The organism is Mycolicibacterium austroafricanum (assembly GCF_000612725.1).
GTDB lineage: Bacteria > Actinomycetota > Actinomycetes > Mycobacteriales > Mycobacteriaceae > Mycobacterium > Mycobacterium austroafricanum.
On the sequence record NZ_HG964450.1, the window covers coordinates 457377 to 512225 of the forward strand.

A 54849-nucleotide genomic window follows, 5' to 3' on the forward strand; every position below is an offset into this window, starting at 1 on the left:
TCGCCGAAGCCCCTCAAGGCTGCTTCGACGGCAACACCGACCCGGATTCCGCCCGTCGGGCCGTCCGCGAAGACGCCGACGAGCGGATCACCGCCAAGATCGACGCGCTCGGCTCGGTGACACCCCTCGCACCACCACCGGCGCCGCCTCCCGTCGAGGTACCGGTCGGCCCGTCGGCGCCGCCGGTCGCGGTGCCCGACCTGTCCGATCCCGCGGAAGCCCGTCACCTCGACCGCGGCAGTGATCCGCTCGAAGCACTACGCCAACTGCTGCGCGACGCGGCAGCAGGCTGACGGTCAGGCCCGCGAGGTACCCGTCCAGTACTCCACGATCCGGCCGTTGGCGATCCGCAGCAGGTCGTTGCCCGTGAAACGGGCCGGGCCGGTGCCCGTCGCACCGGTGGCGATCCAGCGGGCCGCCACGATGTCCCCGCCGACGACCGGGCCGACCTCCACCACGAACAGCAGTTCCTTCAGCGCGGCGCGGGTTTCGTCGACGATGGCCTGCAACTCGGCTGGTCCGTGCACGTCGCGGGTCGGCCAGTGCCCCACGAAATCCGACGACACCAGATCGGCGGCGATGCGCTCGCCGGCCCACAGGCCGTCGATCCAACGTTTGTACAGCCGTTCACTGACCATAGCCGTGGGGCTACTGATACCTCTGGGGTTTGTCATGCCCCTGGGGCGGGCCATGACCTGCGAATCAATCATGACATTTCTGTTACCCGCGAACGGCTTCAGCTAAGCCCACCAAAACGTCACGGCGTTACGTTCGCGCCAATATATGTCAGGAGTCGGTGCCGTCCTCGTCCCCGCGCAGTCGGGCCTGCAACTGCTCCTTGTCGCGGCGGCGACGCTCGTCCATCACCGCGATGCTCTCGTTGGCGCGGCGCCGCAACGGGGCGAAAAGCCAGATTCCCAGCGGCAACGCGATGATGATCGCGAACAACAAGGCAACCACGAGGGGGAACTCGCGGATCCCGATCAGGTGCCCGACACCGAGAATCACCGCGGTCACGAGGGCGACGAGCACCAGCCGCGCGGCGGTGTAGGCGAGCAGGTCGAGAATGAGCCGGGATCCCGGCCGTCGGTCGTCGGACACGAATCCGAGCCTACCCACGGCGCGTATATTGACAGGAAGGAGGTTTTGAGTGGCGTATTTGCTCCTGATTCTCGTCTTGGCCGCATTGGTCTACGTCGGCTGGCGGGTGGCCCGGATGACCGCGAACCGACCGCGCACCCGGGTGATCGGACCGGACGACGATCCGGAATTTCTGCGACGGATCAATCCGCGCGACGATCAGCCCCGGCCCGACCAACCTCGGCCCTGACCGCGCACCACACGGTCGCTAACCGGCCGGGTCGGTACGCCGCGCTCCAGGAAAACCGTCGGCCACCGCTGCGGCCAACTCCAGCAACGATTCTCGGGTGTCGGCGCGAAGCCGGTCGAGGCTGATCTCCGCACCTTCCTCCAGATGCGGGTCGAACGGCACCTGACACACCGCACGGCAGCGCCGCGCGAAATGATCGACCACCTTGTTCAAATCGACCCTGCCCGCGCCTTTCCCGGCCCCGCGCCGGACCCCGTTGATGACAGCGATCGAATTGCCGACCATGTCCCCGTGTCCGTGAGCGTCGAGCCAGTCCAGGGTCGCCGACGCGCTGCGCGCCCCGTCCACCGAACCTGAGCTGATCACCACCAGCACGTCCGCCTTGTCGATGACCCCGGACATCGCCGAGTGCAGCATGCCGGTGCCGCAGTCGGTGAGCACCACGCTGTAGAACCGCTCGAGTACGTCGACCGCGCGGCAGTAGTCCGCCGCACTGAACGCCTCCGAGACCGCGGGGTCACTTTCGGATGCCAGCACCTCCAGCCGACTGGGCCCCTGCGACGTGTACTGCCGGACGTCGCTGTAGGCGGTAATCCCCTCCGCGTCGCGGAGCAGGTGACGCACGGTGGCCGGCGTCTCCAGCGGCACCTTCTGGCTCAGCGTGCCGCGGTCGGGGTTGGCGTCCACGGCGATCACCCGATCGCCGCGCGTCGCCGCGAACGTCGCGCCGAGCGTCGCGGTGATCGTCGTCTTGCCGACGCCGCCCTTCTGCGACAGCATCGCGATCCGGTAGCAGCCCCGCAGCGGCCGTTGCACCTGCGCCACAAGGGTGTTGCGGCGGATCACCTTCGGGCTCTCGCCCACGTCGATCAGCCGGCCGGAGGCCCGGTACAGCCATTTGCGCCAGCCCGCCGACGGACCGCGGTGCGCGTTGCCCAGCAGCGCGACCGTCGACAGGTCCAGATACGGCGCCGGGTCGGCGGTCAGGACGGGTGGTGCCCCCTCCGGGGGCGTCGGCGCCGTCCATTCGGCCGGGACAGGTGCCATCGGATCGCAAAACCGTTGCTGTGCCCGAAAACTGCCCGGTGCGTCAGCCAACAGTCAGTCCCCTCTCGGCTCAGCCGACTTCTTCCCAATTGTCGGCTCAGCCGACTTCTGCCCAATTGTCGGCTCAGCCGACTTCTTCCCAATTGTCGGCTCAGCCGACGCCCGCGTACGAGTGCAGGCCCACAGTGACCAGGTTGATGAAGAACAGGTTGAACACCATCGCGACGAACCCGGCGATGTTGATCCAGGCCGCCTTCTTGTCACGCCAGCCCGCGGTCGACCGGGCGTGCAGGTACGCCGCGTAGATGACCCAGGCGATGAACGACACCGTCTCCTTGGGGTCCCAGCCCCAGTACCTGCCCCACGCCTCCTCGGCCCAGATGGCGCCGAAGATGACCCCGAAGCCGAACACCGGGAACGCGAAGATCGTTGTGCGGTAGGCAATTCTGTCGAGGGTCTGGGCATCGGGCAGCTTGGCCACGATGCGCCCGATCGCGTCGGTGCGGCCGGGATCGCCGAGCCGGGACATCTTCAGCAGGAACAGGATGCTGGCGACACCGCCCACCAGGAACACCCCGGAGCCGAGGCTGACCACCGACACGTGGATCGGCAGCCAGTAGGACTGCAGCGCGGGCATCACCGGCGCGGCGTGCGAGTACAGCCATTTACCCGAGACGGTCAACAGGATGAGAACCGGGACCAGGACGAACACCCACAGCGAGCGGTATTGCGGACGGCGCAGCACCCAGGCCGCGGCCACCAGCCCGCAGAAGCTCGTCAGGTTGATGAACTCGTACATGTTGCCCCACGGCACCCGTGAAGTGGACAGCCCACGCAGCACGATGCAGGCCGCGAGCAACAGGATGCCGACGTAGATCAGCGCGACGCCCGCGGCGCCCATCCGCTCGTCGAACGGGCGTCGCGGCGCCTCGACGACGACGCCGGGGGCAGCACTGTCGCGTGAGACGCCCGCGCCGCCGGCGGTGACCAGCTCACGGTCGTCCGCCTTGCGGCTGCGGTTGTAGGCCAGTTCGACGGCGAGCAGCAGCAGCGCCGCCACCAGCACCAGCACCGACGACGTGAACGCCCAGTCGGAGTACCGGGCCAGGCCGATGTCGATGGTCGTGCTCATGAATGATCCGCTTTCTTCTGTTCCTGCAGCGGCGTGGTCGTCCCGATATCGGCGAGAAGCCGCGCCGTGAGCCGTTCGAACTCGTCGCCCCACCCAGAGTTGTCGGTGCGGGCCAAGCCGCCCAGCTCGACGTTCACCGTACCCGCCGCTCCGGGCGCCAGCCGGACCCAGACGCGTCGGCGCCGTACCACCAGCGACACCAGCAGCCCGCCCATCATCGTCATCGAGAACACCAGCACCCAGATCTGGGCCGGGTCGTGGGAGACCTGCAGGTTGACGAACGGCACCGCGCCGTCGAACCGGACGACGGTACCGTCCTCGAGCCGGGTGTCCTCACCCGCCTTCAGGTTGACCCGCGCCATCTTGGTCAAGCGGCCCTGGCCGATCATCCGCTCGTCGAGGGTGAACAACGACTGCGGCCGCCCGGTGTCCAGGCCGGTGTCGCCCTTGTAGATGTCGATGGCGACGGCCGGGTCGTTCATCTCGGGAAAGCTCGACGACAACAGGGTGCCGTGAAGCTGGGCCGTCGGGGCGAACAGCCCCTGGATCGCGATCTGGTTGCGGCGGCGCTCCCGCTCGTCGGTGTATGTACCGCCGGGCGGGTCGAAGCGCATCGCCCCCGACGACAGGAACGTGATCTGGTCCTCGGGCCGCCACTGCAGCGTCTGGGTGCGAGTCTGCCCGTCCGGGAACGTCACCGTGAACGTCGGGGCGTAACCGTGGCCCTGCAGGTAGACGCGGTCGCCGCCGACCCGTAGCGGCTCGTTGACCTTCAACAGGTAGGGCCGCCAGGTACCGGAGGTCAGGTCGTCGCCGGCCTGATAGTCGATGTTGGCCGCGAAACCGACCGCCTGACCGTTCTCCAGATAGGTGGCCGTGAAGTCGTTGACCCGTACGCACATCGGATACAGCGAGGTGCCGTCGACGGTGTTGCCCGCGCGGAACGAGTCGAACGCCGCCGGGGAGGCAGAGCAGAAGCCGGGTCCGCCGTCGGCCACCACGATCACGTTGCCCTCGTAGCTGAACATCTTGCCCGCTGCGATCGCCACGAGCAGGCCGAGCAACGAGAAGTGGAAGACAATGTTGCCGAACTCGCGCAGATAGCCCTTCTCGGCCGAAACCTCGACACCGCCGTCGCGGCGGGTGGTCCGGCGCCAGCCGCGCAGCCGCTCGTCGACGGCCGCCGCCACGGCGGCGACGTCGGTGCCGGCCACCTCGGCGCTGTGGTATTTGGGCAGCCTGCTCAGGTTGCGCGGCGCCGGCACGGGGGTGGCGCGCAGGCTGCGGACGTGCTCGACCATGCGTGGAGTCAGACACCCCACCAGCGAGACGAACAGCAGCACGTAGATCGCGGTGAACCAGAAACTGGAGAACACGTCGAAGGCCTGCAGCCGGTCCAGCCACGGACCCAGCGTCGGGTGCTCGGCGATGTACTGGGCGACCTTGGACTCGTTGAGGCTGCGCTGCGGCAGCAACGCGCCCGGGATCGCCGCCAGCGCGAGCAGGAACAGCAGCACCAGCGCCGTACCCATCGACGTCAACGTCCGCCAGGTGTTGCGGATCAGCGCGAGCAGACGCGAAATCGCACGTTTGGGGTTCTTGGGACGCAAGTTCGTGTCTTCTCGCGCAGCGGAGGTGACCATCAGATCGGGAGCCTGACGTCGCTGACGAACGCGTCACGGATCCAGGACACGAACTCGTTCCACAGACCGGTGACCAGCGCGGCACCCACCAGGATCATCAGCACGCCGCCGAGCACCTGGATGGTGCGGGTGTGCCGGCGCAGCCAGCCCAGCCCGGCGACGGCGCGTGCCGATCCGAAAGCGAGCAGCACGAACGGGATTCCCAGCCCGAGGCAGTACGCGATGACGAGCACCACGCCGCGCGCGACGTTGCTGCCCTCGGTCGCCGAGGCCACCGCGATCACACCTGTCAGCGTCGGGCCGAGGCACGGTGTCCAGCCCAGCGCGAACACCGCACCCAGCAGCGGCGCGCCGCCCAGCGTGGAGATCTGCCGCGGTGTGAACCGGGTGTCTCGCTGCAGCACCGGGACCAGACCGATGAACACCAGGCCCATCAGGATCGTGACCACGCCGCCGAGGCGTTGCAGCAGAAGCTGATTGGTGATCAACGCCGTCGTCATGCCCAGCACCGCGACGGTGCCGAGCAGGAACACCACGGTGAAGCCGGCGACGAACAGCCCCGCCGCGCCTGCCACCCGCAGCCGGGCTCCCTTGACGGCGACGGCCGCAGAACCGGCGGCGCCCTGGTCGACGCCGACCACCGCCGCGAGGTAGGACAGGTAGCCGGGCACCAGCGGGATCACGCACGGCGACGCGAACGACACCAGACCGGCGAGCGCGGCGAGGCCCATCGCCAGCAGCAGTGGGCCGGTCGTGGTCAGCTGGTCGATCTGATCGAGGGTCATCGTTCGGCCGCCAGCCGTTCGACGACCGGTTGCAGATCCTCGGCAAGCAACTCGCGCAGGAACACCGCGGCCACCCGATGCTCACGGTCCAGCACCACCGTCGACGGGATCACCGTGGTCGGGTAGCGCCCACCGAACGCGATCATCGTGCGCATCGGCGGGTCGTAGATGGACGGAAACGTGACGCCGCGGTCGATGATGAAGTCGCGCGGCGCGTCGATGTTGTTGTCGCGCACGTCGATCCCCAGAAACGCCACACCCTGGCCCCTGGTCGCCTCATAGACCTGCTGCAGTTGGGTGATCTCGGTGCGGCACGGACCGCACCACTGGCCCCACACGTTGACGACGACCACCTTGCCGGCGAAGTCCTCCAGCGAGATCGTCCTGTCGGTGTCCATCAGGTCCGGTCCCGACAGCGGCCCGGGGGTGCCCCGCTTTTCCGGCGGGTCGTAGAAGATGTCGGTCTGCCCGCCCGGGGCGACGAACTCGAACGAGCCACCCTGGGCGACGACGTCACTGCCGGTGGCGCACCCGGCGAGCACAGCGGTGGCCGCGCACGCTGCGAACAGCGCACGCATCAGGGCCACCACCCGGCTCACTGCCCGGCCAACTCCGAATATCCCCAGCCGACACAGGTCTCGTCGTGAAAGTAGAACGACGTCACCGACGCGAGGTTGCACATCCTCTTGGTCGGGAAGTGGTGCAGCGGCCGGTCGGTCATTGCGCGGCGCAACGTCTCCACCGGCAGCTGGTGGCTGACGCACACCGCCTCGTGTCCGTCGGCGGCCTCGCGGGCCCGCGCCACCGCGCGCTTCATACGGGCCGCGATCTCGGCATAGGGCTCACCCCAGGAAGGCCGCCGCGGGTTGCGCAGATGCCACCAGTTGCGCGGGTCGCGCAGCGCCCCGTCACCCGGCGAAACACGCTGGCCCTGAAAGACATTCGTCGACTCGATCAATTCGTCGTCGACGTCGACGATCAGGCCGTGCCTGGCCGCGATCGGGGCGGCGGTCTCCTGGGCCCGCTCCAACGGAGAGGCGACGACATGGATGATGTCGCGGGCCGCCAACCACTCGGCGACGGCGTGGGCCTGCGCCTGGCCCCGCTCCGAAAGGTGGTAGTCCGCCAGCCTGCCGTAGAGGATCTTCTCAGGGTTGTGCACCTCACCGTGACGCATCACGTGCACGACTGTTTTCATGCCGTCGCCTGCGCGGCCGCACGGGCCGCACCCGGCAGGGCGGCGGCGATCTTGTCGAACGCACCGTCATCGAGAGCCGTTGAGACGAACCAGCATTCGTAGGCGCTCGGCGGCGGGTAGACGCCCGCGTCGAGCAGGCCGTGGAAGAACGCCGGGAAACGCCACGTCTCAGTGGCTCGCGCGGCGGCGAAGTCGGTCACGGGTTCGGCGCCGAAGAACACGCTGAACATGTTGCCGGCGCGTGGAATCTGATGCGCGACACCGGCTTCGGTCAACGCGTCGCTGATCAGGCCGACCAGCCGGTCGGTGTTGGCGTCCAGCGCGGCGTAGGCGGTGTCGTCGGCGGCCCGCAGCGTCGCCAGTCCGGCCGCCATCGCGACCGGGTTTCCGGACAGCGTGCCGGCCTGATACACCGGGCCCAGCGGGGCCAGCCGGTTCATCACCTCGGCCCGGCCGCCGAACGCCGCGGCGGGCAGCCCGCCGCTCATCACCTTGCCGAACGTGAACAGATCGGCGTCCACCGGATCGACGCCGTACCAGCCGGCGCGGCTGACCCGGAAGCCGGTCATCACCTCGTCGAGGATGAGCAGGGCACCGTGCGCGGCGGTGATGCGGCGCAGCTCGGCGTTGAAGCCGGGCAGCGGCGGGACGACGCCCATGTTGCCGGGGCTGGCCTCGGTGATCACGCAGGCGATCTCGTCACCGAAGCGGCCGAACACCTCCTCGACCGCGGGCACGTTGTTGTACGGCAGCACGATGGTGTCGGCGGCGGCCGCGCCCGTCACCCCCGGCGACGACGGCAGTCCGAGCGTGGCGACCCCGGAGCCGGCGTCGGCGAGCAGGGCGTCGCTGTGGCCGTGGTAGCAGCCGGAGAACTTGACGATCTTGGCGCGGCCGGTGAATCCGCGGGCCAGCCGGATCGCGCTCATGGTGGCCTCGGTGCCGGAGTTCACCAGCCGGATCAGCTCGACCGGTGCGACCCGGTCGATGATCTCGTGGGCCAGCTCGGACTCCGACGGGGTCGGGGCGCCGAACGACAGCCCGTCGGCGGCCACCCGCTGCACCGCCTCGACGACGGCGGGGTGCGCATGACCGAGGATCATCGGGCCCCAGGAGCACACCAGGTCGACGTAGCGGTTGCCGTCGGCGTCGGTCAGCCAGCACCCCTTGGCCGAGGTGATGAACCGCGGCGTGCCGCCCACGGAACTGAAGGCCCGCACCGGCGAGTTGACCCCGCCGGGGATGACCGAGGCCGCGTCGGCGAACAACTTCGCGGACAGGTCGGTACTGCTCATGCCGACCAGTGTCCCAGCCGGGCCGAAATCGTCCAACTACAGGGTGTAGTGGTTACGTTTTCTGCGTGAGCTGGAACACCGGGTGGTCGGTGTCAGAGGGCAATCGGCGCCAATAACTGTCCACCGCCTTGCCCGCCAGCGGGCGGTAGGCAGCGATGATCGGCGCCCGCTGGTCGACGGGGATCTCGGTCGCGACGTAGCCGGTGTGACCGACTTCGACGTTCGGATCGGCCCGGACATTCTTGACCCAGTCCGACTCACCCCTTGTGGACACCAGGTACCTGACCCCGTCGACCGCGGGCACCACGACGGGGATGCGTTGCGGCCGTCCGCTACGGCGCCCGTGGACAGTCAGTGTCTCTCCCATCCCGACGCGCATGGCGATCCGATTGAAGATCCGCCTCGTGAACCATGGCGGCTTGAGGTAGGCCACGACCTGAAGTGTCCTCGCTTCGGTCGAGCCTCCGCAATGGCCAGTAGCCGAGTCGGTGCCCGCCGCAGCGGCCCACCGCCACCGCCGGGCCCATGACCTGCCGGTATTGCTGGTCGAACGCGGGCGGCAGAGGGTTGAGGGGTACCAGATGGTCATGCCGGCGGCGGATCGTGGTGACCCCCCGGGTCGCCCGGTGACTCAGGCCGGCTGCACCTGGGTCATCGGCTTCTCGCAGCAGACCTCGCGGTGCTCCATGTCGGGCGAACACGGACACGCCTTCTCGTAGACGAGCACCGCACCGCACTCCTTGCACTCGTACCGATCTCCGACGCTTCTGGGCATCTGGCACCTCCGTGAGTGTTGCGTTTCGATTGACGGGTCAATCCGACCACCGTGGCCTCCACGCCGGAAGGGCCGAAATACCTCTGCGGCCAAGCCGGGTTCGCGTAGTCGACTACTCGTTACACCCGGCGACGGCCGGCGCACCATCACTGCACAGCCCGACGGTTCTTGGGTTCGGTAGCCGTCGCGATGGGCTGTGCTGCTCACAGCGGCCGCGCGAGGGTGTGGCCTCACGAAGGGAGAACCCATCATGAACACCATCTCTCGGCTGGCGACCGCCGTGGCCGTCTCGGGCGGACTGTGCCTGGCAGGCGTGGCGCTGGGTTCGGGTTCGGCCCAGGCAGACACCTGGTGCCCCGGTGACTACCTGTTCACCGGGATGCCGAACTGGGACATGACCGTCTGTCACGAGTACTACTGGGCGCACAAGTACGACCTCAACGCGCCCACCACGCTGTTCATCGAGGGCGTGCCGCCCGGGCCGCCGGTGCCGGGGTTCTGCGGCCGGGACCTTTTCACCGGTCGACCTCTGCCCTGCTGAGGCCGCCGACGGATCGGCTCAGCCATGTCGAGGTGACTCGGGAACTTTGCCCGCCGGTGGTGCGACTACCTACCCATGCCGGTTCTGGTGGAGGGACACATATGACCACACTTCGGCAGTTGGGCACGTTGGAGCGCTCGGTGATGGACCACCTCTGGGCGGTGGACTCGCCACAGACCGTGCGCCAGGTGCACCATTCCCTCTGCGCTCAGCGCACTCTGGCGTACACCACCGTCACGACTGTGCTGCGGCGGCTGGCAGGCAAGAACATCGTCCTACAGATGCGCGATGGCAGGACTCATCGGTACGTCGCCGCCCGTAGCCGCGACGAGCTCGTGGCTACGCTCATGATCGACGCGCTTGCGCAGGTCGACCACGGCGACAGGCAGTCCGCGCTCGCACACTTCGTGGCGCAGGTGGGTGCGGACGAGAAGCAGGCAATTCGTCGCGCACTCGCCGCAGCAGAGCCCAGCCCCATCGACAGCCCCTGTCGCACAAGCATTTTCACGTCTTTACGCAGCGCCTGATCGGGGTTGGCGCCCGCGCGGTGGTCAGCCGGCGCCGGGGTCATGTCAACGAGCGGGCCTGTCATCGACGTCACGTCGCGGATGAGGGAAGATGCTGCCATGGACTGTGAGGTGGCACGTGAGGCGCTCTCGGCGCGGATCGACGGTGAGCGTGAGCCGGTGCCCTCAGCGCGAGTCGACGAGCATCTGCGCGAATGCCGGTCCTGCGCCGAGTGGTACCGGATCGCTCGGCAGCAATCACAATTGTTGCAGACCTTGGCCGGCCCCGGCCCCGCGGGACGTGATCTCGGTGAGCGGGAGGTGCCGGATCGACGTCCCGGGGTGCACGGCGGCGTGCGCTACGCACTGGTGGCCGTCGGTGTCATCCAGTTGAGTCTGGCGCTCGTGCAGGCCCTCGGCGTCGACTTCGGCCTGATCACTCCGCATCACGGGATGGCAGGCGGAGCGCACCTGCTGAACGAATCGACAGCGTGGTCGGCCGCGTTGGGGGTCACGTTGATCGCCGCTGCGGCGCGTCCCGTCTTCGCGCCGGGCGCGGCGATGGCGGCGGGTGCGTACGCCGCAGCCCTGGGGTACTACGTGGCGATCGATTCGATGACCGGACACGTCACGGCCGCGCGGGTGGCCACCCACATCCCGGTGGTGTTGGGCGCGGCTCTCGCCTTCTTGCTCTGGCGCGGATCCCGCCCGCACCGGCGCCACCGCGACGCGAGGACGGCGTCACCCGACCCCGGTGCGGGCGTCAGTCACCCCGATCCACTCGGGGAGCGCCGACGCAGGAAACTCGGCACCCAAGACAACTCGGCAGCCTGAGACTCACAGCATGACGGCGAACATGATCGCCATCCCCGCAGCCGCCGCCGCCTGGCAGAGTATTCCGAAAAGCGACGGCGTCATCGCTGCGGTGCCGGCGCGGCGGGTCACGAAGTACCGGTAGATCCAGTACACCGCAGCCACCGCAAAGCCCACCGTCCAGAGCCAGTTCACGGCGGATATGTATCCGGGCTCGGAGATGTCGTGTGAGCCCGCCACTTCCACCGCAGGCATCTCCTGTCCACCCCCGCCGTGCCCGGCGTGGCCCCCGTGTCCGCTGTGGCCGCCCGCGGCGTCGGTCTGGCCCGATCCGCGCCCGGGCAGAATCGACCCGTTCATCACCGCATACATCCACGACATCGCCAGCATCATCACCGCGTGATAGCCGTTGGCGAGCCGGCCCGCTGTGCTGGTGGCCACCAGGGCCGCGACAGCGACGAACCACGCGGTGGCGGCCAGGAACACCACCATGGGTCCGGTGGTCGGCAGGGCCGCTCCGCGCGGCCACGCCATCACCGCCATCGCTACGGCCATGAGTAGGTGCAGGCCGTGCCCGATCGCCTCGGCCCGGTGGTGCCGGGCGACAATCAGCGTGACCAGGCATTCGACCGCGCTCACGGCGAACAGGACCGTCACCACCCAGCGCAGAGTGAGGTCGGCGATCACGCTGCAGTCGGCTCGTCGACGGGTGGATGGGTCACGGTTCTCCGGTTTCGCTGTCTGGCTGAAGTCTGTCTTCGCATATCCATAGTCGGGCAGGCACTCGGCGAAGTTCCCGGCTACGACGCGCGGTCGTAGACTCGCAGGCGGTCGGTCTTCGATCGGCTGTCAGCGAAAGGCCGACATGAGCATCACGGCAACGGAGCACGCATCCCGTCTGGGTGATCGATGGATGGTCCCCGCCCTGGGAATCGCGGCGCTCGTCACCGCGACATTCGTCGCGATCTACGCGACGTCATCCGGTCGAGCGCGGTTCGATGCGGCCGGACTGCCGTTTCCCGGTGCCGCCATGAACGTCGCAGAGTACGTCGGCTATTTCGCGGCCACGCTCGTCGCCGCGGTCAGCGTGGGGTTGTTGATCTCCATCATCGCGACGGCGGAACCCGACGACCACGGCCGGATTGATCCATCGGCATACCGACTGCATGTGTGGTTGGAGCGGACTGCGATCTCATGGTGCGTGCTTGCCGTGGCGATGGTGGTGGTGGACGCCGCCAACTCGGCCGGCGCGACAGCCGGCCGGGTGATCACTGAGGGCGCGCTCGGGGACGCGCTTGCCGCGTCGGAGTCGGCACGCGGGTGGGGTGCGGCGGCGATCGCTGCCGCGGTAGTGGCGGTCGGCGTTCGCTTCACGCTGCGCTGGTTCGGGCACTGTCTGCTGCTGATTCCCGCTTTGATCGCCCTGATCGCGGTGCCGGTCACGGGTAACGCGGGTGAGGGGCCTGATCACGACGTGGCGACCGGCGCCGCCATGGTGTTCGCCGTGGCGATCGCGGTTCTGTTGGGGGTCAAGGTGGCCGCGGCGGTCAACCCTGCCACGCCCACGCGCCTACATCGTCGGGTGCAGATCCTGTGTGTCGCGGCAGGGGCCGCCGCGATGCTCTACGGGGCCACTCTGGCCGGTGTGATGGTGCGCGGGACGTCGGTGTGGGCCACCGACTATGGCCGCATCGCCCTGACAGTCGGGGCGATGCTCGGGATCCTCTGGCTCGCCGATTCGGTTCTGCTGGCGATGCACCGCCGCACCCCTTCCTGGGCCATGGCGGTGGGTGCGCTCGCGATGGTGGGCATCGTCGGCGGCCTGTCGGTGATGGCAGTGCAGCCGGCGCCGCGATTCCTCGTCGAGACGTTCACCACCTGGGACGTTTTTCTGGGCTACGAGCTGCCCGGGCCACCGACCGTGCCGAACTTCGTGACGTACTGGCGGTTCGATCCGCTGTTCGGGGTAGCGGCGGGCGGGCTGCTACTGGCGTACGTCATCGGTGTCATCCGGTTACGTCGCCGTGGCGATTCCTGGCCCGTCGGGCGCACCGTGGCCTGGACGGTGGGCACACTCGCCCTGCTGGTCGCCACCAGTTCCGGGGTGCGCGCCTACGGGTCCGCCATGTTCAGCGTGCACATGGGCGAGCACATGGCGCTCAACATGTTCATCCCGGTCCTGCTCGTGCTCGGCGCACCGGTCACGTTGGCATTGCGGGCGTTGCCCTCCGCTCCCGCGGGTCAGCCGCCCGGACCCCGGGAATGGGTTCTGTGGTTGGTCCATTCACCGGCGACGAGGTTCCTGGCTCACCCGGTGGTCGCCTTCGTGCTTTTCGTCGGCTCGCTGTATCTGGTGTACTTCACCCCGCTGTTCGACACGTTGGTGCGTTACCACTGGGGCCACGAGCTGATGACCCTGCACTTCCTGCTCGTCGGCTATCTGTACTACTGGGGCATCGTCGGCGTGGATCCAGGGCCCAAGCGCCTGCCGTTCCTGGGCAGGCTGGGCCTGCTGTTCGCGGTGATGCCGTTCCACGCGTTTTTCGGCATCGCCACGATGACCATGACGACTGCGCTCGGGGGCACATTCTACGGGCATCTGGCGCTCCCGTGGGTGGCCGACCTGACCGAAGATCAGTACGTTGGTGGCGCAATCGCCTGGGGGGCAAGCGAATTGCCGGTGATCATCGTCGTCGTGGCGCTGGTGACGCAGTGGGCGCGACAGGATCGCCGCGCCGGAGCCCGACACGACCGGCACGCCGACAGCGGCTACGACGACGACTTGGACTCCTACAACGCGATGCTCAGAGAACTGGCGCGCTCCCGCAGGTAAGTCCCGGCCACATCGACGAAGATCGTTACGGGCCCTTCGGGATTAGTCGCAGCAGACCGAAGGGAAGTTCCCGCACTGATCTCCAGTTGCGTGACTCAGTGTGTCTGTGCCACCGTGCCTTTCGAATCCGGGCTGCAACCGACCGAAGGCTACGATGTCGATCACCGAAACCGAGCACACCGCCAGCTCTCGATCCGAGGCGCGCAGCACATTCCACTCGTTCTTCGTGCGGCTGCATTTCTATGCCGGCGTCTTCCTCGGCCCGTTTCTGTTGATCGCGACCGTCAGTGGCGGGCTGTACGCGATCGCCCCCACGCTCGAGCAGTGGGTCTACCGCGACTACCTGCACGTGGAGAGCCCGGGTACTTCACTTCCGCTGGCGGACCAAGTGCTTGCCGCGCAGCAGGTTCGGCCGGAGCTGACCGTGGCCGCGGTGCGTCCGGCCGTCGACCCGGGCGAGACGACGCGGGTGATGTTCACCGATCCGTCGCTCGGCCCCTCCGAGCGGCACGCGGTGTTCGTCGACCCGGTCTCCGCGGAGTCCCTCGGCGAACTCACCGTGTACGGCAGCAGCGGAGCCCTGCCGCTGCGCACGTGGATCAGCCAGCTTCACCGGAGCCTGCACCTGGGGGACCCCGGCCGGGTGTACAGCGAGCTCGCGGCGTCGTGGTTGTGGATCATCGCCCTCGGCGGGGTGTACCTCTGGGTCGGCCGGTACCGCCGGATGCGCGCGCAGGGCTCCACCCAGGCGCGGCTGCTGACCGCCGACCGCACAGCCACCGGCAGACGCCGGACCTTGAGTTGGCATGGTGCGGTGGGCATCTGGATTGCCGCCGGGTTGCTCTTTCTGTCTGCGACAGGTCTGACGTGGTCGATGTACGCCGGAGCCAACATCACCGAGCTACGCTCGGCACTGTCCTGGACCACTCCCAGCGTGTCCAAGAAGTTGCCGGGCAACGCCGAGGACGGCACGGACGCCGGTCCAGGCCACGATGGGCACGATCACGGCGCGGCCCAAACTCCTGATCCTGTTGCACCTCCGCAACCTCGGGTGGGCGACCTCGACCGGGTGCTGGCATCGGCCCGGGCCGCCGGGATCGACGGGAAGGTGGAGGTGTCGATCCCCTCGGACGCCACCACTGCATTCACCGTCATGCAGACCCGCCAGCCCTGGGTGATGTCCAACAACGCGGTCGCGGTGGACGGCGCCACCGGGGCGATCACCGACGTGATCTGGTTCGCCGACTGGCCGCTGGCGGCGAAGTTGGCAGCGTGGGGCATCCAGTTGCACATGGGTCTGCTCTTCGGTCTCGTCAATCAGCTTGCGCTGGTTGCCCTCGCGATCGCACTGGTGACCGTGATCGTCCGCGGCTACCTGATGTGGTGGCGGCGCAGGCCGACGCGGGGCGGCGCCGCGATGGGACGGGCACCCCGGCGCGGGGCGCTGTCGACCCTGTCTCCAGGTGCCGCGGTGGTCGTCGTGCTCGCTTGGGTGACGATCGGGTGGTTTGTGCCGTTGCTGGGCCTGAGTCTGGTGATGTTCGTGGCGGTGGACGCCGCGGTCGGCGCCGTCCAGAACCGCCGGCACCGCGGCGCACCGTCGAACGACACCCCGAGGGCGTGATCTCGGGTCCGGCGTCGACGGCCGTGGAACTCCGGTCGGGCGGCCGACGACCAATACAGCGATGCACAGTCGACATTCCTCAGTAGAAGAAACCCTGCGCGCGATCGAGCACCGCGTGGTGAACGACGTGTGGATCGGCCGGACCAAGGGGACAGTCGGCGCGGCCTTGACCGCGGTTCTCGGCGCGACATCGGTGGCAGGTGTCGCCCTTGCTGAGCACGGCGGCCACCGCGTCGCTTTGGCAGCCCATGGCCTTGGCCTTCTTGCGGCGCTGAGTTCGGTTGCCGCCCTGTGTATTCGGCGATTCACCTGGAGCTGCGCCGCAGCCCAGCTCTGCGCTGTCGCCACCGTCGTCGCCGTCGGCGCGTTCTGGTGGTATCGCACCGGAACCACCGGCGCACCGTGGTCCACGACAGTTGCCTGCGTGGCGGCCGGACCGCTGACAGTCGGGTGGATCGGCGTGCTGATCACGCCGCTGGAACTGTCACAGCCGGATATGCGGGCTTACGCGCGCGCCGAGCACTGAAACCGCTCAGCGCGACAGGCCGAACTTCCTGATCCGCAAGCTGTTCGAGACCACCAGGAACGACGAGAACGCCATCGCGGCACCGGCGATGAGCGGGTTGAGCAGTCCGGCCATCGCCACCGGGATCGCGGCCACGTTGTAGCCGAACGCCCAGACCATGTTCGTCCGGATGGTACGGATCGTCTCACGCGCCAGCCCGAGTGCCAGCGGGACGGCGCCCAGATCGTCGCGCACCAGGATGATGTCGGCGGCGCCGATCGCGACGTCGGTGCCACGGCCGATCGCCAACCCGAGGTCCGCCCTCGCAAGCGCGGGTCCGTCGTTGATGCCGTCCCCGACCATCGCCACGACCCGTCCCTGCGCGCGCAGCGACTCGATGACCTCGACCTTGCCTTCGGGCAGCACATCGGCCACCACCTCGTCGATCCCCACCTGCGCCGCGATCACCTCGGCGGTGCGCGCATTGTCGCCCGTCACCAACATCGTGCGCAGTCCGGCCTCGTGCAGCGCGGCGATCGCGCCCGCAGCCGAGTCCTTGACCGTGTCGGAGATGGTCAGAGCGCCACACACCACGTCGTCAACTGATACGAAAACCACTGTCTCACCCCGAGACTCACCATCCTTGCGGGCGGCGGCGAGGCCGGCGGGCACCACCCGACCCCTCGCGACCCAGGCGGGTCGTCCCACGCAGACGTGCTGGTTGCCGACGGTCCCGGTCACACCATTGCCGGTGTCGGCACGAAAGTCACTGACAGCACGGCAGTTTTCGGCACCGAGGGATGCCAGGACCGCCCGCGCGACGACGTGCTCGGAACCCGACTCGACTGCTGCGGCCAGTTCGAGGATCTCCGCGCTGTCCCATCCGGCGGCGGCGACCACAGCGGTGACGGTGGCCTGGCCGGTGGTCAGGGTGCCGGTCTTGTCGAAGACCACCGTGTCCACGGTGCGGATCGCCTCCAACGCCTGGTGGCCTTTGAGGAAGATTCCGAGCTGGGCGCCGCGACCGGAGGCGACCATCATCGCCGTCGGGGTCGCGAGGCCGAGCGCGCACGGGCAGGCGATGACGACCACCGCCAACGCGGCCGCCACCCCGCGATGGACGTCGCCGGTGGCCGCAATCCAGCCGACGCCGGTGAGCACGGCCAGCGCCAGCACGACGGGGACGAACACCGCCGAGATCCGGTCGGCGAGGCGCTGCGCGTTGGCCTTCTGGGTTTGCGCTTCCTCGACCAGGCGCACCATCGCGGCGAAGTGGGTGTCGGCGCCGACAGCGGCAGCTTCGATGGTCAGGCGGCCGTCGAGCACCGCGGTACCGCCGATGACGTTGCCTCCCGGGACCACGTCCACCGGTTTCGACTCGCCTGTCATCGCGCTCATGTCGACCGCCGCGGAGCCGTCGATCACCAAGCCGTCCGCGGCGATCGTCTGGCCGGGTCGCACGACGAAGCGTTGGCCTTCCTTCAGTTCGGTGGCCGGGATCTCCATCTCGGTGCCGTCCTCCAACAGCACCGACACCGATTTCGCGCCGAGGGCCGCCAGCGCCCGCAGCGCGCTTCCGGCCTTCGATTTGGCGCGTGCCTCGAAGTAGCGGCCGGCCAGGATGAAGACGGTCACCCCGGCGGCGACCTCGAGGTAGATGGAGTCGCTGCCCAGCAGCGCGTCGAGGATTCCGTCGCTGTCCGGGGGACTTACCCCGATGGACGTACCGAAGAACATCGTGTAGGCCGACCACACCGTGGCTGCGGTGACGCCGATGGAGATCAACGTCTCCATGGTGGCCACCCCGTGACGTGCGCTACGCAGCGCCGCGGCGTGGAACGGCCAGGCCGCCCATGTCACGATCGGCGCCGCCAGCGCAGCCAACACCCATTGCCAGCCGGCGAACCGGGTGTCGGGCACCACCGCGAACATCACCGACAGGTCGGCCAGCGGCACGAACAGCACCGCCGCCACCGCCAGCCGGACCATCAAACTGCGGGCGTACCGGGCATCCGGATCGTCGTCGGGCTCGGCAGCCTGCTGCGTGTGGAGTTGGGCGGGATAGCCGGCGTCGGTCACCACGCGGCACAGCTCGGTGGCCCCGACGCCGGCCGGTGCGTCGACGGTGGCGACCCGGGTGGCGAAGTTCACCGACGCGCGGACGCCGTCGACCTTGTTGAGCGTGCGCTCCACGCGGGCCGCGCACGACCCGCACGACATTCCACCGACCTCGAGCTGAAAGCGCTGGATGTCAGTATCGGGGGTGACCGAGGTGGTCAACGTTCATTCCTCACAGTTTCCGGTGGCTTCGATTGTCCAGGCACCACCCGATCACATAGTCGGATCCAGCCGCCGATGAGTTCCCACCCCCCATCGAATAGGGTTCTGCAGGTGACATCAGGCGAAGAAGACCACGTTACCGCGCTGGCGCTGGCCGCCGGTCGCGGTGACGACGCCGCCCTGGAGCAGTTCGTCAAGGCCACCCAGCGCGATGTGTGGCGGTCGGTGGCCTACCTCGGCGACCCGGGCACCGCCGACGACCTCACCCAGGAGACGTATCTGCGGGCGATCGCCTCGCTCCCCCGATTCGCCGGGCGGTCCTCGGCACGCACCTGGCTGCTGTCGATCGCCCGGCGCGTGGTGGTCGACCAGATCCGCCACAACCAGGCACGCCCGCGCACGCAGCACACCACCGACGTCGACGTGATCCTGGAGCGTCATCGCCCGGTCCAAGGATTCGAGAACCTCGTCGAGATCCGCGTCCTCCTCGACGGGCTGGACGAAGACCGCAGGCACGCGTTGCTGCTGACCCAGGTTCTGGGCCTGTCGTACGCCGAGGCGGCTGAGGTGTGCTCGTGCCCGATCGGCACGATCCGCTCCCGTGTGGCACGCGCCCGGGAAGACCTGATGGCCGCGGTGCAGCGCACCGAACGCACCGGCTGACGACTCCCTCTGCATCTTGCCGGAACTTTTCGCCGCGACTTCCGACTAACGCCAGGAAAGCGTTGCCCTCAAGCCGAGGGCGGACCGCTCGGCGTGAGGGGACGACATGGCCAGTCCGGTGACATCGAAGCGACGCGGTGATTCCGCGGTCCTGCGGCGGATGTGGCGACTGCATTTCTGGGTGGCGCTGTTCACCGCACCGATGCTGGTGGTCCTTTCGCTGTCGGGGCTGGTCATCCTCTACACCGGGCCGCTGGATTCCCTGCTGAACCGGTCCCTCGTCCACGTGTCCGCAGGGCCGCAGACGATCCAGTTGGATCGGCAGATCGAGGTCGCGCAGCAACAACTCGGCCCGGACTACACGTTCGACGCCGTGACGCCGCCGGCCTCGCCCGACCGCTCCACCCGCGTCGACTTCCTGGCACCGGGGGCGCTGTCGTACCCAGCCGCCGAAAGCAACCTGACGCAGGTGTTCGTCGACCCCTACACCGGGGAGTATCTGGGACAACGCCAAGCACTGTCAGGACTGATCGGCTTCGCCAACAACATGCATCGGTTGTTCGGCAATGACGGGCCGCAGGTGCATCTGCCGTCGCTCGGTCATCTCATCGACTCCGACGCATATCCCGATGCCACCATTCCCGTCGGAATCGGCAACCTCTGGTTGGAGCTGACCGCCTGCTGGATCCTGGTGCTGTTGGCCAGCGGAATCTACCTGTGGTGGCCACGCGCCATCGAAAGCGCCAAGCCGATGTTCAGAGTGCGGTGGAGCAAGGGCGGTCGGATCCGGTGGCGTGATCTGCACGCCCTGACCGGGGTGGTGATCGCGGTGATCCTGGTCTGCTACATCGTCTCGGGACTCACGTGGTCGCGCTACTGGGGCGAGAACTGGCGGGCCTTCACCGCCACCGTCACCCCCGCCACCGAGGTAGAGGCGGCCTCGACCCCGGCTCAGCTGGGAGACTACGACCGCCTGGGCCGCCGGATCGCGTGGGCGGCCACGGGCGAAGGCATTCCCGAGTCCACTCCGCCGGGCCCGATGGCCGCAACGCTCACCTTCGCCGACGTCGACCGAATCGCCAAGTCCGAGAACATGGTTCCCGGTTATGCGATCATCCCGCCCTCGGACTCGACCGACGGAGGCGAGACGATTTACGGCAGCTACGCAGTGGTCAACGCGTGGCCGCAAAGGCTCTCCGAACAGCGCACGCTCTATCTGAACCAGTTCACCGGCGAGACCATCAACAACGCCACCGCCGAACACAGCGGCGCGCTGGGCGCTGCGACGAGCTTCGGCATCGACATGCACATGGGCAACCAGTTCGGGGTGCTCACCCGGATCATGGCCACGGCCGCCTGCCTGGGCATCTTCGTCATGATCGGTACCGGGCTGGCGATGTGGTGGAAGCGTCGACCGTCCGGGAAAACCGGTGTGCCCGGCCCCGCGAGCCCGGCCATCCGAGCCGACACTCCCGCGCGGGCCAAGGTCGCGATCGCGCTCATCGCCGTCGTCGTGGGCGTGATCTATCCGGTCTTCGGCGTCTCGCTGCTGCTGGTGCTCGCGGTCGAAGCCCTGTTGGATGCCCGGCGCGCCAACCGATCCGACGGCGAAGCGGCTGAGGTCTCGCTGCCGGAGACCATCGGTGACTCCGACGGTGACGAGGTGCCGGTGGGAGCGCTTCACTAGGTCAGCCGGAGATCGAAAGGCGAAGCGGCGCAGCTGAAGTAAACGTCAGTCCGGTGCCGCATCCTGGCGGGAAACCGTCATCGCGATGGTCTGGAGAATCTCCTGCGCACTCTTGCCGACAGCAGGCCGGACAAGTTGACCAGCCCGACCGTCAACGCCGGAGCGCCCTGGCGTGCAACAGGTCGTCGTCGCGGTCATCGATCCACGCGGTCATGACGTCGATGGCGCATTGGGTCTTTTCGTCATCGGCCATTGTGATTGACCACTCTCGGTTGCTGACTGGTCGGTCGGCGGGTGCCGCCGCAACGGACACTCCGAGCCAATACTTTAGCAAATGAACACGTGTCTGGATAGACAGGTATCGTGGGAAGCCCGGGGCACCGCGATATGCGTCGGGTGCGGCGCGCCCACCCGAAGATCAGAGAGGACCTTCATGGCCGAGTACACGCTGCCTGACCTGGACTACGACTACGGCGCGCTGGAGCCCCACATCTCGGGACAGATCAACGAGATTCACCACAGCAAGCACCACGCCACCTACGTCAAAGGCCTCAACGACGCCCTCGCCAAGCTCGAAGAGGCACGCGCCAACGGCGATCACGGTGCGATCTTCCTGAACGAGAAGAATTTGGCATTCCATCTCGGCGGGCATGTGAACCACACGATCTGGTGGAAAAACCTGTCCCCCAACGGCGGAGACAAACCCACCGGCGAGCTCGCCGCCGCCATCGATGACCAGTTCGGCTCGTTCGACAACTTCCGGGCGCAGTTCACCGCGGCCGCCAACGGGTTGCAGGGCTCCGGGTGGGCGGTGCTGGGCTACGACACCCTCGGCGATCGACTGCTGACGTTCCAGCTGTACGACCAGCAGGCCAACGTGCCGCTCGGCATCATCCCGCTGCTGCAGGTGGACATGTGGGAGCACGCGTACTACCTGCAGTACAAGAACGTGAAGGCCGACTACGTCAAGGCGTTCTGGAACGTCGTCAACTGGCAGGACGTACAGAGCCGTTTCGTCGCCGCCATCGGCAAGGGCCAGGGCCTTATCTTCTGAATCTTCGGTAGCCTTCCGCAAGCTCGCCGCATGATGGAGGCATGCAACTGCCGCAATGGCTGGCGCGGTTCAACCGGCATGTCACCAACCCGATCCAGCGTCTGTGGGCGGGGTGGGCCCCGACGATGGGCATCCTCGAACACGCCGGGCGGAAGTCCGGTAGGCGCTACCGCACACCCCTGACTGTGTTCTCGACCACCGACGGCGTCGCGGTCCTCCTGACCTACGGTCCGGACCGGGACTGGCTGAAGAACATCGTGGCCGCGGGCGGCGGCACCATGCGCCGCTACGGGAGGACATTCCCCGTCGTCAATCCGCGGGTGATGACGAAGGCCGAGGCGGCGCCGTCGGTGACCGGGTGGATGCGGCCGTTGTTCGGGCTGCTGCCGTTCGAACAGGCGGTACTCCTCGATCGGGGTTGATCAGCGACGCGGGGTGACACGCGCCCTGATCGGCCCCTTGGCGACCGTGGTCAACGGCACCTCACACTCGAAATCGTCGTCGAGCGACTCGATCCGGCAGGCCCGGACCACCGTGGCGAGCGCCAGCGTGGTCTCCAGCCGGGCGAAGTGTTCCCCGATGCAGGGCCGCCCGCCACCGAGGAACGGCAGGAACTGCCAGCGGTCGCGGGCCTGGACGTTCTCCGGGCTGAACCTGTCCGGGTCGAAGGCCATCGGCTCCGGCCACAGGGTCGGGTCGTGGTGCAGCGCGTACAGCCCGAGCGCGACCAGGCTGCCGGCTTCCACCCGGTAACCGTCCACCGCGAAGTCTCGGGTCACCAGCCGCGCCACGCCGGCGGCGGGCGGGCACAGCCGCACCGACTCGTGCAGCACCTGGACGGTGTATTCGAGCGCGGGCACGTCGTCGGGCGTCAGCTCGCGGTCACCGATCGCGGCGGCCTCCGCCGCGACGCGATCCTGGATGTCGGGATGGTGCCCGAGCACCCACAGCGCGTGTGTCAGCGCCGTCGCGGTGGTGTCATGGCCGGCCAGCATGAAGATCAGCAGGTCGTTGGAGATCTCCTCATCGGTCAGCGGTCGGCCGGTCTCCGGGTCGGTGGCGGCCATCAGCGCCTGCACCAGCGGGGCGTCGCGCGTCGGGTCGCACCGACACGCCTTGACCATCTCATCGGTGATCACGCGCATGGCGTCCACTGCCCTACGGGCCCGCCGTCGCGCCGGGGTGGGCAGCCAGCGCGGCGCCCGCACCGGTCGCAACGCCCGGTCGGCGGTATAGGACGAGGCGACATGCATGCATCGGGCGATGGTCTCGCCGCGTTCGTTCAGATCGACGCCCAGCACCGAACGGCCCAGCGACTGCATGGCGACTCTGCGGCACTCGGCGTCGAGGTCGACCTCGCCGCCGTCGGGCCATCGGTCGACGAAAGCCTGTGCGGCCTTGGACATGTGGCCACCGAAGGCGCGCACGCCGAACTTGGTGAACACCGGCGCCAGAGCCCGCTTGCGGGGCCGCCACTGTTCGTTGGGCAACACCCACAGACTGTCGCCGGCCATCTCCTGCACCTGCTCGTGGATGATGCAGCGATCCGATGAGGCGTCGTTGCGCCCCAACACATCCCGCATCCCGGCGGGTGACATCACCGCCACGATCGGGGGCATGAGCTTCCTCGGCCCCAGTTGGATGCGGGTGATCGGGCCGCCGGCGTCGCGGATCACCTCCTGGCCGGTGTCGAGTCGCCGGACCAACTGCACCAACTTCCACAGTGGCAGCGGGTTGCGCGGGACCAGCGACAGTGAGGCCACGTCGGGCGGAGCGGCGGTGTCGCGGGTTGTCATGACGCGTGCCAATTCTGGACTACGCCCGCACCTTCGGTCATCACGGTGCCGGGCATCACGCGCAGCCGGTAGGGAGCCAGTCGCAACACGGCGAACTGGTCGGAGGTCGGCCCGTCCTTCCAGAACGGGATGATCGACGGGTCGTATCCGACCGGGGGCGGCGCGGCGGCGAACTTCTGCCACACCGCGGTGCGGGTGTCGTCGTCGGAGTACCACTCGACCAGGCATTCGGCGCTGCAGGTGTCGTGGGTGGGGGTCCAGTAACTCACGGACACGTCGGGGTGGACCGCCAGGTGCGCCCGCTTGATCGGGCTGGGGACCGTCGCCACCCAGCCGAAGAGGTCGGTGCCGTCCCATTCCCAGTACGGATGCAGGATGCGGCTGCGCGGTTTGCTGTCCGCGTCGACCGTGGCCACGGAGGCCCAGACGATGGAATGTGCCATCTCCACGAACGACGGCGCGATCCGGTTGAGGGGTGTCACACGTGCCAGACTAGGCAAGCGGACGGCCTTTCGGTGCCGCGGTCACTCCTCGAGTTTCCTGCGGAACTCCTCAGTGTTGCGGTACTCGACATTTCCCTCGTCGGCCGTGGTCTCGATGTTGCCTTTGTCCTTGTCGTCGACCCAGTCGGTGACGGACGTGCCCGCGACCGTGCCGCCGCTGCCGGGCAGCGTCGTGGTCTGCAGATCGTCGGAGTAGGCCTTGGCCATCTGTTTGGCCTTCTCGCGGTGCTCGTCGGTGACGTCGGGCTTCCCGGTGAGTTGCTGGTTCTGGGCGTCTGTGTTCTCGGCCATGCGCAACGGCTGCCCGAAACTGTGAGCCACGAAACACCACCGCTCATGCCGGAACCGTCCGCAGCGCCGCGGGCAGGCTGGGCAGGAAGTGTTGACGAGCGAACGCGCGGATGTCGTCGCTGGTCTCCAGCGGCTGCGCGCTGGGCAGCAGCAACACCATCGCGGCGTAGCGCAGGATGCAGTCGGCGAGCTCGTCGACGGCAGCCGGGCCGATTCGCTCGGCGAAACCGGGCGGGAAGATCACCCGCAAGGCCGCGGCCATCCGGTCGATCGCAGCACGGTGGTAGCGGGCGGCGAGCTCGAGGACGAGTCCGGGTTCGTCGACGATCATCTGGTGCAGCACCCGGTGCCCGCGGAACTTCAGGATCGACAGCGTGAACGCTTCGACGTAGTAATTCGACTGGGGCCCAGCACCTTTGAGTTCGGCAGCGATGTCGGCGAAGAGCTGGGTGTTCTCCCGTTCGATGACGGCGCCCACCAACTCGTCCTTGTTGGCGAAGCGCCGGTAGATCGTGGTGCGACTGACCCCGGCGCGGCGCGCCACGTCGTCGAGCGCGACGCGGCGGAAGCCGTGCCGTTCGAACTCGACGACGGCGGCGTCGAGAATGTGCTCGGTCGCGTCAGCCCCGCGCATAGCCCTTGACGGCGTAGCCGCTGTAGCGCACCCGCATCGGCAGATGATCCCAGATCCAGTTCACCGGGCGTGACCGCCAGATCGCCGCGAAGCGTTGGTAGCGGCGTTCCTGCTTGTCGGTCCAGGGCAGGCCCAGCAACATCCGCGCCCGCGGCGGCAGTCCGCCCGTGGTCAGGAACGCCGCCAGCGGGTTGAACACCGGGGCGACCAGCCGCCACACCAGCGGATGCACCGCCTTGGGTTTCGGGAAGCCCTTGGTCACGTAGCCGACGCCGTACTTCGCCGACGGGTGCGCGACGAGGACCTGGTCCATCATCCGGTCCCAGTACTGCTCGAATTCGGCGTAGGTGGCCGGCATCGGGCGGTCGCTGACGCCGTAACGGCGGTACCAGGTCTTCGACTCCATCCAGATCTGCTCACGCTCGGCGTCGGTCAGCCGCTTCACGAACGTGTCGGCGAAGTAGTAGATCTGCTCGACGAACGTGGCGTGCGCCCAGAAGTACGTCTCGGGGTCGAGCGCGTGGTAGCGCGCTCCGGCGGCACCGTCGGCGCCGGGCATCTCACCCTTGACGTGGTGGTGGAAGTCGCGCACCTGTAGGCCGGCGTTGTCCTCGTCGGACCCGTAGACGGTGTTGAAGATCGGCGGGATGGTGCGCTTGAGCCGCTCGGCGGTGTCGGCGAAGAACGTCGAGTGGTCGTACACGCCCTGGCCGAGCTCGGCCAGCATGTTCTGCAGCACCGCGGGCCGTGGTCCGATCAGAAACATTCGGTTGTCACCGAAGTATTTCCAGACCAGCGACTGCGGCCCCAGCGGAAGCGCGTCATCGAGGTGTTCGGTCTGCTGCGCCAACTCAGTCATGGGCAACAGTGTTACAGATTCTGCACTTTGTACCAAAGGTGCTGTGAGCAGGCTCACTGCACGTGCTTACGGATCACCCACCCCGCGACCAGATATCCGAGCACACCGCTGTACACGGCCTTGACCAGCATCAGCGCGGTCAGTGACGCCGTCGCGACGCCAACGGTCTGCAACAGCCACGCCACCGCGACGCTCACCGCGGCAGCGGCCGCGCCCAGCCCCAACCCCGTCAGCCAGCCGCGCTGCGGCGGCCGCCGCACGCCGAGCCGGCCCGCCCGCGCCTCACGGCGCACCCCCCGCGCCGCGAACGCGCCGACCAGCGTCGCCAGGATCAACGATGTGATGACGAAATTGACCACCAGGCCGTTGACACCCCAGACCGGCTGGACCGGCTTGTGCCGGCTGGTCAACCAGTCGATGGCCGGGTTGAGGACCAGGTTGACCAACCCGGCGATGGTCGCCTGCGTCCGCAGGTAGCCGCCGACGGTGGAGCTGGGCGCGGCCACGCTCAGGTCCCGCCGGCGGTCTGGTCGCACGGAACACCGCCTGCGCATCTCCGCTGGCGAATGCGACGCGGCGCTGCCGGGCCACCTCCTGCAGATAGCCCTCCACGCGGTCCGGGGACTCGGCGTAGGACCGCCAGAGTTCGCGGGGCTTCTCGGGAAACGCGATGATGCCCTCGCCCGCGGCCACCCCCGCCAGGATCAGGCGCGCCGCCTCCTCGGCCGGTATCGAGTCCTCCGGCGGTGCCGCGTCGACCGGCCGGCCCAGGATCGGCGTGCCGAAGATTCGGCTGACGACGTTGCCGGGACACACCACCGACACCCGGATCCCGTCGGCGGCCAGTTCGTAGCGCAGACTTTCGGACAACCCGACCACGCCGTATTTGGTTGTGCAGTAAAGCGATTGATAGGGAAACGGCACCAGCCCGGCCAGCGAGGCGGTGTTGACGATGTGGCCGCTGCCCTGGCGCACCATGATCGGCACCGCGGCGTGCACACCGTAGATCACGCCCCACAAATTCAGATCGACGATGCGCCGCCACTGTTCGAGGGTCGCCGCGCCGATGGGCATCGTCCCGCCCACCCCGGCGTTGTTGAACAGAAAGTCCAAAGAGCCGTGCGCGGTGGCGGCCCCCTCGACCAGCGCCTGCACCGCCTCCTCAACGGTGACGTCGACGGCGGCCGAGTGCACCCGGCCGCCGTGCATGCTCAACCCCTCGGCGACGGTCTTGAGCCGGTCGGCGTCGAAGTCAGCGAGCACCACGGTGGCACCGTGGTCCAGCAGAGCCGTGCCGACCGCCAGCCCGATACCCGACGCTGCGCCGGTGACGACGCAGACCTTTCCCCGAAAATGATTGCTCACCATGCCAACTCCCGTGCTGGTCGACCCGGATGATCTGGCTGCCGACGGTGACCCGGCATCTGATAGCCGGCGTTCTCAGCGAACTGGAACACACTCCCCATCAAAGAGAACGCGGCACCGCCGAACTAGAGACTATGGTCCCCAGTCGCGGGCGAGCGTCGCCGCAGACCCGATATGCCCAGCACGGTCAGCACGCCGGCCACCGTCGCCAGCAGCAGCGACAACGTCAGCAACGGCGCGTTGTAGACCACGGAGGTGGTCTCCGGCTCACCGTCGAGGACCGGGGCCACCGTCACCGTGGCGCTCGCGGCCAGCCAGCTCAGCACGCTGCCGACTCCGGCCAGCACTGCCACGCCGAGCTGGACGATAACCTTCACGGGGCCGGCTCCGGGGGGATGCGTTCCTCGATCAGGTTGGTCAGCGCGGCCCGCAGCTGCTGGTGCTTACGCGCCCACGCCTGCGCGGTGCGGTCGTTGGTCAGCCGCAGGCCGATGCCGGTGCGTCCGCGCGGGACCCCGGTGAGCTCGCCCAGCGCCCGCGCATACTGCCATTTCGGCGTCTCCGAGCCGGTGGCTTCGGGATAGACGCGCACGATCTCGTCGGTCAGCGTGATCTCGGTGCCCTGCCTCAACTTCTCGGTGGTCAGCTCCACCGACGTGTGAATGCGGGCCGCCTTGACCTGAATGGCCAGGAACAGCGAGACGAGCACGAAGAAGATCCCTGGCACCACCCACTGGATGCCGTAGCCGGCCGACAGCTGGATCATCGCCATCGCGCCTCCGGCGGCCGGGCCTGCCAGCACCCACAACCAGCTGGCGCCCTGCTCGTAGAACAGCACCTCCGGCTGGGTTCCGGCGGGTTGGGTGTCGGTGGGCTCGGTCACGGCAGGTCCTTCTGTTGAAACCAGAGTCGCGCCGAGGGCTGAACGAACAGCAGCGCGCCGATCAGGACCGGCAACAGTCCGAGCAGGATCAGCGGCTGGGCCACCCCGACGCCGATGGCGAGCATCCCGATGACGACCACCGCGGCGAACCCCAGGGCCAGCGTGGCAAGCCGGAACCGGGCGTCACCTCGTCGCGCGCGCCCTGCCAGGAATGCCAGCGCCCCGGCCACCAGCACCGCGCCGATACCGCTGTACCGGTAGATGGTCAGGTAGCTGCGCACCTGCTCGTCGGACACGGTCGGCGGGATCGCCGACCGTGCGGCGTCGTAGGTCGCGGTCAGCGCCATCAGACCGCCGACGATCATGATGACCGCGCCGGCGATGAAGCACCAGAACGCAATGTCGACGATGCGTGGCCTGCTGGATGGCGTCGGGGCGGTCATGGTCGGGTCAGCGTAACCAATCAGCGCATGAAGAACTCATGGGAGTCCTTGCGGTGCAGCAGGTACACCCCGCCGGCGATCAGCACGGAACCGATGATCACCGGAGCGGCATAGGCCATCGCCGCCGCCGCAGGCCGCTCCACGGTGAACAGGTTGGACAACGAGTACACCACCGCTGCGATCGCACCACCGGTCAACAGCGTGCGCGCCCAGCGGTAGCCCTGCCGCATCAGGAACATGAATGTCAGCACCATCGCCACCAGGACCCCGACGAACACCAGCGACAGCGCCAGGATCAGGCCGACGGGGTGTGCTCGCGTGATGAGCAGGTCGACGACGTAGCCGATCGTCAGCAGTGGCAGCGCCACCACCCACAGCCAGAATGCGGTGTCGACGTCCTCAGGTCTGCCCGGCTGCTCGCGGGAATCGGTCACGACAGCCAACGGGCCACGTCGACGGCCCAGTAGGACAGCGCGATGTCGGCACCGGCACGCCGGATTCCTTCCAGGGACTCCAACACCACGGTGGGCAGGTCGATCCAGCCCCTCTCCCCGGCCGCGGCGATCATCGAGTACTCGCCCGACACCTGATAGGCGGCCACCGGAACCGGCGAGATGTCCGCGGCGGCCCGCACCACGTCGAGGTAGGCCATCGCCGGCTTGACCATCACGATGTCGGCACCCTCGTCGATGTCGAGTTGGATCTCGTGCAGCGCCTCACGCGCGTTACCGGGGTCCTGCTGGTAGGTGCGCCGATCGCCCTGCAGGCTGGACCCGACCGCCTCCCGGAAAGGTCCGTAGAACCCCGACGCGAACTTCGCGGCGTACGCCAGGATCGCGGTCTCGCTGTACCCGGCGGCGTCGAGGCCGTCGCGGATCGCGGCGACCTGACCATCCATCATCCCGCTCGGACCGACCATGTGGGCACCCGAATTCGCTTGGGCCACCGCCAGTTCGACGTAACGTCGGTTGGTCAGGTCGTTGTCGACCCGGCCGGTGGGGTCCAGCACCCCGCAGTGCCCGTGGTCGGTGAACTCGTCGAGGCAGGTGTCGGCCATCAGCACGGTGCTGTCGCCGAGGTCCTTGGCCAGATCCCGCAGCGCCCGATTGAGGATGCCATCGGGATCGACACCGGTGCTGCCGGTGGGGTCCTTGTCCTCTTCCCGGGGAACACCGAACAGCATCAACCCGCCGACGCCTGCCTCCACCGCATCGGCGGCGGCCCGGCGCAACGAATCGCGGGTGTGCTGCACCACCCCGGGCATCGATTCGACGGCTCGGGGTTCGTCCAAGCCGTCGGCGACGAACATCGGCAACACCAGGTGCCTTGGCTCCAGCGATGTCTGGGCGACCAGCCGGCGCATCGCCGGGGTGGTCCGCAGCCTCCTGGGCCGGTGTCGAGGAAAGGCCATTGTCTACCTTCCGCGAAATTGCATTCCAGCAGAAAAAGTTCGAGTGCCGTCCTGCTGGAATGCAATTTCGGCGAGTTCTCAGCGGCGGCGGCTCTTCTTCCGCGGCGGCGGCAACGCACCCTCGGCGCGCAGCCTGGCGGCGTGCTCGGCCAACGCCTCCACCAGCGGTCCCACCGCGGCGACCTCCGGCTGCACGTCCACCCGCAGCCCGAACTCCGCGGCGGTCTCGGCGGTCTTCGGTCCGATGCAGGCCACGATGGTGCGGGCGTGCGGCTTACCCGCGATACCGACCAGGTTGCGCACCGTCGAACTCGATGTGAAGCACACCGCGTCGAAGCCACCGGTCTTGATCATCTCGCGGGTCTGCGCCGGCGGCGGTGCCGCGCGCACCGTGCGGTAAGCGGTGACGTCCTCGATCTCCCAGCCGCGCTCGCGCAGACCTTCGGCCAGCGTTTCGGTGGCGATGTCGGCGCGCGGCAACAGCACCCGGTTCACCGGATCGAAGATGTCGTCATACGGCGGAAACTCATCAAGCAGGCCCAGAGACGACTGCTCGCCCGTGGGCACCAGCTCGGGGTTGATCCCGAAGGCGCGCACCCGTTCTGCCGTCGCCTGACCGACGCAGGCGATCTTCACGCCGGAGAATGCGCGAGCGTCCAGGCCGAACTCGTTGAACTTCTCCCACACCGCGCGCACGGCGTTGGTGGAGGTGAACACCACCCACTGGAACCGGCCGTCTACCAATCCCTTGACGGCCCTTTCCATCTGGGCCGGGCTGCGCGGCGGCTCGACCGCGATGGTCGGCACCTCGATGGGCAGCGCGCCGTGGCCGACGAGGCGGTCGCTCATCTCACCCGCCTGATCCTTGGTGCGCGGCACCAGCACGGTCCACCCATACAGTGCCCTGCTCTCCCACCAGTTCAGCTTCGCGCGGTGGGCGACGGTGCGACCGAGGGTGACCACCAGCGTCCCGGTCAGCGGGCCTGCGGGTTCGGTGACGGCCGGCTTGTCCAGCACCGCCTTGTCGAGCAGCCCACCAAGGGTGGTCTCGACGGAACGCTGCTGGCAGGTGGTGCCGTTGGCGGTGACCACGGCCGGCGTGGAGTCGGCGAGGCCGTACTCGATCAGCGTGCGTGCCGCCTCCGGCAGGTGCGACGCCGTGGCGTGCAGGATCAGCGGTCCCGGTGCGGCGGCCAGCGCCGCCCAGTCGACATTGGGATCGCGGACGTCGGCGACGGTGTGCGACGAGCCCAGCGGCAAACCCGCGTAGGTGGGCACCGCCGAGGTACCGGGCAGTCCCGGCACGATCTCGAAGTTCAGCTGGGTCTTGGCCAGCGCGTTGATCTCGGTGATCACCGAGTCGATCGACAGCGGATCTCCGGCGACCAGCCGGACCACGTCGACCCCGGTACGAGCCTCGGTGGCCAGTGTCTTCGCGACCTCGGCCGGATCGCCCAGGGCGGGACGCACGTCGGGTCCACCCGGGATGACCGCATCTTCGGCGGCCTTGCCGCCCTCGACCGGCTTATCCTGCGCGTCGGCGTCCTTGACCACCGCGTCGGCGGGTTTCGCGGCCGCGCCGGCGGCGGCAGGGGGCAGCGGCCCCGACGGCGGCGGCAGCTCGGAACCCACCAGTTCCAGCACCGCTTCAGGCACGTCGGGATCGGTGAACACCAGGGCGGCGTGAGCCAACACCGCCCGCGCCCGCGTCGTCAGCAGGCCCGGATCCCCGGGCCCGGAGCCGACGAACGTGATGCGGCCGGGCTTGCCCTTGCGTCCTCGCAAGCTCATCTGTCTCTCCCGCCTTCGTCCAACAGGTCACGCGCTCCCAGCTCGAACAGCTCCTCGGCCACCGAGAGCCCCAGCTCCCGGGCCCGATCGGGTGTCCCGATGCCGGTCGCGCGGATCACGTCGGATCCGTCCAGCGTCGCCACGCAGCCGCGCAGCGACAGCTCTTCGAAGACGCGGCCGTCCTCATCGATAGACTCGACCACCTCGGCGATCGCGCCCACCGGTGCGGAGCAACCCGCCTCCAGTTCGGCCAGCAGGGTTCGCTCTGCGGTGATCGCCGCGCGCGTGTCAGCGTCATCGAATTGCGACAACACCTGCGCAAGCGCCGTATCACCGGCGCGGCACTCGACTGCCAGAGCTCCCTGCGCAGGCGCCGGCAACATCTGTACCGGCTCCAACGCCTCGGTCACCGCGTCGAGGCGGCCGATGCGGGCCAATCCCGCTCTGGCCACCACGATGGCGTCGAGTTCACCGCTGCTTACCCTGTTCAACCTGGTATCTAGGTTGCCTCTTAGGGGGCGGATTTCCAAACCGAGACCCAGTGCTCTAAGCTGTGCGGCCCGCCGCGGGGAGGACGTGCCGATCACCGAGCCGGCCGGCAACTCCCCGAGCACCAGGCCGTCGCGGGCCACCAGCGCGTCCCGGGCGTCTTCGCGCACCGGTGTGGCGGCGATCGTGAAGCGCGGGTCGGGCGCCGTCGGCAAATCCTTGTACGAGTGCACGGCGGCGTCGACGAGGCCGTCGGCGATGGCCTCCCGCAGGGCGGCGGTGAAGACCCCCACACCGATCTCGGCGATGGGTGCGTCGGCGCGTTGGTCCCCTTCCGTGGAGACGATCACCAACTCGGCGTCGTGCCCGGCGGCGATCAGGGCATCGCGCACGGTTCCGGCTTGGGTGGTGGCCAGCAGGCTTCCCCGGGTGCCGATTCGAATCACGTATTGGCTTTCGGCGGGCCGAGCGTCACTCGGTCATATCGAGATCGATGGCAAGGGAACCCATTTCGTCGCCTCCGGCGAGGGGACCCAATTCAGTGCCGGCGACCGCGTCGACCGCGTGCTGATCGAGTTCGAACAACTCGCGCAGCGCCTCGGCGTAGCTGTCGCCGCCCGGTGCGCCCGCGAGTTGTTTGACCCGCACCGTCGGCGCGTGCAGGAGCTTGTCGACGACCCGGCGAACCGTGTTGGCGACCTCGTCGCGGTGTGCGGCGTCCAGCCCCGGCAACCGGTTGTCCAGCCTGAGCAACTCGGCCTCGACGACATCGGCAGCGCGCTGACGAAGCGCGGTGACGGTCGGGGTGACCTCGGCCATGCGTTGCCCGGCCAGGTACTTGGCGACTTCCGCCGCCACGATCGTGCGGGCCGCGTCGGCATCGGTGGCCGCGGCCCTGGCCGTCGGCTCCCGCAGGATGCGCTCCATGTCGACCACGAACACACCCGGCAGGCCGGCGACCGCAGGGTCGACGTCGCGCGGCATGCCCAGATCGCAGATGACCAGTTCCTTGGGCTCCCGGACGTGGGCCAGCCCGCGGTGCACATCAGCGAGCGAGACCACCGGCCGGACCGCGCCGGTGCAGGTGACGACGATGTCGGCGTCGGTGAGCAGCGGGGGCAGGTGGTCGAACGGGAAAGCCTCGGCGGTGATGCCGTAGCTGCGGACGTTCTCGGCGAGCTTGGCGGCCCGGGGCAGCGTCCTGTTCACCACGTGGATGCGTTCGACCCCGGCGCGCATCAGCTGCTTGGCGGCCAGCGCGCCCATGGATCCGGCGCCGACCAGCACCGCGCTGCGGCCGGCCAGGGACCCGACCTTCTTCTCCGCGGTGTCGAGGGCCACCGACACCACCGAGGCGCCTGCGGCGTCGATCCCGGTCTCGGAATGGACCCGCTTGCCCACGGCCAGCGCCCGCTGCGACAGCTCGTGAAGCGTGCGACCCACGGTGTGGTTGGCCTCGGCGGAGGCGTAGGCGCGGCGGACCTGGCCGAGCACCTGCTGTTCGCCGATCACGGCGGAATCCAGCCCGCCGGCCACGGAGAACAGGTGCTCGACGGCCGCCTCGGCGTAGCGCACGTAGGCGTACTTCGTCAGATCCTGCAGTGACATGCCGGAGTGCTCGGACAGCACCTGCCCGATGACCGAGAGGCCGCCGTGGAACGCCTCGACCACGGCGTAGATCTCGACTCGGTTGCAGGTGGAGAGCACCATCGCCTCGGTGACCAGCGAGGACTGCAGCACCTGGTCGATGAGCTTGGCCTGATCGGACTCGTCCGCGCTCAGTTGCTCCAGAACGGACACCGGCGCGCTGCGGTGCGAAACCCCGAAGAGCAGGACGCTCATGGCTCCCTCACCACGATCAGCACGGCTTCAAAGGTAGTCGTTAACCAGCTGGCCCACCAAATTTGCTCCATCGGTGCCGAAATTGCATTCCACGCGGTAAAAGTCCAAGTTGACGCGCGTGGAATGCAATTTCGGCGGGGAACCTCAGGCGAGGTCGTCGCGCAGCCTGGCTTCGTCGACTTCCCAGTAACTGTGTTCGGCACCGTCGAGCAGCACCACCGGAAGCCGGTCCCCGTACTCGGCCCGCAGTCCGGCATCGCCCGCGGCGGCGGCCGCGTCGACATCCGTCACCGTCAAGGCGAAACCCAGTTCTGCGGCCAGCTCGGCCAGCCGCGTGGCCACGGCCGAACACATCGGGCAGCCCTCCCGGGTCAGCAACTCCACCTGTCGATCCACCCCGCCAGTATCCCGGGCAGGTGCCCTAGTGTTGTAGCCGTGTCCGATACCGGGGGAATCGAGGTCGGTTCCGGCAGCCGGGCGCAGGAACTCGCCGGTGAGGTCAGCGCCGAGGTCGCCGCGGAAGGGCTTGCCCAACCGCTGGACGACGTCGCCGGCCCGCCGCCGCCGCCGCCCGATCTGACCGCGGCCGCGTTCTTCGACGTCGACAACACGCTGGTGCACGGGTCGTCGCTGGTGCACTTCGCCAGGGGCCTGGCCGCCCGCGAGTACTTCACCTATCAGGACCTGGCCCGCTTCGCCCTGGCGCAGGCCAAGTTCCAGTTGACAGGCCGGGAGAACAGTGACGACGTCGCCGCGGGCCGGCGCAAGGCGCTGGCGTTCATCGAGGGACGGTCGACGGCCGAGCTGGTCGCGCTCGGCGAGCAGATCTACGACGAGATCATCGCCGACAAGATCTGGCCGGGCACCAGGGCGCTGGCGCAGATGCACCTCGACGCCGGCCAACAGGTTTGGCTGGTCACGGCGACGCCCTACGAGCTGGCCGACACCATCGCCCGCCGGCTGGGTCTGACCGGCGCGCTGGGCACCGTGGCCGAGTCCATCGACGGGGTGTTCACCGGCCGGCTCGTGGGCGACATCCTGCACGGCACCGGCAAGGCGCACGCGGTGCGCTCGCTGGCGATCCGCGAGGGACTGAACCTGCGCCGCTGCACCGCCTACTCGGACAGCTTCAACGACGTGCCGATGCTGTCGCTGGTCGGCACCGCGGTGGCCATCAACCCCGACGCCGACCTGCGCGACCTGGCCCGGGAGCGGGGCTGGGAGATCCGCGATTTCCGCACCGCCCGTAAGGCCGCCCGCATCGGGGTGCCGTCCGCGCTGGCGCTGGGCGCTGTCGGCGGCGCGCTGGCCGCCGCGGTGTCCCGCCGGGAGAAGAAGTAGCCGCCGATTCGACCGCTGGTAGGCTCGCGCCGCTCCCGGCAGAAACGGAAAGACTTGGCATGGCCATCGCAGAAGAGATCATCGGAACCCACTACCGGTATCCCGACTACTTCGCGGTAGACCGCGAGAAGATCCGCGAGTTCGCCCGCGCCGTCAAGGACGAGCATCCGGCGCACTACTCCGAAGAGGCGGCCAAGGAGTACGGCTACGACGCCCTGGTCGCATCGCTGACGTTCCTCGCGGTGGCCGGCCGCCGCGTGCAGGAGGAGATCTTCAACCAGTTCGATCTTCCGATCAACATGGAGCGGGTGTTGCACCGCGACCAGAAGCTGATCTTCCACCGGCCGATCCTGGCCGGCGACAAGCTGTGGTTCGACTCCTACCTCGACTCGGTGACCGAATCGCACGGCGCGGTGCTCACCGAGATCCGCGGCGAGGTCACCGACGACAACGGCGAACCGGTGATCACCAGCATCGTCACGGTGATGGGCGAAGCCGAATCGGACACCGAAGCCGACGAGCTGACCGCCCAGATCGCCGCGAAGCGGGACGCCGCAGCGCTGTCGAAGTTCGTTGCTGGGCAAAGCCCTCAAGCGGACTGAGCGGGACGGTCAGCCGAAGAAGGTGTTCCTGCGGTTGGCCAGCAGCTGGTACAGCGTTTGCTGGATGGTCTCGCGCACCTGGTCGGTCAGATCGAAGGTGACCATCGGATCGTCGGCGGCGGATTCGTCGTAGTCCGCGGTGTCGATGGGCTCACCGAACTGGATGTACCACTTGGACGGCAGCGGCACCACGCCCAACGGCCCAGCCAGCGGGAACAGCGGTGTGACCGGGAAGTACGGCAGCCCGAGCAGCCGGGCCAGCAGCTTCACGTCGGCCATCATCGGGTAGATCTCCTCGGACCCGACGATGGAGCACGGCACGATCGGCGCCTTGGTGCGCAACGCGGCGGACACGAACCCGCCGCGGCCGAACCTCTGCAGCTTGTAGCGGTCCTTGAACCGCTTGCCCAGACCCTTGTAACCCTCGGGGAACACGGCGGTCAGTTCCCCGGCGGACAGCAGGCGGTGGGCGTCGTCGGTGCAGGCCATGGTGTGGCCCGCCTTGCGGGCGGCCTGTCCGACCATCGGCATGTCGAACACCATGTCGGCGGCCAGCAGGCGCAGATCGCGGTGCGCGGGGTGCTTGTCCCGAACGGCCACCTGCGTCATCAACCCGTCGAACGGCAGCACGCCGGCGTGGTTGGCCACAACGAGCGCCGCACCCGTCTCCGGCAGGTTCTCGATACCGCTCACCTCGACCCGGAACCACGAGTTGAAGAACACCCTCAGCAAAGGCAGAAAGATTGCGTTGGTGAGGTGGGGATCGAAGCCGAACTCGTCGACGGTGTACTCACCGGTCATCCGCTTGCGGATGAACTCGGAAACCGCGGCGATGCGCTGCGCAAGCTCATTGGGTGCCGCGCCCTCGAGGCCGGAGCCGGCCCCCTGGCCGCGATGCTGATCGATCTCGCGGACGACGGCGGCGATCTGGTCGGCCGATGCGCGACTTCCGGAATCGGCCAGCACTGACGGATGTCTGCGCGCAGCGTCGGCACGCTGAGAGGCGGCGCGCCGCTGGGCCGCACCGCGACCCGAATTCGCGTGCAGTGGAATGACTTTCGCTTTGGGCTCGCCCGCCAACGTCGTTTCCCTCCCCCCCAAGTTCCCCCAGTGTCGTCTCGAGACGGAAGTTTACCGTCCCCAGCGCTGCGCCGCCGCGACCGCGCGATTCTCCACCGACCGGATCCAGTCGGGGTCCACGATCGGTGTCAGGCCACGGCCGCGCACATAGTCGTCGAAGGCTTCCGCCGTCGTCCACTTCGGCGTGTAGCCCAGCTCGGTGCGCATCCTGGTGGTGTCCATGACGCGGCCGTAGCTGAGGTAGTCGAGCTGCTCTCGATCCAGTTCGGTGTTACGGGTGGCGCGCCACAGCGAATCCACCGCCACCAACACCGAACGCGGAACGGGCAGCGCCAGCCGCCCCGACCGCCGGATCGCCTGGCTCATCATGATGACCCCGGACGCCCCCACGTTGAACGTGCCCGCCTTGCCCGCCATCGTCGCGCGCTCCAGCACACCGAGCGCGTCCTGCTCGTGCAGCAACTGCAGGCGCGGATCGTGCCCGATGATCGTCGGCACGACCGGACCCGCCAGATACCGCGACAGCGCCGTGTCCATGGCAGGGCCGATCATGTTGGCCAACCGCAGGATCGTCACCGCGATATCGGGTCGGCGCCGGCCCAGGCCACGCGCGTAACCCTCGATGTCGATGCTGTCCCTGGCGAAACCCTCACCGGGCGGCCTGCGGCGGCTGCTGCTCTCGGAGAACAGCACCGGGTCCCGTGAACTGGACCCGTACACCTCCGACGTCGACTTGAGGATCACCCGCCGCACCGAAGGCGCCTTCTGGCAGGCCGCGAACAGCTGAATCGCGCCCATCACGTTCAGTTCCTTCAGCGTCGCGCGGCCGCCCGACCTGGGCGCGTACGACGCCGCCGCGGCGTGCACGACGGTGTCGACGTCACCGTTGCGGATGACCTTGGCGATGAAGGGGTTGCGGATGTCGGCCCGGACGAACTCCGCGCGACCCATCCTGCGCAGCAGATCCTTGCTCGGCGCGATCGCGTCGACCGCGATCACGTGATTGATCAAGGGGTTCTGCGCCAGCCGTGCGGTCAGGTATCCACCCAGGAACCGGCACGCGCCGATGACCAGCACGACCTTCGGGTAGTTCAGATCGTCACGGGTGTCCGAGCCGTCGGCCCCGGAACGGCCTCCAGACCGGGCCTCGGAATCCATCCAGACAGCCTAGCGGCGGGGCGGAGGGCCTACTTGCCGAGTTTTCTGCGCTGCACCCGGGTGCGACGAAGCAGCTTGCGGTGCTTCTTCTTCGACATGCGCTTGCGCCGCTTCTTGATGACAGAACCCATGAACTCCGCTACCTAGATGTGTGTGTAGATCCGTCGGATCTCGTCAGTCTCGACCGGTCACCTTACCTGGCGACCGTACCGGCGCCGAAATCCAGTTCGGCGACGGGCGCGAGCGTTCGCGCCGCGACGATCTAGCCGGCGTCGAAGTACGAGCTCTCCAGCATGTCGTGAACCGCTTTGGCGTGCACGCGGAACGAGCGACCGACCCGCACCGCGGGCAGTTCGCCGTTGTGCACCAGGCGGTAGACGGTCATCTTGCTGACCCGCATCAAGCTCGCCACCTCGGCAACGGTGAGAAACTGAGCTCGTTGCGGCTGCCCGTCACCGGCGGTGCTCTGGCCGGCGTCGCGCGCCGCCTTACCGCCGGCCGAATCCCGCGAAGATGGCCCGTTCATAGACGTCATCGCAACCCAATCCATCAGGCGCGGGCAGTTCCAGCGGCTTCCCCACCGCTGGCACCAACCCGTGCTTACCACTGGGAGAATAGCGTGGCAGGTGTGGTTACTGCGACGGGTGTGGGCTAATCAGTTCCAAATTCATGAACTACTCCGGTGTAATTCCGAGCTGCTCAGAGCGCGTTTTGGCGGCCTCCACGGCGTTGGCCACGGCCGCCCGCAGACCGCCCCGCTCGAGTTCCCGCAGCCCAGCGGCGGTGGTGCCGCCCGGTGAGGTCACCGTGGCGCGCAGCTGCGCAGCCGACGTGTCCATGAACGCCCCTGCCGCAGAATCGTTCGACGGCGCGGATTCGTCGAGGCGCTCGAGCAGCATCGCGGCCGAACCCGCCATCGTCTGCACCACCAGATCGGTGGCCACCGAGCGCGCCAGGCCCGCGTCCACCGCCGCGTCGACGAGCGCCTCGACCATCAGGAAGAAGTAGGCGGGACCCGAACCCGACACCGCGGTGACCGCGTCGATCTGCGACTCGGCGACCGTGAGCACGCCGCCGACCGCGTCGAACAGCAGCGACACCTCCTTGAGGTGCTCCTGGGTGGCGAACCGGCCCGGCGCGAGCGCGCTGACCCCACCGCCGACGAGCATCGGCGCATTCGGCATGACCCGCACGACCGGAGAACCGGCAGGCAGCTTGTTCTCGTAGTACGCGGTGCTGACACCTGCGGCGACTGTGACGAAAACCTGTTCGGCCGCATTGCTTTCCGCGCGCGCAGCGGTGTCGGCGATGTCACCGATGACGTACTGGACATCGCTGGGCTTGACCGCGACGACGACATACGTCGCGGCGTCGACCGCGTCCGACACGGCCGTCACCAGCACCGAGTACTTCTCCGCGAGGTACTTCGCCCGTCCGGGGTTCTTCTCGGCGACCACCAGATCCTTGACCTGCCTGCCGGCGCGCAGCAGTCCTGCAAGCAACGCCTCTCCGATACTCCCGCCGCCGATGATCGCGATTCTGGCCATGCCGCACAGCATCGCACGCTCGCGGTGGGCGCATACCTGCCGGCTCAAGCCCGACTGCCGACTGCCGACTCAGCCGGTCGGCACCAGCGCGAGCTGACGCGTCTGCACGATGATCCGCCCCTCGCAGTCCACCACGATGTGGTCCTCGTCGAACCAGTCCTGACCGATCTGGGTCGCCGTGCACATCACCCGCAGCCACCCGTCGGCCGGGAGCGCCCTCAGAAACGCCGTCAGCTGAACCGTCGGCGCCCATCCGAACCTGTTGACCCCGAACGTCACCGGCGCCGATACGTCCCCGCACAGCAGCGCGAACAACACGTCCGGCGCCACCCCCTTGGGTCGCACCCAGTACTCGATGACGGGCATCCCGCCGTCCGCGCGGCGCGAGAACGATGTCAACGACGGCCTGATGTCGCAGCCGTGTGCGAGGTGCACGATGTCGGCCATCGAATGCCCCGGACCGATCGGCTCCAGGCCGGGCGGTGGCTCCGGCGTCATCAGCGGGATCACCGGGTTGACCGACAGCAGCGGCGGCACATGGTGTTCGGGCGTCCCCATCGTGATCGCGGCGCGCAACGCCACTCTCTGCTCTACGCGCGAGCGCTCATCGCGCGTGCGCACCCCTTGCCGCAGCTCCACATCGATCAGGCTGACCCGCCTGCCGCGCTTGCGCACCGTGGTGACGACTTCCATCGGGCCGGGGTCGGGCGCCCACAGGAAGCTGCCGGACACCGCGATGGGTTCCACCCCGGGCTCGTCGAACTCGGTACGGGCCGCGTTGGCGCACAACGCCAGCATCGCGCCGCCGTGCACCTTGGGTCCGATCGTCCAGTGCTCGTTCAACACCCCGTGGTACACCCCGTCTCCGGCGGGGGTCAGCGCCATCGCGTCGGTGAACAGGGTGGAGCCAGTCATCACGGAATCCTCGGGTGTCAGCGCAGCAGATGTCGGCGAGCGAACTGCAGCGACTCGGTCAGTAACGCCTCGCGTTCGGCAGCGGTGCGCGCACCGGAGGTGCTGACTTCGAGGATGACATGACCGGCGAAGTCGCTGGCGGCCAGCATCTCGCAGACCTCCACTGTCGGCTGGGTGCCCCGGCCCGGCACCAGGTGCTCGTCGGTCGATGCGCCGCTGCCGTCGGCCAGGTGCAGGTGCACCAGACCGTCACCCATGCGCCTGGCCATGTCGACCGCGTCGGTGCCCGCGGTCGCGGTGTGCGACAGATCCAGCGTGTAGTGCGCGTGCCCGCCGTCGAGCGGGTCGTAGGACGGTGCGAACGCGGAGATACCCGGCCCGGGGTTGCCTCCGCGTTTCCGCATCCGCTCGATCGAGGTCTGTCCCGCCCCGAAGAAGCGGTCGGCCCGGAACGGGAACATGTTCTCCACGGCGACCATCACGTCACTGGTGGCCTCCAGCGCCGCGACCTGGGCGCTGAATCCCTCCGCGTAGCGGCGCTGCCACCGGAACGGCGGGTGCACCACGACGGTCTGGGCGCCGAGCTTCTCGGCGGCACGCACGCTGCGTTCCAGCTTCGGGACGGGGTTGGCGCCCCAGACGCGCTGGGTGATCAGCAGGCAGGGGGCGTGCACCGACAGCACCGGCACGTCGTACTGCTCGGACATCTGGCCCACGGCTTCAACATCTTGACTGACCGGCTCGGCCCACACCATCAGCTCGACGCCGTCGTAGCCGAGCTTGGCGGCGTACTCGAAAGCGGCCTCAGTCCTCAGCGGATAGACCGAGGCCGTGGACAGACCGACCTTGATTGCGGGACGCACCGTGATCTGTCGGCTTCAGCCCGATTGCAGCAACGCCAACGGACCCAGGGTCACCAGCGCCCCGACCGCCACCGCGATCAGTGTGCTGCCGATGTCCTCGGTCTTGCGCACCACCCGGACACCCACCACCAGACCGAGGATCACCAGCACCGACAGCACCAGGGCGATGATGTTGTTCCATTTCCACAGCTGGTCGAAGGCCACGAACAGCCCGGCACCGAAGATCACCGCGATGATGCACTGGCCCACGATCCACAGGCCGTGCACGAACGAGGACATCCGGCGCGGCTCGCCGTACGCCTCGTCGGTGAGGTCCTCGTCCTCGTCCTCGTCGTGCTCCTCGGTGGGGCGCCGTCCACGCCGGGCCAGGTCGTCGGCCACCGTCTGCCCACCGAACAGCGGCTCCTCGGTCGACCGCAGATATGACGGCAGTTCGTCTACGTCTTCGTCCTCGTCCTCGTCCTCGATCTCGACGTCGGCGCCGATGAGGGTGTCGTGTGTGTCCCGCAGGGCCAGCTCGTCGTCGAGGTCTTCGATCTCCGTCTCGGTGAGATCCTCGTCGGTGTCGATCTCGACGTCGGAGTCGAGCGTGTCCTCGTCCACCGGGTCGGGAGTCCACTGCTCGGCATCGACGGTCGAGCTCTTGCGGCCGAACCGGCCGAAACCGAATCTGCGGGCCGGCTCGGCGGTCTCCTCCGGTTCGGTGCCGCGCTGCTCCATGTGCGCTGCGTATTCGGCGACCGCTTTGGCGTACTCGTCGTCCTCGAGTTCGGGTTCGGCCTCGATTGCGGATTCCGCTTCGGGTTCCGTTTCGCCGTTCTCGTCCTCGGCGGTGACGGTGTCTTCCGCCGGTTCGACCAGCTCCCCGTCGGGCTCGACGCTGGCGGCCTCATCGACCGAACCGTTGGTCGGCGTGGCCTGTTCGGGTTCGGGTTCGGGTTCGCCCGGCTGTTCCTCGACCGGAGTGGGCTCGTCCGGGCGGACGATCGGGATCTCGCCGGTCAGTTCGGCGACGGTGACGGCGTCGGCGTTGCCCCGCCGCCGGCGGCGCCTGCCACCGACCGGGGGTGAGCCGATCGTGCCGTTCTTCGCCAGCAACTCGGCGACCGAAATCGGCCGGGTGCTGTAGCTGTCATCAGATCCAGTCATCGCCTGCTGCCTTTGAGCCTCGCTGCTTACCGTCCAGCATTGCGCACGGACATCGGACGCGCGGCTGATTCTCCTCCGTCGGCCTTGCCGGCCTTGTCCGTTCCGCCCACCTTGCCCGGTTTGCCCGAACCGCCCGAATCGTCGGTGTCGCCCACGAAGGCGCTGCCATCGGCCTCGCTGTCGAGTTTCCGCAGGATGAGGCCCTCTCGCAACGCCCATGGGCAGATGTCGACGCTCTCGATGCCGAGGGCTTTCATGCTCGCCTCTGCCACCAATGCGCCCGCGACGATCTGCGGTGCCCGATCGGCGCTCACCCCTTCCAGTTCTGCACGGTCAGCCGCGGTCATCCTAGAGATGAAATTTATGAGTTGCCGAAGACCCGATGCGGTCAGCGTGCGCTTGACCCGCGGACCGGCGCCCGACGGCGCGGCACCGGTCAGTCGCGCCAGCGAGCGGAACGTCTTCGACGAGGCCACCGCCAGGTCGGGCGCGCCGGCCTCGGCAATCGCCGCCGCCGGCTCGGACAGTTCGTTGGACAGCCAGTCGCGCAGCACCGCGACCCGGCGGCGGCCCGGCGGATCGTCGGGAAGCCACTCGCGTGTCATCCGGCCCGCACCGAGCGGCAGCGACAACGCGACGTCGGGCTCCTCGTCGACACCGCTGGACAGCTCCAACGACCCGCCGCCGATGTCGATGTTGATGATGCGGCCCGCGCTCCAGCCGTACCAGCGGCGCACCGCCAGGAACGTCAGCCGCGACTCGTCGACGCCGCTGAGCACCCGCAGATCCACGCCGGTTTCGGCGCGGACCCGGGCCAGCACGTCTTCGGAGTTCGTCGCATCGCGCACCGCCGAGGTGGCGAACGCCATCAACTCCGCGCAGCCCGAGCTGGTGGCGATCCGCGCGAACTCGTCGATGGTCCCGACCAGCTTGTCGGCGCCTCTGCGGGTGAGCTTCCCCGAGTTGTCGATCGACTCCGCCAGCCGCAGCGAGGCCTTGGTGGCACTCATCGGTGTCGGGTGGCCGCCACGACGGGCGTCCACCACCAACAGATGGACTGTGTTGCTACCCACGTCGAGCACGCCTAATCGCACCCAACCAACTTAATGGGTCTACCGTTGAAAACCGTGAGCGCATCGGCATCCCGTCCTGGTGAGGTCGAATTGGATTTCGCCCGCGAGTGGGTGGAGTTCTACGACCCGGACAACCCCGAGCACCTGATCGCCGCGGATATGACGTGGCTGTTGTCCCGGTGGACGTGCGTTTTCGGCACTCCGGCCTGCAAAGGCACCGTGGAGGACCGGCCCGACGACGGATGTTGTTCGCACGGCGCGTTTCTCTCCGACGACGACGACCGCGCCCAGCTCGACGACGCGGTCAAGCTGCTGACCGACGAGGACTGGCAGTTCCGTGACAAGGGCCTGGGCCGCAAGGGCTACCTGGAGCTCGACGAGTACGACGACAAGCCGAATTGGCGGACCCGAAAGTACAAGGGCGCCTGCATTTTTCTGAACCGTCCGGGTTGGCCGAAGGGCATCGGGTGTGCGTTGCACCAGAAGGCGCTGGCGATCGGTGTCGAGCCGCTGACGCTCAAGCCCGAGGTGTGCTGGCAGCTGCCGATCCGCCGCACCCAGGAATGGATCACCCGGCCCGACGGCTCGGAGATCCTCAAGACCACGATCACCGAATACGACCGCCGCGGCTGGGGCGAGGGTGGCCTCGATCTGCACTGGTACTGCACCGGAGACCCGAACACCCACGTCGGCGCCAAGCAGGTGTGGGAGTCCTACGCCCCCGAACTCACGGAGCTGCTGGGCGAGAAGACCTACGCGGAGCTGGCCGCGATGTGCAAGCGCCGCAGCGGCTTGGGCCTGATCGCCGTCCACCCGGCGACCCGGCTGGCAGAGTAGGGATTTCGGTGTAGTTGGTCACGCTGAGGTTGACCAACTACACCGAAATCACATGATCAGCCCTCGAGTTTGTAGCCGAGGCCGCGGACGGTCACCAGGTGCACCGGATTGGCCGGGTCCGCCTCGATCTTGCTGCGCAGCCGCTTGACGTGCACATCGAGGGTCTTGGTGTCACCGACATAGTCGGCGCCCCACACCCGGTCGATGAGCTGCCCCCGGGTGAGCACCCGGCCGCTGTTGCGCATCAGATATTCGAGTAGGTCGAACTCCTTGAGCGGCAACGTGATCGACTGGCCGTTGACGCTGACCACATGCCGCTCGACATCCATCCGCACCGGTCCGGCCTCCAGCACACCGTCACCGATTCCGGCGTCGTCGGCGTCGGAACCGCGGCGGAGCACGGCGCGGATCCGGGCAATCAGCTCACGAGCCGAGTACGGCTTGGTGACGTAGTCGTCGGCGCCGAGCTCCAGGCCGACGACCTTGTCGATCTCACTGTCCCGGGCGGTCACCATGATGACCGGGACGCTGGAGCGCGACCGCAGCTGCTTGCAGACATCGGTGCCGCTCATACCGGGCAGCATCAGGTCCAACAGCACGATGTCGGCGCCCGCCCGCTCGAATTCGGCGAGGGCTGAAGGCCCGTCAGCCACCACGGTGGCCTCGAAGCCTTCTTTGCGGAGAAGGAAGGCCAGGGGATCAGCCAAGGACTCCTCGTCCTCCACGATCAGCACGCTGGTCATCGATCAATCAGTCCTCTCGTTCGGCAAGTTCGTCTGAATCAACGGCATCGTCGCCGTGGGGATCAAGGGGGAGGGCCGCGGGGATCGACAGGGTGAACGTCGACCCCGTCCCCGGTTGGCTCCACAATCGGATGGAGCCGTTGTGATTGGCGGCGACATGCTTGACGATCGCCAACCCGAGTCCGGTACCACCGGTGGCCCGGGACCGCGCCTTGTCGACACGGAAGAATCGTTCGAACACCCGCTCCTGATCCTCGGGCGCGATGCCGATCCCGCGGTCGGTGACGGCGATCTCGATGTTCCCGCCACGCCGTCTGCGACTGATCGAGACGGCAGATCCGTTGGGCGAGTAGGCAATTGCGTTGGACACCAGGTTCGCGATCGCGGTCACCAGCAGGGTCTGGTCGCCGAGCACCTGATAGCCGGTCGGCGCGTCGGTGGTGATCACGATGTCGGCATTGTCGGCGGCGACCTTGTGCCGCGACAGCGCCTCGGAGACGACGGTGTCGACGTCGACGGTCCCCAGGTCAGGCAGCCGTTCGGCACCCTGCAGCCGGGACAGCTCGATGAGCTCACCGACCATGTTGGCCAGCCGATTGGACTCGGTCACCATCTTCTCGGCGAAGTGCCGCACGGTGTCGGGGTCGTCAGCCGACGCCAGCACGGCCTCGGCCAGCACCCCCATCGCCCCGACCGGCGTCTTGAGCTCGTGGCTGACGTTGGCGACGAAGTCGCGACGGGTCGCCTCCATCCGGGCGTGTTCGGACTGATCGTCGACATAGACCACCGCGAACCGGCGGTCCTGTTCGGTCAGCAACTGGACGTGGCCGCGGATCGACAGCCCGGAGCGGCCGGGCTGGCTGCGCTTGCGGGGCGAGAGGTCGAATCCGACCGGCTCGCCGGTGGCCAGCGCGCGCTCGGCGGCCACCCAGGCCCTGTCGTCGAGCAGCCGGTCGCGCACCAGGCCGAGTTCCTGCGCGCGGCCGTTGGTGTAGACGACGTCCCGATAGGTGTCGACGACCGCCATCCCGACCGGAGATTGCGACACGATGCGTTCCAGCATCTGGGACACCGTGATGCCTGCTTGTTCAGCCGAACGCCGCTGCCGGTGTTCCCGAAGCCGGGGCACCACCCGCGCTCCGAACACCACACCGACCGCCAAAGCGAGCAGTGCCACGACCGCCGCGAGCAGCAGCGCCGATAGGACACTCACGGACAAAGCGTACGCATTCGGTGAACGTCATCCCAGCAGCGTGCGGCCAAAACGGGACAAGTCACACCACCAGAGACGGAAGTTCGAATCACCGACCCCCACTGTTCACCCGCTGTTCGCCGGACACCGGCAGCCGCCCTATTTGGCTCCCTGCGCGGCCACCGCCGCCGCTCCCGCGGCGGCAGCCTCCGGGTCGAGGTAGCTGCCGCCGGGCACGGTGGGCTTGAGGTCGGCATCGAGGTCGTACCGGAGCGGGATTCCGGTGGGGATGTTCAGGCCGACGACGTCCTCATCGGACATGCCGTCCAGATACTTCACCAGCGCCCGCAGCGAATTGCCGTGTGCCGCGATCAGCACGGTCTTACCGGCTTTCAGGTCCGGAACGATCACCTCGGTGAAGTACGGCACGAAACGTTCGACGACGTCCTTGAGGCACTCCGTCAGCGGGGCGCCGCCGACGACGTCGGCATAACGCGGGTCACGGTCCTGGCTGAACTCGCTGCCGGCCTCGATCGGTGGCGGCGGGGTGTCGTAGCTGCGGCGCCACGCCATGAACTGTTCCTCGCCGTACTTGGCCTTCGTCTCGGCCTTGTCGAGACCCTGCAACGCGCCGTAGTGACGCTCGTTGAGGCGCCAGTCCCGGTGTACCGGGATCCAGTGCCGGTCGGCCTTGTCCAGCGCGATATTGGCGGTGGTGATCGCGCGCCGCAGCAGCGAGGTGTACAGCACGTCGGGCAGCCGGTCCTGCGCCTTGAGAAGCTCGCCTGCGCGCGCCGCTTCGGCCCTGCCCTTCTCGGTGAGGTCCACGTCGACCCAGCCGGTGAACAGGTTCAGCGCATTCCATTCGCTCTCACCGTGGCGGAGCAGGATCAGCGTCGCGGTTTCAGCCATGGCCAGATCCTCTCACGGCCCGGTGTGGTCGTCGTCCCGGTCGTCGGTGATGAGATGCTCGAACGCCTCCAGGTTCTTCAACGACTCGCCGCGCGACACCCGCCACTCCCACTCCTTCTGGATGGACGAGCGAAAACCCAACTCCAGCAACGTGTTGAAGTCCGCGTCCACCGCTTCGAGCACCTGTCCCAGAACGCGGTCGATTTCGTCGGGAGTCACCGACGCCAACGCCATCCGCCCGACGAGGTAGATGTCGCCGACGTTGTCCAGGGTGTAGGCGACGCCGTAGAGCCTGCGGTTGCGCTTGAGCAGGAACTTGTAGACGCCTTCGTGGTTCTCGTCGGGCTTGCGGCACACGAACGCCTCGATGCGCACCGAATGCTCACCGATGGACAGGATCGTGTTGGTCTTGAGCCTGCGCTCCCCCGGCAACGCGACGACCAGCCCGGAAAGGCCGCCCGCAGCCCCGTCGTGGTGGCTGTACTCCAGGCCGTGCTCTTTAAGGGTCTCCTCGATGACGTCCCGGACGTCAGAGGAGCTCATGCCCGGACACCCCGGCGCATCGAGAACCGCCGTCCGCTGCGCCGGGCGAGTTGTCCCTGGTGGCGGGCCCGGTGGTCGGCGATCGCGCGACCGTAGCCGGCCAGCAGCGCGTCGACGGTGTGCGACCAGGAGAACGTGGCGGCGTGGTCGACGGCCGCCCGGCTCAGCGTCTCCGGATCCGCGGCCAGCACGTCGGCCAGCGTGCCGGCCCAGTCGCCGGGATCGTGGCCGTCGACCAGGGCGCCGGAGACACCGTCGCGCACCGCGACCGGAAGCCCTCCGACGGCGGCGGCCACCACCGGGGTGCCGCAGGCCTGCGCCTCGACCGCGACCAGGCCGAAGGATTCGGAATAGCTGGGCACCGCGACGACGTCGGCGGCCCGGTAGACCTGGACGAGGTTGTCGCGCGACTGCGGCGGCAGGAATGTGACGCGGTCGGTCATGCCCAGCTCGGCTGCGAGGTTCACCAGGTTGTCGGGGGTGGCGAGACCTCCCGCGCCGGGGCGCGAAATCAAGCCTGAGCCGGACGGTCCGCCCGCGATCAGGACCTGGACGTCGGGCAGCAGCGCGGCCGCCCGCAGCAGCACATCGGGCGCCTTCAGCGGCTGGATCCGCCCGACGAACGCCACGATCCGCGAGTTGGCGTCCAGGCCGAGGGCGGCGCGGGCGGCCAGCCGGTCACCGGGTGTGAAGGTCGCCAGATCGACGCCGGGGTGGACCACGTCGATCCTGGCCGGATCTGCCTGATGTAGCGAAACCAGTTGCTGCGCTTCATGTTCGGTGTTGACGATCAACCGGTCGGCGGCGTCGACCACCTGCTGTTCACCGATCGAGCGCATCGGGGGCTCCGGGGCGTCCCCGGCGGCCAGCGACGCGTTCTTGACCGCGGCGAGGGTGTGCGCGGTGTGCACCAGCGGCACCGCCCACCGGTCGGCGGCCAGCCACCCCACCTGGCCGGACAGCCAGTAGTGGGAATGCACGATGTCGTAGTAGCCCGGTTCATGGGTGGCCTCGGCCCGCAACACGCCCGCGGTGAACGCGCACAGCTGCGTCGGCAGGTCGTTCTTGTCCAGCCCCTCGAACGGTCCGGCCACGACGTTGCGCACCAGCACCCCGGGCGCCACCGGCACGACCGGCTGATCGGCCGACGAGGTGGCCCTGGTGAAGATCTCCACGTCGACACCCCGGTTGGCCAGCTCAAGAGCGGTCTGCAGTACGTAGACGTTCATGCCACCGGCGTCACCGGTGCCCGGCTGGGCCAGCGGAGACGTATGCACGGACAGCACCGCCACCCGGCGAGGCTCTGGCAGTCCGGAAGGCAGGCTGGCCGGCTCGGTAGCTAGACGCACATCGTCATGTCTACACCGCCGCGCCGAAGCCCGACCTCAGGCACTCACTTGAGGCCTGCGCGCCCGCCGCATCGCACCGATCGGATCGGCGTAGAGCCCACCGAGCGACACGATGCCCGCCCCGGCCTCCTGGATCCGGTTGCCGAACGCCGTCACCCGGATGTCGCGGTGCGGCAACACCGAGCGGGCGGCGAACGCCGACTCGACCAGCGGCATGCCCTCGGGGTACTCGGTGAAGGCCTGCCCACCGACTACCAGATCGTCGGGGTTGAGCATGTCGCGCAGCAGTGCGACGGCCTCGCCGAGGACCCGCGCCCGCTCGGCGACCAGCGCGGCGGCCGCCGCGTTGCCCTGCCGGGCCGCCCGCAGCACCGCCGTGACCGTCGACGTGGGGCTTTCGGCCGCGACGATGCCCGCCTTGCGTGCCGCGGTCAGTACCGCCTCGTCACTGACGGTGGACTCCAATTGTCCGGTGCCACCCAGCAATTCGGAGAAGGCGGGCAGAGCCGCGATCGTACCGGGACCGCTGGACGGGGAATGCACCTGGCCACCGATGGACAGTGCGTAGCCGACGGTTTCGCGGGCGTACACGTAAAGGCTGGTGGTGGACTTTGCGGGCTGGCGGCGCACTCCGAGCAGCAGTTCGGCTCCGGCCATCGCGTCGACGTGCGAGGCCAGCGACACCGGCAGGCCGAGGGCCTCGCCGAGCACCGTCCCGACGGGCGCGTCCGACCAGCCGAGGCGCGGATGGTTCACATAGCCGGTGGCACTGTCGACCACACCACCGGTGGCCACCCCGACCCACAGCGGGCGGCGGCGGTGCCTGGGGGCACCTCCCGCTCGCGGGGGACGGCTCAGGTAGCGGCGGGCGCTGCCGGCTACCGCCGCCAGCGCGGCCGCCTGGGGACCGCGCGGCGTCGCCGTCTCGACCACATCGAGCGTGCGCCCGAGCAGGTCGGTGGCCACGATGCTGGTGGTGCGGGCCCCGATGTGGATGCCGAGCGTCAGGAACGGTTCGTGGTTGACCTCGACGGGCACGCGGGGCCGCCCGATCGCCCCGGAGACCGCGAGATCGGCCCGTTCACGGAGCAAACCGGCCTCCAGAAGCGCTGTGACCTGGCGGTTCACCGTGGCGATGCTGAGCCCGGTGACCTGTGCGATGACGTCGCGGGCGATCGGACCGCGCTGCCTCGCGGCGGCGAACACCGCGGCGGCGGCAGCCTCAGGGACGCGCAGCGCCGGCGCGACGATGTGGTGCAGCAGCGCCTGCGGATAGCGGCCGCCGCCGGCCGGCCTCGCGCGCTTGACGGACGCGGTGCGGGGGCGCTGAGCGAGGGTGGAAGTGCTCACTGGGAATGGTCCTTCGTCGAGTCGGATGGTCTGGCAGATGCCACACCTGGCGACTCAGCGGGACTCGATCAGTCCGGGCGCAGTCAGGCGCGGCGGGGTGCGCAACAACAACACGCACGCCGCGCGGCAGCGAGAACTGCCTGACTGTTCAGGAACACGAGGTCAAACTAGCACGACCCTGCGCGCTCGTGCGACGGTCGGATTGTTGGGCCTAGGGTTGAACCCATGACGACGCCAACAGATGCCCGCCGGGTTGCAGTGGTCACCGGAGCCAGCGCCGGAATCGGCGAAGCGACCGCGAGAACTCTTGCCGCGCAAGGCTTCCACGTGATCTGCGTGGCACGCCGGGAGGCCCCGATCCAGGCGCTGGCAGCCGAGATCGACGGGACGGCGATTGTGGCCGACGTCACCGACCCGACCGCCGTGGCGGCGCTGGCCGGCCGACTGGACCGCGTCGATGTGCTCGTCAACAACGCGGGCGGGGCCCGCGGGCTGGAGTCGGTCGCCGACGCCGATGTCGAGCACTGGCGGTGGATGTGGGAGGCCAACGTGCTGGGCACCCTGCATGTCACCCGTGCGCTGCTGCCCAAGCTGATCGACTCCGGGGACGGGCTGATCGTCACCGTCACGTCGATCGCCGCGGTGGAGATCTACGACAACGGGGCCGGTTACACCTCCGCGAAGCACGCCCAGGGCGTGCTGCACCGCACGCTGCGCAGCGAACTGCTCGGAAAACCGGTGCGGCTCACCGAAGTTGCGCCCGGCATGGTGAAGACGGAGTTCTCCTTGAACCGCTTCGACGGCGACGCCGAACGCGCCGACAAGGTCTATCAGGGCGTCACGCCGTTGGTGGCCGAGGACATCGCCGAGGTGATCGGGTTTGTGGCGAGCCGGCCATCGCACGTCGACCTTGATCTGATCGTGGTGCGGCCGCGCGACCAGGTGTCGGGCGCCGCGGGCTCCCGCTTCAACCGGAGCACCTGACCTCGCCGAAATTGCATTCCAGCAGGCGTTCACTCAACTTTTGTCTGCTGGAATGCAATTTCGGCGGGAAACCGATCAGCCGCCGGGCCGGTCGCCCACCGGCTGCGGCGCCTCCGACGGGGTCACCGGCGCGGTGCTGGGAATCCCGGTGGGCGACTCCTGCTCCGACAACGCCGACATCGCCACCCACTCGTCCCACGGCACCGCCCAGTCCCAGATGTCGCCGTCCTCGTAGGAGAGCTGGAGGCGGGTGCCGGTCACCTCGACGGGATCGCCGTACATTGCGACGTTGAAGTACTGCTCGGCATCCTCGAGGGACAGATTGATGCACCCGTTGGTGACGTTGCTGTTGCCCTGGGCGCCGGAGCTGGCCGGGTTGGCGTGGATGAACTCGCCGTTGTTGGAGATCCGCACCGCGAACCGCTCCCGGACGTTGGCGTAACCGGCCGCGGGGTTGGTCATGTAGAAGTCCTCGTACTTCTCGGTGACCACGTGGATACCGCTGCGGGTGACGTTGCGGTCCAGGTCGCCCTCGCCGTAGCTGCACGGGAAGTCCATGATCACGCCTGCGTCGGTGATGACCTGGATTCGGTGCGAGGAGGCCTCGGCCTTGACCACCTGGAAGCGGCCGACGGAGAAGTCCAGCGTCGAGTCCGCGGCGCCGTAGGCGCCGTCGCCGAACGGCACGCCGTAGAGCTTGGCGTCGACGTGCACGGTGGTGCCCGCCGGGTAGTACTCCCTGGTCCGCCAGTGCACCCGGGAGCCGCCCGCTTCGTCGGGCAGCCACGCCCAGCCACCCTCGACCGGCGGGGTGGTGGTCACCTTCAGCGCCTTCTCCACCTCGGCGCGGTCGTCCTCGGCGATGGCGGCGTCGAACTGCATGATGATCGGCGCGGCCACACCCACGGTCTGCCCGTCGGCCAGCTGGAACCGTCCGCTGACCTGCGAGGTCGGGTCGACGGTGGTGAAGGACCCCGCCAGCGGGACCGCCTTGCCGTCGTTGCCGACGACGGTGCCCGCCCACGTGTAGGTGGTGCCGTAGCCGAGTGGCTCGGTGATGGTGAACGCGGTGCGGTCGCGGTTAAGGGAGCCGGCGACGGTCTTGCCACCGGCGTTGGTCAGCGTGACCTTCTGGAACCAGCCGTCGGCGACCTCGACGCCGACGTTTCCCGTGGGCGCGACGTCCTCGGCCGCGTCGGCCGGTTGGTAGGTGACCGTCGGCTCCTTCGGGGCGTCCTCGGCGGCCACCCCGTCCGTCGAGGTCTTGTCGCCGGACATACAGGCCGCCAGGGTGCCCGGTGCGACGACGCCGACCGCGAGGGCGGCGAGGGCACGCCGTCTCGTCATCCACGGCAGCGGTTCGGCAGGGCTCACGTGAACCCACGGTACCTAGAGCGAGCAGCCGATCAGAACCGGCTCGGGTGTGAGTTCGATCCCGAACGCGGCCCGGACGCCGTCACGCACCGTTCTGGCCAGCGCGATCACGTCCGCGGTGGTGGCGGTGCCGCGGTTGGTCAGCGCCAGCGCGTGCTTGGTCGACAGCCGGGCCGGCGCTTCGTCATCGGGATAACCCTTGCCGAATCCGGCCCGCTCCACGAGCCAGCCGGCCGCCAGCTTCACCCCGTCCGGGGCGGGATAGTTGGGGACCGGCCCGTCGACTGAGGCGGCGAGCTGGTCGAACTCGGCGCGGCTTACCACCGGGTTGGTGAAGAACGAGCCCACGCTCCAGGTGTCGTGGTCGGCCGCGTCGAGCACCATGCCCTTGCGCGCCCGCAGCGACAGCACGGCCGCGCGGACCTGCGCCGGGTCGACCCTCTCCCCCGGTTCGGCGTTCAACTCTGCGGCCAGTTCGCCGTACCGCAGCGGCGCGCTGCGTCCCGACGCATCCAGGGCGAACTCCACCTCCAGCACCACCCAGGCCGACGATTTCTTCAGAATGCTTGTGCGGTAACCGAACTGGAGGAAGTCGGGGTTGACCCAGCGGTCGTCGCCGGTGCTGCGGTCGAGCAGCCGGACCCGCCGGATCGTGTCGGAAACCTCGGCCCCGTAGGCGCCGACGTTCTGCACCGGCGTCGCTCCCGCCGACCCCGGGATCCCCGACAGGCACTCCAGGCCGCCGAGCCCCTGAGTCAGCGACGCGGCGACGACGTCGTCCCACACCGCCCCGGCCTCGGCACGCACCACGGCGCCGTCGACCACGATCCCGGTGTTGGCCAGCCGCACGACGGTCAGGTCGGCGAGGTCGTCGGCGATCACCACGTTGGAGCCACCGGCCAGGATCAGCGCGTCCGGCCCCGCCGCACGCACCGCAGGCGCGATCTGCTCGGTGGCCACGCAGGTGATCAGGCGCCGCGCGACGGGCCCGACACGCAGCGTGGTCAGCGGCGCCAGCGGGACCTGCTCGGCAAAAGGCACGCCGCCGGACAACGAAGTCACCACGGCCGGTAACGGTAGCGTGGCCAGCTATGCCGCGTTCATTCGACATGGCCACCGAATACGGGGGCACGGTCGAACAGGTGCACCGCGCGTTCAGCGACGAGGGGTACTGGCTGGCCCGGCTGAGTGACTCAGGCGCCGACCATGCCACGCTCGACGCGATGGTGCTCGACGCGGCGGGCAACCTCCACATCAAGACCACGCAGACACTGCGCGCCGACCGCCTGCCCGCGGTCGTCACGCAATTCCACCGCGGTGACCTCAGCCTGGTGCGCAAGGAGATCTGGACGCCGGTCTCCGAGCAGCGGGCGTCGGCGGTGGTGCACGGCTCGATCCCGGGCGCACCGGCCAATCTGACCGGCGAGGCGGTGCTGATGCCGGCTGGACCGGGGTCGCAGATGCAGGTCGCGGCCACGATCGAGGTCCGGGTGCCGCTGCTCGGCGGCAAGATCGAGAACTTCATCGGCCGTCAGTTGGCGGATCTGCTGACCGCCGAGCAGCGTTTCACCACGGTGTGGATCACCGAGAACCGCTGACCGGTCTCTACCATCGAGCCATGGCCGCCCCGATAGGACAGGTCACGCGCGGCACCACCGGCCACAACCGGTTACGTCGCAGCGACCGCTGGCTCGTTCATTCCTCCCGGGTCCGCACGGCACTGCAGACCACTTCCGATCCGCTCGTCGTCGATCTGGGTTACGGCGCGAAACCGGTGACGACGCTGGAGTTGGCGATCCGGCTGCGGCAGGTGCGCGCC

General features: G+C 68.4%; 64 protein-coding genes (2 of these 64 running past the window's edge). 18 read left to right on the plus strand and 46 right to left on the minus strand.

The window, feature by feature from the left end:
- Nucleotides 1-293 carry the 3' portion of a hypothetical protein gene (locus BN976_RS02180; RefSeq protein WP_036367569.1) on the plus strand. 427 nt of this gene lie to the left of the window's left edge, so 293 of the gene's 720 nt are visible here — the last part of the coding sequence; its start codon lies off the left edge, out of view; its stop codon occupies nucleotides 291-293.
- Nucleotides 294-296: 3 nt separating this feature from the next.
- On the opposite strand, the gene BN976_RS02185 is transcribed toward BN976_RS02180, so the two are convergent.
- A complete protein-coding gene (locus tag BN976_RS02185; RefSeq protein ID WP_036367571.1) occupies nucleotides 297-710 on the minus strand; it encodes a nuclear transport factor 2 family protein in 414 nt (137 codons plus the stop codon).
- 76 nt (nucleotides 711-786) lie between these two features.
- Nucleotides 787-1101, minus strand: a complete 315-nt coding sequence (locus tag BN976_RS02190; protein WP_036367573.1) for a DUF4229 domain-containing protein — start codon at nucleotides 1099-1101, stop codon at nucleotides 787-789.
- Nucleotides 1102-1150: 49 nt separating this feature from the next.
- Here BN976_RS02190 and BN976_RS02195 point away from each other — a divergent pair, with 49 nt between their 5' ends.
- Nucleotides 1151-1330, plus strand: coding sequence for a hypothetical protein (locus BN976_RS02195; RefSeq protein ID WP_036367575.1), 180 nt, complete (start codon nucleotides 1151-1153; stop codon nucleotides 1328-1330).
- An 18-nt stretch (nucleotides 1331-1348) separates the two neighbouring features.
- Here BN976_RS02195 and BN976_RS02200 read toward each other — a convergent pair whose 3' ends face one another.
- The 9 genes from BN976_RS02200 to BN976_RS34015 form a co-directional block, all read right to left on the minus strand.
- Nucleotides 1349-2377: a MinD/ParA family ATP-binding protein gene (locus BN976_RS02200; RefSeq protein ID WP_051558255.1), complete on the minus strand. Its 1029-nt coding sequence runs from the start codon at nucleotides 2375-2377 to the stop codon at nucleotides 1349-1351.
- A gap of 151 nt (nucleotides 2378-2528) precedes the next feature.
- Nucleotides 2529-3509: a c-type cytochrome biogenesis protein CcsB gene (gene ccsB, locus BN976_RS02205; RefSeq protein WP_036367579.1), complete on the minus strand. Its 981-nt coding sequence runs from the start codon at nucleotides 3507-3509 to the stop codon at nucleotides 2529-2531.
- Nucleotides 3506-5152 carry a cytochrome c biogenesis protein ResB gene (gene resB, locus BN976_RS02210; protein WP_036367581.1) on the minus strand — a complete coding sequence of 549 codons (1647 nt, stop codon included), beginning with the start codon at nucleotides 5150-5152 and terminating at the stop codon, nucleotides 3506-3508. The genes ccsB and resB overlap by 4 nt, the downstream gene beginning before the upstream one ends.
- A complete protein-coding gene (locus tag BN976_RS02215; protein ID WP_036367583.1) occupies nucleotides 5152-5937 on the minus strand; it encodes a cytochrome c biogenesis CcdA family protein in 786 nt (261 codons plus the stop codon). Before BN976_RS02215 ends, resB begins: the two co-directional genes overlap by 1 nt.
- Complete coding sequence (locus BN976_RS02220; protein ID WP_036367585.1) at nucleotides 5934-6536, minus strand: TlpA disulfide reductase family protein; 603 nt, start codon at nucleotides 6534-6536, stop codon at nucleotides 5934-5936. The genes BN976_RS02215 and BN976_RS02220 overlap by 4 nt, the downstream gene beginning before the upstream one ends.
- On the minus strand, nucleotides 6533-7135 hold the full coding sequence (locus BN976_RS02225; RefSeq protein ID WP_036367587.1) for a histidine phosphatase family protein: 603 nt from the start codon (nucleotides 7133-7135) through the stop codon (nucleotides 6533-6535). The genes BN976_RS02220 and BN976_RS02225 overlap by 4 nt, the downstream gene beginning before the upstream one ends.
- Nucleotides 7132-8430, minus strand: coding sequence for a glutamate-1-semialdehyde 2,1-aminomutase (gene hemL, locus BN976_RS02230; protein ID WP_036367589.1), 1299 nt, complete (start codon nucleotides 8428-8430; stop codon nucleotides 7132-7134). Before hemL ends, BN976_RS02225 begins: the two co-directional genes overlap by 4 nt.
- Before the next feature lie 52 nt (nucleotides 8431-8482).
- On the minus strand, nucleotides 8483-8863 hold the full coding sequence (locus BN976_RS02235) for a nitroreductase/quinone reductase family protein (protein ID WP_036367591.1): 381 nt from the start codon (nucleotides 8861-8863) through the stop codon (nucleotides 8483-8485).
- 198 nt (nucleotides 8864-9061) lie between these two features.
- On the minus strand, nucleotides 9062-9205 hold the full coding sequence (locus tag BN976_RS34015; protein WP_199558878.1) for a hypothetical protein: 144 nt from the start codon (nucleotides 9203-9205) through the stop codon (nucleotides 9062-9064).
- 250 nt (nucleotides 9206-9455) lie between these two features.
- On the opposite strand from BN976_RS34015, the gene BN976_RS02240 reads away from it, so the two are divergent.
- The 3 genes from BN976_RS02240 to BN976_RS02250 all read left to right on the plus strand — a co-directional run bounded on the left by BN976_RS02240 (nucleotide 9456) and on the right by BN976_RS02250 (nucleotide 11086).
- Nucleotides 9456-9746: a hypothetical protein gene (locus tag BN976_RS02240; protein ID WP_145977902.1), complete on the plus strand. Its 291-nt coding sequence runs from the start codon at nucleotides 9456-9458 to the stop codon at nucleotides 9744-9746.
- A 101-nt stretch (nucleotides 9747-9847) separates the two neighbouring features.
- A complete protein-coding gene (locus BN976_RS02245) occupies nucleotides 9848-10273 on the plus strand; it encodes a BlaI/MecI/CopY family transcriptional regulator (RefSeq protein ID WP_036367595.1) in 426 nt (141 codons plus the stop codon).
- Nucleotides 10274-10372: 99 nt separating this feature from the next.
- Nucleotides 10373-11086 carry a zf-HC2 domain-containing protein gene (locus BN976_RS02250; protein WP_051558256.1) on the plus strand — a complete coding sequence of 238 codons (714 nt, stop codon included), beginning with the start codon at nucleotides 10373-10375 and terminating at the stop codon, nucleotides 11084-11086.
- A gap of 3 nt (nucleotides 11087-11089) precedes the next feature.
- Here BN976_RS02250 and BN976_RS02255 read toward each other — a convergent pair whose 3' ends face one another.
- Nucleotides 11090-11752, minus strand: coding sequence for a DUF5134 domain-containing protein (locus BN976_RS02255; protein ID WP_036367597.1), 663 nt, complete (start codon nucleotides 11750-11752; stop codon nucleotides 11090-11092).
- A 178-nt stretch (nucleotides 11753-11930) separates the two neighbouring features.
- Between BN976_RS02255 and BN976_RS02260 the strand changes: the two genes are divergently transcribed.
- From BN976_RS02260 to BN976_RS02270, 3 genes are all read left to right on the plus strand, one after another.
- Nucleotides 11931-13898 carry a cytochrome c oxidase assembly protein gene (locus BN976_RS02260; protein ID WP_036367599.1) on the plus strand — a complete coding sequence of 656 codons (1968 nt, stop codon included), beginning with the start codon at nucleotides 11931-11933 and terminating at the stop codon, nucleotides 13896-13898.
- Between the two features lie 154 nt (nucleotides 13899-14052).
- Entirely contained in the window at nucleotides 14053-15522 is a 1470-nt protein-coding gene (locus BN976_RS02265; RefSeq protein ID WP_036367601.1) for a PepSY-associated TM helix domain-containing protein, read from the plus strand.
- 61 nt (nucleotides 15523-15583) lie between these two features.
- Nucleotides 15584-16048: a hypothetical protein gene (locus BN976_RS02270; protein WP_036367603.1), complete on the plus strand. Its 465-nt coding sequence runs from the start codon at nucleotides 15584-15586 to the stop codon at nucleotides 16046-16048.
- A gap of 6 nt (nucleotides 16049-16054) precedes the next feature.
- On the opposite strand, the gene BN976_RS02275 is transcribed toward BN976_RS02270, so the two are convergent.
- The gene (locus BN976_RS02275) at nucleotides 16055-18307 is read right to left on the minus strand and encodes a heavy metal translocating P-type ATPase (RefSeq protein ID WP_036367604.1); all 2253 of its coding nucleotides are present in this window, start codon (nucleotides 18305-18307) and stop codon (nucleotides 16055-16057) included.
- A 75-nt stretch (nucleotides 18308-18382) separates the two neighbouring features.
- On the opposite strand from BN976_RS02275, the gene sigC reads away from it, so the two are divergent.
- From sigC to BN976_RS02295, 4 genes are all read left to right on the plus strand, one after another.
- On the plus strand, nucleotides 18383-18970 hold the full coding sequence (gene sigC / locus BN976_RS02280; RefSeq protein ID WP_199558879.1) for an RNA polymerase sigma factor SigC: 588 nt from the start codon (nucleotides 18383-18385) through the stop codon (nucleotides 18968-18970).
- 106 nt (nucleotides 18971-19076) lie between these two features.
- Nucleotides 19077-20657: a PepSY-associated TM helix domain-containing protein gene (locus BN976_RS02285; RefSeq protein WP_084182176.1), complete on the plus strand. Its 1581-nt coding sequence runs from the start codon at nucleotides 19077-19079 to the stop codon at nucleotides 20655-20657.
- A 433-nt stretch (nucleotides 20658-21090) separates the two neighbouring features.
- Nucleotides 21091-21711, plus strand: a complete 621-nt coding sequence (locus tag BN976_RS02290; RefSeq protein WP_036367608.1) for a superoxide dismutase — start codon at nucleotides 21091-21093, stop codon at nucleotides 21709-21711.
- A 41-nt stretch (nucleotides 21712-21752) separates the two neighbouring features.
- Nucleotides 21753-22133, plus strand: coding sequence for a nitroreductase family deazaflavin-dependent oxidoreductase (locus tag BN976_RS02295; protein WP_036367610.1), 381 nt, complete (start codon nucleotides 21753-21755; stop codon nucleotides 22131-22133).
- Here the strand turns inward: BN976_RS02295 and BN976_RS02300 are convergent, their stop codons facing one another.
- The 16 genes from BN976_RS02300 to BN976_RS02375 all read right to left on the minus strand — a co-directional run bounded on the left by BN976_RS02300 (nucleotide 22134) and on the right by BN976_RS02375 (nucleotide 34414).
- On the minus strand, nucleotides 22134-23507 hold the full coding sequence (locus BN976_RS02300; RefSeq protein WP_036367612.1) for a cytochrome P450: 1374 nt from the start codon (nucleotides 23505-23507) through the stop codon (nucleotides 22134-22136).
- A complete protein-coding gene (locus BN976_RS02305) occupies nucleotides 23504-23989 on the minus strand; it encodes a pyridoxamine 5'-phosphate oxidase family protein (protein WP_036367614.1) in 486 nt (161 codons plus the stop codon). The genes BN976_RS02300 and BN976_RS02305 overlap by 4 nt, the downstream gene beginning before the upstream one ends.
- Nucleotides 23990-24031: 42 nt before the next feature.
- Nucleotides 24032-24301 (minus strand): hypothetical protein, encoded by a 270-nt coding sequence (locus tag BN976_RS02310; protein WP_235621950.1) that lies wholly within the window; start codon nucleotides 24299-24301, stop codon nucleotides 24032-24034.
- 43 nt (nucleotides 24302-24344) lie between these two features.
- Entirely contained in the window at nucleotides 24345-24935 is a 591-nt protein-coding gene (locus BN976_RS02315) for a TetR/AcrR family transcriptional regulator (RefSeq protein WP_036367618.1), read from the minus strand.
- Nucleotides 24922-25794, minus strand: coding sequence for an oxygenase MpaB family protein (locus tag BN976_RS02320; RefSeq protein WP_036367620.1), 873 nt, complete (start codon nucleotides 25792-25794; stop codon nucleotides 24922-24924). Before BN976_RS02320 ends, BN976_RS02315 begins: the two co-directional genes overlap by 14 nt.
- 53 nt (nucleotides 25795-25847) lie before the next feature.
- Complete coding sequence (locus BN976_RS34255; RefSeq protein ID WP_235621951.1) at nucleotides 25848-26129, minus strand: hypothetical protein; 282 nt, start codon at nucleotides 26127-26129, stop codon at nucleotides 25848-25850.
- Nucleotides 26077-27162: an SDR family oxidoreductase gene (locus tag BN976_RS02330; protein ID WP_235621952.1), complete on the minus strand. Its 1086-nt coding sequence runs from the start codon at nucleotides 27160-27162 to the stop codon at nucleotides 26077-26079. Before BN976_RS02330 ends, BN976_RS34255 begins: the two co-directional genes overlap by 53 nt.
- A 122-nt stretch (nucleotides 27163-27284) precedes the next feature.
- A complete protein-coding gene (locus BN976_RS02335) occupies nucleotides 27285-27536 on the minus strand; it encodes a hypothetical protein (RefSeq protein WP_036367622.1) in 252 nt (83 codons plus the stop codon).
- On the minus strand, nucleotides 27533-28042 hold the full coding sequence (locus BN976_RS02340) for a transport-regulating membrane protein Mce1N (RefSeq protein WP_036367624.1): 510 nt from the start codon (nucleotides 28040-28042) through the stop codon (nucleotides 27533-27535). Before BN976_RS02340 ends, BN976_RS02335 begins: the two co-directional genes overlap by 4 nt.
- Complete coding sequence (locus BN976_RS02345) at nucleotides 28039-28485, minus strand: hypothetical protein (RefSeq protein ID WP_036367625.1); 447 nt, start codon at nucleotides 28483-28485, stop codon at nucleotides 28039-28041. Before BN976_RS02345 ends, BN976_RS02340 begins: the two co-directional genes overlap by 4 nt.
- Nucleotides 28486-28505: 20 nt before the next feature.
- Nucleotides 28506-28919: a hypothetical protein gene (locus BN976_RS02350; RefSeq protein ID WP_036367627.1), complete on the minus strand. Its 414-nt coding sequence runs from the start codon at nucleotides 28917-28919 to the stop codon at nucleotides 28506-28508.
- Entirely contained in the window at nucleotides 28916-29896 is a 981-nt protein-coding gene (gene hemB, locus BN976_RS02355; protein WP_036367629.1) for a porphobilinogen synthase, read from the minus strand. Before hemB ends, BN976_RS02350 begins: the two co-directional genes overlap by 4 nt.
- A gap of 78 nt (nucleotides 29897-29974) precedes the next feature.
- Nucleotides 29975-31687, minus strand: a complete 1713-nt coding sequence (locus tag BN976_RS02360) for a bifunctional uroporphyrinogen-III C-methyltransferase/uroporphyrinogen-III synthase (RefSeq protein ID WP_036367631.1) — start codon at nucleotides 31685-31687, stop codon at nucleotides 29975-29977.
- Nucleotides 31684-32622: a hydroxymethylbilane synthase gene (gene hemC, locus BN976_RS02365; RefSeq protein ID WP_036367633.1), complete on the minus strand. Its 939-nt coding sequence runs from the start codon at nucleotides 32620-32622 to the stop codon at nucleotides 31684-31686. Before hemC ends, BN976_RS02360 begins: the two co-directional genes overlap by 4 nt.
- Before the next feature lie 25 nt (nucleotides 32623-32647).
- Nucleotides 32648-34018 carry a glutamyl-tRNA reductase gene (locus tag BN976_RS02370; RefSeq protein WP_036367635.1) on the minus strand — a complete coding sequence of 457 codons (1371 nt, stop codon included), beginning with the start codon at nucleotides 34016-34018 and terminating at the stop codon, nucleotides 32648-32650.
- Nucleotides 34019-34162: 144 nt separating this feature from the next.
- Nucleotides 34163-34414: a glutaredoxin family protein gene (locus BN976_RS02375; protein WP_036367637.1), complete on the minus strand. Its 252-nt coding sequence runs from the start codon at nucleotides 34412-34414 to the stop codon at nucleotides 34163-34165.
- Nucleotides 34415-34453: 39 nt separating this feature from the next.
- On the opposite strand from BN976_RS02375, the gene BN976_RS02380 reads away from it, so the two are divergent.
- A complete protein-coding gene (locus tag BN976_RS02380; protein ID WP_036367640.1) occupies nucleotides 34454-35359 on the plus strand; it encodes an HAD family hydrolase in 906 nt (301 codons plus the stop codon).
- A gap of 59 nt (nucleotides 35360-35418) precedes the next feature.
- Nucleotides 35419-35961 (plus strand): FAS1-like dehydratase domain-containing protein, encoded by a 543-nt coding sequence (locus BN976_RS02385; protein ID WP_036367641.1) that lies wholly within the window; start codon nucleotides 35419-35421, stop codon nucleotides 35959-35961.
- Nucleotides 35962-35970: 9 nt separating this feature from the next.
- On the opposite strand, the gene BN976_RS02390 is transcribed toward BN976_RS02385, so the two are convergent.
- From BN976_RS02390 to BN976_RS02425, 9 genes are all read right to left on the minus strand, one after another.
- Complete coding sequence (locus tag BN976_RS02390) at nucleotides 35971-37041, minus strand: lysophospholipid acyltransferase family protein (protein ID WP_011778114.1); 1071 nt, start codon at nucleotides 37039-37041, stop codon at nucleotides 35971-35973.
- 51 nt (nucleotides 37042-37092) lie between these two features.
- The gene (locus BN976_RS02395; protein WP_036367643.1) at nucleotides 37093-38199 is read right to left on the minus strand and encodes an SDR family oxidoreductase; all 1107 of its coding nucleotides are present in this window, start codon (nucleotides 38197-38199) and stop codon (nucleotides 37093-37095) included.
- A gap of 29 nt (nucleotides 38200-38228) precedes the next feature.
- Nucleotides 38229-38330: a 30S ribosomal protein bS22 gene (locus BN976_RS32350; RefSeq protein WP_003402602.1), complete on the minus strand. Its 102-nt coding sequence runs from the start codon at nucleotides 38328-38330 to the stop codon at nucleotides 38229-38231.
- 131 nt (nucleotides 38331-38461) lie between these two features.
- On the minus strand, nucleotides 38462-38734 hold the full coding sequence (locus tag BN976_RS02400) for a helix-turn-helix domain-containing protein (RefSeq protein WP_011778112.1): 273 nt from the start codon (nucleotides 38732-38734) through the stop codon (nucleotides 38462-38464).
- A gap of 139 nt (nucleotides 38735-38873) precedes the next feature.
- Complete coding sequence (gene proC, locus BN976_RS02405; protein WP_199558880.1) at nucleotides 38874-39746, minus strand: pyrroline-5-carboxylate reductase; 873 nt, start codon at nucleotides 39744-39746, stop codon at nucleotides 38874-38876.
- A 69-nt stretch (nucleotides 39747-39815) separates the two neighbouring features.
- Complete coding sequence (locus BN976_RS02410) at nucleotides 39816-40661, minus strand: thioesterase family protein (RefSeq protein WP_036367646.1); 846 nt, start codon at nucleotides 40659-40661, stop codon at nucleotides 39816-39818.
- A gap of 17 nt (nucleotides 40662-40678) precedes the next feature.
- Nucleotides 40679-41524, minus strand: coding sequence for a sugar phosphate isomerase/epimerase family protein (locus BN976_RS02415; protein ID WP_011778109.1), 846 nt, complete (start codon nucleotides 41522-41524; stop codon nucleotides 40679-40681).
- A gap of 15 nt (nucleotides 41525-41539) precedes the next feature.
- Entirely contained in the window at nucleotides 41540-42673 is a 1134-nt protein-coding gene (locus BN976_RS02420) for an Rv0497 family membrane protein (protein ID WP_036367647.1), read from the minus strand.
- Between the two features lie 26 nt (nucleotides 42674-42699).
- Nucleotides 42700-43767 (minus strand): Ppx/GppA family phosphatase, encoded by a 1068-nt coding sequence (locus BN976_RS02425; RefSeq protein WP_036367648.1) that lies wholly within the window; start codon nucleotides 43765-43767, stop codon nucleotides 42700-42702.
- Between the two features lie 12 nt (nucleotides 43768-43779).
- Between BN976_RS02425 and BN976_RS02430 the strand changes: the two genes are divergently transcribed.
- Nucleotides 43780-44583 (plus strand): DUF3109 family protein, encoded by an 804-nt coding sequence (locus BN976_RS02430; protein ID WP_049778018.1) that lies wholly within the window; start codon nucleotides 43780-43782, stop codon nucleotides 44581-44583.
- Between the two features lie 56 nt (nucleotides 44584-44639).
- On the opposite strand, the gene regX is transcribed toward BN976_RS02430, so the two are convergent.
- The 6 genes from regX to BN976_RS02460 form a co-directional block, all read right to left on the minus strand.
- Nucleotides 44640-45326 carry a two-component sensory transduction protein RegX gene (gene regX / locus BN976_RS02435; RefSeq protein WP_011778105.1) on the minus strand — a complete coding sequence of 229 codons (687 nt, stop codon included), beginning with the start codon at nucleotides 45324-45326 and terminating at the stop codon, nucleotides 44640-44642.
- Nucleotides 45327-45333: 7 nt separating this feature from the next.
- Nucleotides 45334-46539, minus strand: coding sequence for a sensor histidine kinase (locus BN976_RS02440; RefSeq protein ID WP_036367650.1), 1206 nt, complete (start codon nucleotides 46537-46539; stop codon nucleotides 45334-45336).
- A gap of 138 nt (nucleotides 46540-46677) precedes the next feature.
- Nucleotides 46678-47430, minus strand: coding sequence for a phosphoglyceromutase (locus BN976_RS02445; protein WP_011778103.1), 753 nt, complete (start codon nucleotides 47428-47430; stop codon nucleotides 46678-46680).
- Between the two features lie 12 nt (nucleotides 47431-47442).
- Nucleotides 47443-47973, minus strand: coding sequence for a type III secretion system chaperone family protein (locus tag BN976_RS02450; RefSeq protein WP_011778102.1), 531 nt, complete (start codon nucleotides 47971-47973; stop codon nucleotides 47443-47445).
- A complete protein-coding gene (gene mshA, locus BN976_RS02455) occupies nucleotides 47970-49322 on the minus strand; it encodes a D-inositol-3-phosphate glycosyltransferase (RefSeq protein ID WP_036367653.1) in 1353 nt (450 codons plus the stop codon). Before mshA ends, BN976_RS02450 begins: the two co-directional genes overlap by 4 nt.
- A gap of 36 nt (nucleotides 49323-49358) precedes the next feature.
- Nucleotides 49359-50672: an ROK family transcriptional regulator gene (locus BN976_RS02460; RefSeq protein WP_036367655.1), complete on the minus strand. Its 1314-nt coding sequence runs from the start codon at nucleotides 50670-50672 to the stop codon at nucleotides 49359-49361.
- 225 nt (nucleotides 50673-50897) lie between these two features.
- Here BN976_RS02460 and BN976_RS02465 point away from each other — a divergent pair, with 225 nt between their 5' ends.
- Nucleotides 50898-51656: an SDR family oxidoreductase gene (locus tag BN976_RS02465; RefSeq protein ID WP_036367657.1), complete on the plus strand. Its 759-nt coding sequence runs from the start codon at nucleotides 50898-50900 to the stop codon at nucleotides 51654-51656.
- A gap of 75 nt (nucleotides 51657-51731) precedes the next feature.
- Here the strand turns inward: BN976_RS02465 and BN976_RS02470 are convergent, their stop codons facing one another.
- Both BN976_RS02470 and BN976_RS02475 read right to left on the minus strand, forming a co-directional pair.
- Complete coding sequence (locus BN976_RS02470; RefSeq protein WP_036367659.1) at nucleotides 51732-53030, minus strand: L,D-transpeptidase; 1299 nt, start codon at nucleotides 53028-53030, stop codon at nucleotides 51732-51734.
- Nucleotides 53031-53045: 15 nt separating this feature from the next.
- Nucleotides 53046-54095 (minus strand): UDP-N-acetylmuramate dehydrogenase, encoded by a 1050-nt coding sequence (locus BN976_RS02475; protein ID WP_036367660.1) that lies wholly within the window; start codon nucleotides 54093-54095, stop codon nucleotides 53046-53048.
- A gap of 26 nt (nucleotides 54096-54121) precedes the next feature.
- Here BN976_RS02475 and BN976_RS02480 point away from each other — a divergent pair, with 26 nt between their 5' ends.
- Both BN976_RS02480 and BN976_RS02485 read left to right on the plus strand, forming a co-directional pair.
- Nucleotides 54122-54628 (plus strand): DUF2505 domain-containing protein, encoded by a 507-nt coding sequence (locus tag BN976_RS02480; protein ID WP_011778096.1) that lies wholly within the window; start codon nucleotides 54122-54124, stop codon nucleotides 54626-54628.
- Between the two features lie 20 nt (nucleotides 54629-54648).
- Nucleotides 54649-54849, plus strand: partial view of a hypothetical protein gene (locus BN976_RS02485; RefSeq protein ID WP_011778095.1) — the 5' portion only. It continues 588 nt past the right edge of the window; the window shows 201 of its 789 coding nt (coding positions 1-201); the start codon lies at nucleotides 54649-54651; its stop codon lies beyond the right edge, outside the window.

Excerpts from the sequence above, each read along its gene's own strand:
- ccsB (WP_036367579.1), bottom strand. The coding sequence starts at position 3,509 with ATGAGCACGACCATCGACATCGGCCTGGCCCGGTACTCCGACTGGGCG.
- BN976_RS02215 (WP_036367583.1), bottom strand. The coding sequence starts at position 5,937 with ATGACCCTCGATCAGATCGACCAGCTGACCACGACCGGCCCACTGCTG.
- BN976_RS02430 (WP_049778018.1), top strand. The coding sequence starts at position 43,780 with ATGGGTCTACCGTTGAAAACCGTGAGCGCATCGGCATCCCGTCCTGGT.
- proC (WP_199558880.1), bottom strand. The coding sequence starts at position 39,746 with ATGGCCAGAATCGCGATCATCGGCGGCGGGAGTATCGGAGAGGCGTTG.
- BN976_RS02450 (WP_011778102.1), bottom strand. The coding sequence starts at position 47,973 with ATGAGCTCCTCTGACGTCCGGGACGTCATCGAGGAGACCCTTAAAGAG.
- BN976_RS02320 (WP_036367620.1), bottom strand. The coding sequence starts at position 25,794 with ATGACTGAGTTGGCGCAGCAGACCGAACACCTCGATGACGCGCTTCCG.
- BN976_RS02225 (WP_036367587.1), bottom strand. The coding sequence starts at position 7,135 with ATGAAAACAGTCGTGCACGTGATGCGTCACGGTGAGGTGCACAACCCT.
- BN976_RS02370 (WP_036367635.1), bottom strand. The coding sequence starts at position 34,018 with ATGAGCGTCCTGCTCTTCGGGGTTTCGCACCGCAGCGCGCCGGTGTCC.
- BN976_RS02245 (WP_036367595.1), top strand. The coding sequence starts at position 9,848 with ATGACCACACTTCGGCAGTTGGGCACGTTGGAGCGCTCGGTGATGGAC.
- BN976_RS02290 (WP_036367608.1), top strand. The coding sequence starts at position 21,091 with ATGGCCGAGTACACGCTGCCTGACCTGGACTACGACTACGGCGCGCTG.
- BN976_RS02200 (WP_051558255.1), bottom strand. The coding sequence starts at position 2,377 with ATGGCACCTGTCCCGGCCGAATGGACGGCGCCGACGCCCCCGGAGGGG.
- BN976_RS02265 (WP_036367601.1), top strand. The coding sequence starts at position 14,053 with ATGTCGATCACCGAAACCGAGCACACCGCCAGCTCTCGATCCGAGGCG.
- BN976_RS02185 (WP_036367571.1), bottom strand. The coding sequence starts at position 710 with ATGATTGATTCGCAGGTCATGGCCCGCCCCAGGGGCATGACAAACCCC.
- regX (WP_011778105.1), bottom strand. The coding sequence starts at position 45,326 with ATGACCAGCGTGCTGATCGTGGAGGACGAGGAGTCCTTGGCTGATCCC.
- BN976_RS02360 (WP_036367631.1), bottom strand. The coding sequence starts at position 31,687 with ATGAGCTTGCGAGGACGCAAGGGCAAGCCCGGCCGCATCACGTTCGTC.
- BN976_RS02330 (WP_235621952.1), bottom strand. The coding sequence starts at position 27,162 with ATGGTGAGCAATCATTTTCGGGGAAAGGTCTGCGTCGTCACCGGCGCA.
- BN976_RS02420 (WP_036367647.1), bottom strand. The coding sequence starts at position 42,673 with ATGACTGGATCTGATGACAGCTACAGCACCCGGCCGATTTCGGTCGCC.
- BN976_RS34015 (WP_199558878.1), bottom strand. The coding sequence starts at position 9,205 with ATGCCCAGAAGCGTCGGAGATCGGTACGAGTGCAAGGAGTGCGGTGCG.
- hemB (WP_036367629.1), bottom strand. The coding sequence starts at position 29,896 with ATGGCCTTTCCTCGACACCGGCCCAGGAGGCTGCGGACCACCCCGGCG.
- hemL (WP_036367589.1), bottom strand. The coding sequence starts at position 8,430 with ATGAGCAGTACCGACCTGTCCGCGAAGTTGTTCGCCGACGCGGCCTCG.
- BN976_RS02240 (WP_145977902.1), top strand. The coding sequence starts at position 9,456 with ATGAACACCATCTCTCGGCTGGCGACCGCCGTGGCCGTCTCGGGCGGA.
- BN976_RS02295 (WP_036367610.1), top strand. The coding sequence starts at position 21,753 with ATGCAACTGCCGCAATGGCTGGCGCGGTTCAACCGGCATGTCACCAAC.
- BN976_RS02465 (WP_036367657.1), top strand. The coding sequence starts at position 50,898 with ATGACGACGCCAACAGATGCCCGCCGGGTTGCAGTGGTCACCGGAGCC.
- BN976_RS02385 (WP_036367641.1), top strand. The coding sequence starts at position 35,419 with ATGGCCATCGCAGAAGAGATCATCGGAACCCACTACCGGTATCCCGAC.
- BN976_RS02270 (WP_036367603.1), top strand. The coding sequence starts at position 15,584 with ATGCACAGTCGACATTCCTCAGTAGAAGAAACCCTGCGCGCGATCGAG.
- BN976_RS02285 (WP_084182176.1), top strand. The coding sequence starts at position 19,077 with ATGGCCAGTCCGGTGACATCGAAGCGACGCGGTGATTCCGCGGTCCTG.
- BN976_RS02310 (WP_235621950.1), bottom strand. The coding sequence starts at position 24,301 with ATGGCCGAGAACACAGACGCCCAGAACCAGCAACTCACCGGGAAGCCC.
- BN976_RS02250 (WP_051558256.1), top strand. The coding sequence starts at position 10,373 with ATGGACTGTGAGGTGGCACGTGAGGCGCTCTCGGCGCGGATCGACGGT.
- BN976_RS02345 (WP_036367625.1), bottom strand. The coding sequence starts at position 28,485 with ATGACCGCCCCGACGCCATCCAGCAGGCCACGCATCGTCGACATTGCG.
- BN976_RS02395 (WP_036367643.1), bottom strand. The coding sequence starts at position 38,199 with ATGGATTCCGAGGCCCGGTCTGGAGGCCGTTCCGGGGCCGACGGCTCG.
- BN976_RS02410 (WP_036367646.1), bottom strand. The coding sequence starts at position 40,661 with ATGACTGGCTCCACCCTGTTCACCGACGCGATGGCGCTGACCCCCGCC.
- BN976_RS02480 (WP_011778096.1), top strand. The coding sequence starts at position 54,122 with ATGCCGCGTTCATTCGACATGGCCACCGAATACGGGGGCACGGTCGAA.
- BN976_RS02445 (WP_011778103.1), bottom strand. The coding sequence starts at position 47,430 with ATGGCTGAAACCGCGACGCTGATCCTGCTCCGCCACGGTGAGAGCGAA.
- resB (WP_036367581.1), bottom strand. The coding sequence starts at position 5,152 with ATGGTCACCTCCGCTGCGCGAGAAGACACGAACTTGCGTCCCAAGAAC.
- BN976_RS02260 (WP_036367599.1), top strand. The coding sequence starts at position 11,931 with ATGAGCATCACGGCAACGGAGCACGCATCCCGTCTGGGTGATCGATGG.
- sigC (WP_199558879.1), top strand. The coding sequence starts at position 18,383 with ATGAGTTCCCACCCCCCATCGAATAGGGTTCTGCAGGTGACATCAGGC.
- BN976_RS32350 (WP_003402602.1), bottom strand. The coding sequence starts at position 38,330 with ATGGGTTCTGTCATCAAGAAGCGGCGCAAGCGCATGTCGAAGAAGAAG.
- BN976_RS02400 (WP_011778112.1), bottom strand. The coding sequence starts at position 38,734 with ATGACGTCTATGAACGGGCCATCTTCGCGGGATTCGGCCGGCGGTAAG.
- BN976_RS02315 (WP_036367618.1), bottom strand. The coding sequence starts at position 24,935 with ATGCGCGGGGCTGACGCGACCGAGCACATTCTCGACGCCGCCGTCGTC.
- BN976_RS02300 (WP_036367612.1), bottom strand. The coding sequence starts at position 23,507 with ATGACAACCCGCGACACCGCCGCTCCGCCCGACGTGGCCTCACTGTCG.